Source organism: Streptomyces sp. NPDC026301 (assembly GCF_055567935.1).
This window is the reverse complement of the sequence record NZ_JBVHPN010000018.1, coordinates 57672-115342: the sequence shown is the minus strand read 5'-3', so window position 1 is coordinate 115342 and position 57671 is coordinate 57672. Positions and strand designations below refer to the sequence as shown.

38 protein-coding genes and 1 pseudogene (2 of these 39 cut by a window edge) are annotated in these 57671 nt (G+C 70.4%); 17 read left to right on the top strand and 22 right to left on the bottom strand.

From position 1 onward, the window contains the following. Both ACZ4MH_RS27850 and ACZ4MH_RS27845 read right to left on the bottom strand, forming a co-directional pair. Positions 1–510: the beginning of a BTAD domain-containing putative transcriptional regulator gene (locus tag ACZ4MH_RS27850; RefSeq protein ID WP_351586280.1), read on the bottom strand. 1800 nt of this gene lie to the left of the window's left edge; 510 of the gene's 2310 nt are visible here — the first part of the coding sequence; the start codon lies at positions 508–510; the stop codon falls past the left edge of the window. 101 nt (positions 511–611) lie between these two features. Then, positions 612–2213, bottom strand: a complete 1602-nt coding sequence (locus ACZ4MH_RS27845; RefSeq protein WP_351586282.1) for an aspartate aminotransferase family protein — start codon at positions 2211–2213, stop codon at positions 612–614. A 192-nt stretch (positions 2214–2405) separates the two neighbouring features. Here ACZ4MH_RS27845 and ACZ4MH_RS27840 point away from each other — a divergent pair, with 192 nt between their 5' ends. Beyond that, entirely contained in the window at positions 2406–2951 is a 546-nt protein-coding gene (locus tag ACZ4MH_RS27840) for a flavin reductase family protein (RefSeq protein WP_351586284.1), read from the top strand. Between the two features lie 80 nt (positions 2952–3031). On the opposite strand, the gene ACZ4MH_RS27835 is transcribed toward ACZ4MH_RS27840, so the two are convergent. The 5 genes from ACZ4MH_RS27835 to ACZ4MH_RS27815 all read right to left on the bottom strand — a co-directional run bounded on the left by ACZ4MH_RS27835 (position 3032) and on the right by ACZ4MH_RS27815 (position 7534). Next, positions 3032–4207, bottom strand: a complete 1176-nt coding sequence (locus ACZ4MH_RS27835) for an acyl-CoA dehydrogenase family protein (RefSeq protein WP_351586286.1) — start codon at positions 4205–4207, stop codon at positions 3032–3034. Positions 4208–4286: 79 nt separating this feature from the next. Beyond that, positions 4287–4706: a YybH family protein gene (locus tag ACZ4MH_RS27830; protein ID WP_351586288.1), complete on the bottom strand. Its 420-nt coding sequence runs from the start codon at positions 4704–4706 to the stop codon at positions 4287–4289. A gap of 76 nt (positions 4707–4782) precedes the next feature. Continuing rightward, positions 4783–6201 (bottom strand): flavin monoamine oxidase family protein, encoded by a 1419-nt coding sequence (locus tag ACZ4MH_RS27825; protein WP_351586290.1) that lies wholly within the window; start codon positions 6199–6201, stop codon positions 4783–4785. Positions 6202–6326: 125 nt separating this feature from the next. Then, positions 6327–6707 (bottom strand): YybH family protein, encoded by a 381-nt coding sequence (locus ACZ4MH_RS27820; protein WP_351586292.1) that lies wholly within the window; start codon positions 6705–6707, stop codon positions 6327–6329. 245 nt (positions 6708–6952) lie between these two features. Further along, a complete protein-coding gene (locus tag ACZ4MH_RS27815; protein ID WP_351586294.1) occupies positions 6953–7534 on the bottom strand; it encodes a maleylpyruvate isomerase N-terminal domain-containing protein in 582 nt (193 codons plus the stop codon). A 225-nt stretch (positions 7535–7759) separates the two neighbouring features. On the opposite strand from ACZ4MH_RS27815, the gene ACZ4MH_RS27810 reads away from it, so the two are divergent. The 7 genes from ACZ4MH_RS27810 to ACZ4MH_RS27780 all read left to right on the top strand — a co-directional run bounded on the left by ACZ4MH_RS27810 (position 7760) and on the right by ACZ4MH_RS27780 (position 35959). Continuing rightward, entirely contained in the window at positions 7760–8935 is a 1176-nt protein-coding gene (locus tag ACZ4MH_RS27810; RefSeq protein WP_351586296.1) for an acyl-CoA dehydrogenase family protein, read from the top strand. Between the two features lie 56 nt (positions 8936–8991). Beyond that, the gene (locus ACZ4MH_RS27805; protein WP_351586298.1) at positions 8992–9879 is read left to right on the top strand and encodes an NAD(P)-dependent oxidoreductase; all 888 of its coding nucleotides are present in this window, start codon (positions 8992–8994) and stop codon (positions 9877–9879) included. 107 nt (positions 9880–9986) lie between these two features. Beyond that, a complete protein-coding gene (locus tag ACZ4MH_RS27800; protein WP_351586300.1) occupies positions 9987–11396 on the top strand; it encodes a flavin monoamine oxidase family protein in 1410 nt (469 codons plus the stop codon). Between the two features lie 236 nt (positions 11397–11632). Next, a complete protein-coding gene (locus ACZ4MH_RS27795; RefSeq protein ID WP_351586302.1) occupies positions 11633–25465 on the top strand; it encodes a type I polyketide synthase in 13833 nt (4610 codons plus the stop codon). 51 nt (positions 25466–25516) lie between these two features. After that, a complete protein-coding gene (locus ACZ4MH_RS27790; protein ID WP_351586304.1) occupies positions 25517–28738 on the top strand; it encodes a type I polyketide synthase in 3222 nt (1073 codons plus the stop codon). Positions 28739–28805: 67 nt separating this feature from the next. Further along, on the top strand, positions 28806–35441 hold the full coding sequence (locus tag ACZ4MH_RS27785) for a type I polyketide synthase (protein WP_351586306.1): 6636 nt from the start codon (positions 28806–28808) through the stop codon (positions 35439–35441). 38 nt (positions 35442–35479) lie between these two features. After that, positions 35480–35959: a pyridoxamine 5'-phosphate oxidase family protein gene (locus ACZ4MH_RS27780; RefSeq protein WP_351586308.1), complete on the top strand. Its 480-nt coding sequence runs from the start codon at positions 35480–35482 to the stop codon at positions 35957–35959. Positions 35960–36001: 42 nt separating this feature from the next. On the opposite strand, the gene ACZ4MH_RS27775 is transcribed toward ACZ4MH_RS27780, so the two are convergent. From ACZ4MH_RS27775 to ACZ4MH_RS27720, 12 genes are all read right to left on the bottom strand, one after another. Continuing rightward, on the bottom strand, positions 36002–37324 hold the full coding sequence (locus ACZ4MH_RS27775; RefSeq protein WP_351586310.1) for an MFS transporter: 1323 nt from the start codon (positions 37322–37324) through the stop codon (positions 36002–36004). Positions 37325–37437: 113 nt separating this feature from the next. Beyond that, positions 37438–38034, bottom strand: coding sequence for a diaminobutyrate acetyltransferase (ectA, locus tag ACZ4MH_RS27770; protein WP_351586312.1), 597 nt, complete (start codon positions 38032–38034; stop codon positions 37438–37440). 3 nt (positions 38035–38037) lie between these two features. Further along, a complete protein-coding gene (locus tag ACZ4MH_RS27765) occupies positions 38038–38442 on the bottom strand; it encodes an ectoine synthase (protein ID WP_351586314.1) in 405 nt (134 codons plus the stop codon). Between the two features lie 76 nt (positions 38443–38518). Continuing rightward, a complete protein-coding gene (ectB, locus tag ACZ4MH_RS27760; protein ID WP_351586316.1) occupies positions 38519–39781 on the bottom strand; it encodes a diaminobutyrate--2-oxoglutarate transaminase in 1263 nt (420 codons plus the stop codon). Further along, the gene (locus tag ACZ4MH_RS27755; protein WP_351586318.1) at positions 39778–40041 is read right to left on the bottom strand and encodes a phosphopantetheine-binding protein; all 264 of its coding nucleotides are present in this window, start codon (positions 40039–40041) and stop codon (positions 39778–39780) included. The genes ectB and ACZ4MH_RS27755 overlap by 4 nt, the downstream gene beginning before the upstream one ends. 58 nt (positions 40042–40099) lie before the next feature. Next, on the bottom strand, positions 40100–41647 hold the full coding sequence (locus ACZ4MH_RS27750; protein WP_351586320.1) for a class I adenylate-forming enzyme family protein: 1548 nt from the start codon (positions 41645–41647) through the stop codon (positions 40100–40102). After that, positions 41647–42630: a holo-ACP synthase gene (locus ACZ4MH_RS27745; protein WP_351586322.1), complete on the bottom strand. Its 984-nt coding sequence runs from the start codon at positions 42628–42630 to the stop codon at positions 41647–41649. The genes ACZ4MH_RS27750 and ACZ4MH_RS27745 overlap by 1 nt, the downstream gene beginning before the upstream one ends. Next, positions 42627–43928, bottom strand: coding sequence for a type III PLP-dependent enzyme (locus ACZ4MH_RS27740; protein ID WP_351586324.1), 1302 nt, complete (start codon positions 43926–43928; stop codon positions 42627–42629). Before ACZ4MH_RS27740 ends, ACZ4MH_RS27745 begins: the two co-directional genes overlap by 4 nt. 84 nt (positions 43929–44012) lie before the next feature. Then, positions 44013–44273 carry a hypothetical protein gene (locus ACZ4MH_RS27735; RefSeq protein WP_351586326.1) on the bottom strand — a complete coding sequence of 87 codons (261 nt, stop codon included), beginning with the start codon at positions 44271–44273 and terminating at the stop codon, positions 44013–44015. 133 nt (positions 44274–44406) lie between these two features. Continuing rightward, positions 44407–44721 (bottom strand): hypothetical protein, encoded by a 315-nt coding sequence (locus tag ACZ4MH_RS27730; protein WP_351586328.1) that lies wholly within the window; start codon positions 44719–44721, stop codon positions 44407–44409. Between the two features lie 174 nt (positions 44722–44895). Next, positions 44896–45813 carry a helix-turn-helix transcriptional regulator gene (locus ACZ4MH_RS27725; RefSeq protein ID WP_351586330.1) on the bottom strand — a complete coding sequence of 306 codons (918 nt, stop codon included), beginning with the start codon at positions 45811–45813 and terminating at the stop codon, positions 44896–44898. A 679-nt stretch (positions 45814–46492) separates the two neighbouring features. Beyond that, positions 46493–46870 (bottom strand): ArsR/SmtB family transcription factor, encoded by a 378-nt coding sequence (locus ACZ4MH_RS27720; RefSeq protein ID WP_351586332.1) that lies wholly within the window; start codon positions 46868–46870, stop codon positions 46493–46495. A 215-nt stretch (positions 46871–47085) separates the two neighbouring features. Here ACZ4MH_RS27720 and ACZ4MH_RS27715 point away from each other — a divergent pair, with 215 nt between their 5' ends. Further along, on the top strand, positions 47086–47400 hold the full coding sequence (locus ACZ4MH_RS27715; protein ID WP_351586334.1) for an ArsR/SmtB family transcription factor: 315 nt from the start codon (positions 47086–47088) through the stop codon (positions 47398–47400). Then, positions 47397–48491, top strand: coding sequence for an ACR3 family arsenite efflux transporter (gene arsB, locus ACZ4MH_RS27710; protein ID WP_351586336.1), 1095 nt, complete (start codon positions 47397–47399; stop codon positions 48489–48491). Before ACZ4MH_RS27715 ends, arsB begins: the two co-directional genes overlap by 4 nt. A gap of 146 nt (positions 48492–48637) precedes the next feature. Here the strand turns inward: arsB and ACZ4MH_RS27705 are convergent, their stop codons facing one another. Then, positions 48638–49384 (bottom strand): phosphotransferase family protein, encoded by a 747-nt coding sequence (locus ACZ4MH_RS27705; RefSeq protein WP_351586338.1) that lies wholly within the window; start codon positions 49382–49384, stop codon positions 48638–48640. A gap of 89 nt (positions 49385–49473) precedes the next feature. Further along, a complete protein-coding gene (locus ACZ4MH_RS27700) occupies positions 49474–50448 on the bottom strand; it encodes an alpha/beta hydrolase (RefSeq protein WP_351586340.1) in 975 nt (324 codons plus the stop codon). Between the two features lie 437 nt (positions 50449–50885). On the opposite strand from ACZ4MH_RS27700, the gene ACZ4MH_RS27695 reads away from it, so the two are divergent. The 5 genes and pseudogenes from ACZ4MH_RS27695 (at position 50886) to ACZ4MH_RS27675 (ending at position 55787) form a co-directional block, all read left to right on the top strand. After that, entirely contained in the window at positions 50886–51548 is a 663-nt protein-coding gene (locus ACZ4MH_RS27695; RefSeq protein WP_351586342.1) for a UdgX family uracil-DNA binding protein, read from the top strand. Positions 51549–51840: 292 nt separating this feature from the next. Further along, positions 51841–53292, top strand: a complete 1452-nt coding sequence (gene dctA, locus ACZ4MH_RS27690; RefSeq protein ID WP_351586480.1) for a C4-dicarboxylate transporter DctA — start codon at positions 51841–51843, stop codon at positions 53290–53292. After that, positions 53289–53498 (top strand): annotated as a pseudogene (locus ACZ4MH_RS27685) (glycerate kinase); the annotation flags it as partial. The gene dctA and the pseudogene ACZ4MH_RS27685, both read left to right, overlap by 4 nt. A 69-nt stretch (positions 53499–53567) precedes the next feature. Further along, positions 53568–54494: a LysR family transcriptional regulator gene (locus ACZ4MH_RS27680; protein WP_351586344.1), complete on the top strand. Its 927-nt coding sequence runs from the start codon at positions 53568–53570 to the stop codon at positions 54492–54494. Positions 54495–54704: 210 nt separating this feature from the next. Further along, positions 54705–55787, top strand: coding sequence for a tartrate dehydrogenase (locus ACZ4MH_RS27675; RefSeq protein ID WP_351586346.1), 1083 nt, complete (start codon positions 54705–54707; stop codon positions 55785–55787). A 62-nt stretch (positions 55788–55849) separates the two neighbouring features. On the opposite strand, the gene ACZ4MH_RS27670 is transcribed toward ACZ4MH_RS27675, so the two are convergent. Beyond that, positions 55850–56677: an alpha/beta fold hydrolase gene (locus ACZ4MH_RS27670; RefSeq protein ID WP_351586348.1), complete on the bottom strand. Its 828-nt coding sequence runs from the start codon at positions 56675–56677 to the stop codon at positions 55850–55852. A gap of 69 nt (positions 56678–56746) precedes the next feature. On the opposite strand from ACZ4MH_RS27670, the gene ACZ4MH_RS27665 reads away from it, so the two are divergent. After that, complete coding sequence (locus tag ACZ4MH_RS27665) at positions 56747–57202, top strand: MarR family winged helix-turn-helix transcriptional regulator (protein ID WP_351586350.1); 456 nt, start codon at positions 56747–56749, stop codon at positions 57200–57202. A gap of 127 nt (positions 57203–57329) precedes the next feature. Next, positions 57330–57671, top strand: partial view of a hypothetical protein gene (locus tag ACZ4MH_RS27660; RefSeq protein ID WP_351586352.1) — the 5' portion only. It continues 66 nt past the right edge of the window; 342 of the gene's 408 nt are visible here — the first part of the coding sequence; its start codon is at positions 57330–57332; its stop codon lies beyond the right edge, outside the window.

Genomic DNA, 57671 nt, shown 5'->3' with positions numbered 1-57671 from the left:
CTGCACCGCGGTCAGTTCCGGCCAGCAGGTGCCCTCCTCCACCAGGTCGGCGAGCACGGGCCCGCGCCACAGGGAGAGTGCCTCGTGGAGGGTCTGCCAGGCGAGCTGCGGATCACCGGCGGCCAGCGCCGCCCGCCCGGCCGCCACCCCCTGCTGGTAGACGAGCAGGTCGACCCGCTGTGCCGGTACCCGGAGCAGGTAGCCGGGGGCCCGGGTCAGCAGCTGCGGGGCGTGCTCGGACAGCGGCGGCCGGGACAGGACGCCGCGCAGCTTCCAGATGGCGTTCTGCAGGATCTTCCGCGCGCTCACGGGCGGGTCGTCGCCCGCCCAGAGCGCCGAAAGCAGCTGACTGGTGGACACCACCTGGTTGGCGTGCAGCAGAAGGAACGACAGCGCCGCGCGCTGCCGCCGTCCCCCCAGGTCCACCAGGTCCTCTCCGTTCTCGATCTCCAACGGTCCCAGCAATCGGAACTGCATGAACTTCCCCCGTTCTTCGTTCTCGTGCGGCATGACCGATGGTCCGCGCGTCGGCAGCACCGGCCCCCGCCACTGCCCCGGCCCCCGTTGGCACGCGGGCCGGCGAGAGGTGTCATGCGGACCCGATGGATCAATCAGTCGCCGGAGGAGGCGAGTACCTCACCCGCCCCTTTACGCAACAGTGTGCACACATCTCGCAATCCTCCGCCCAAACGTTCGATGTCCGCATTCGTGACATCGATCGACGGCTCGAACCGCAGCGTGTTCAGCGCGCTGGCCGTCGGGAACGTCCGCACCCGGTGCCGACGCAGCAGGTGACCGGCCAGGAAGTAGCCGAACAGGCCGCTGCCCGCGAGCTCCCGGAGCTCCGGCGAGGAGGCGTCGGACTGGTCGTGGAACTCCAGGCCGAGCATGAGCCCTTGCCCCCGTACCTCCTTGACCACGTCCGGGAAGTCCGCGTGCACCGCGTCCAGTTCGGCGCGCAGCTTCTCGCCCCGCTCCTCCGCCCGGCGGTACGCTCGCCCGCCGTCCCGCTCCAGGATCTCCAGGACCTTGAGCGCGATATGACAGGAGAAGCTGTCCTTCGCGAAGGTCGAGCTGTGCACGATTTCGAACTCTCGGCGATAGCGGGCCTTCCGTACCAGCATGACCGAGGTTTTTGCGATGCCGCCGCCGAGCGTCTTGGCGAGGGTGTAGTAGTCACCGCGCAGTCCGAGTCGCGAACTGGCGAGTAGCATTCCGGTCCGGCCCATTCCGCTTTGAATCTCGTCGACGACGACCGGGCAGTCGACCTCCGCGCAGAACTCCTGGATCTCCTGGGCGAATTCGGGGGTCAGGACGTGAATTCCGCCCTCGCCCTGAATCGGCTCGACCAGAAAGGCACAGAAAACCGGAAGCTCGCGCTCGGTCACCGTGATCTCGCCGTCGGTGACGGCCAGGCCGAGGAGGACCCGGCGCTCCTCGGTGTGGATTTCCTTGAGCACCTCCGGCCTGCCGTGCGGCACAAATCGGGCCTGTGCGGCCAGCGATTTGAACGGCAGTCGGTAGCCTTCGTTGTGGGTCAGCTGTACGCTTCCGGCGAGCTTTCCGTGGAAGCCCCCCTCAAGGGCCAGGAAAAGCGGAGGAGTCGCGGCGCTCTCCTCGTTGAGCCGCCTGATCTCCGCTTCCAGGAGGTCGAGGACATCGTTGTCGTCGGCCGGGCGCGCGAGTCCGAGCCGGGCGGGCGTCCGGCCCGGGACGGTGGCGGCCCTGGTGGCCACGGCTTCCCGCGCCACGCCGAACCCGGCTTCGATGTCGGCGAGCAGGTCGGAGATCCGCATGCCGCGGTCCAGCTCAGCGTGTTTGACGGCGGCCTCCACCGCCTCCGCTCCGCTGTTCCCGAAGATGGCGAAATAGGGCTCGTCGACGTCGAGCTCTCGGTGGATGATGCGGTTCAGCTCGGCCGCCAGGTCGTTGGCGTAGGGGTGGCGGGAGAACTGGGCGTGTACCGGGGTCTGCTCGGCCAGCAGTTCCCGCGCGCGCTCGATGATCTCCGGATGGTTGTGGCCGAGCAGCACCGATCCGTATCCGCCGGCGAAGTCGGTGACCGGAACTTCCGTACCGTCGGCATGCTGCTGGTAGAGCGTGTTTCCCTCGGCCCGGACGTATTCGACGGCGAGTCCCGCGGCGCCGAGTACCTGGCGCAGATAGGGCTCGGCAAGCTCGGCCGTTCCGGATGTGGCAGCGATCTCATTCATGTTTACAGCGTCCGGGGGCCCGGTCAATCGCCGGTCACTGAGGGGTCATTGCGTGCCGGTCGGGGCAGATGGCGGGATGGTTACCCGGGCATGGGAGAACCGCGAAGCGGCATGGGTACGTTGAAGCCGCCGGCTGCCCTTTTCACGCGGACGGCCCAGACGTGACCGGTGTGACCAATCGGAGAGAGTTGCATGAATTCCGCGTCCGCTGAACTCGATTACGCCGCCGTGCGTTCCGGTACGGAACCGGTGGCGCCCGACCGGCTGCGCGGGGCGATGTCCCGCTTCGCCACCGGAGTCACGGTGCTCACCGTGGGCGGGGAGCACCTCCACGCCATGACGGCGAACGCCTTCTGCTCCGTCTCGCTGGAACCACCGTCCGTGCTGTGCAGCGTGGGCCACAGCGCGGTGATGCACACGGCCCTGACCAAGGCGGGGCGCTTCGCGGTGAACATACTCGGGGCCCACCAGGAAGAGCTGGCCCGCCATTTCGCCGACAAGGACCGTACGCTGGGCGCCGCACAGTTCGAGAGCGTCGGCTGGCGCGCGGGCGACCACACGGGTGCGCCGCTGCTCGGTGGCGCGGTGGCCTGGCTGGAGTGCGAGCTGACCGAGTCGCACGTCTTTGGTGACCACACGATCTTCATCGGTACAGTGCTCGGGGCCGGCCAGGGAACGCGGGAGGACGAGCTGCTGTTCGTCAACGGCCGCTTCGGAAAGCCGACCGCCGCCTCCTGAGGCGGCGCATCGCGAGCGAGCACGAAGCCCGGGCCGTCACCGACGGCCCGGGCTTCGCTGCTCAGCGCGCTCGGAGGAGATCAGAGGAAGTACGTGCCCGGCTCCAGGCCGGCCAGGACCCGTCCCTGGACCTCCAGGTTGGCATTGAGCTGCACCAGCGCATGCAGCGAAAACCCCTGGATGTCGCGGTGGAAGCGCTGCAGGTCCACATCGCGCCGGATGACCGAGCCACCGCTCGCGGAGAACAGCAGCTCCACCGCCTCCTTGGCCAGCTGCGCGGCGTACGCCGTTTGGCCGCGAACCACGGCCTTCTCGGCGTCGGTGGGCTGCTCACCGGCATCGGCCGCGGTCTGGAGGACCTCCAGCCAGCGGCCGGCGAGTGCCTCGGCCGCATCGATCTTGTTGGCCGCCGTGGCCACCTGCTGCTGGGTGAGCGGGTGCAGGCGCTGGTCGGTCCACTCCGTGTACGTGATGCCGCGGCCGGGCAGCCGCTCCAGGAAGAGTTCGTACGCACCGCGGGCGATGCCCACGAACGCCGCCGCGACACCGGAGAGCACGTACCCGAGCAGGCCGTAATTGCGCCCCGTCGCACCCGTGTTGGAGCGTTCCCCCGTCGCGCTGACCATGGCCTCTTCCAGGGCCACCACGCGATGCGCGGGTACGAAGACATCCGTGGCGGTCGTGGTGACACTGCCGGTGCCCGAGCCGGCGGAGACGTCCCAGTCGTCGGCGAGGCTCAGCTCGGCGGTGGGCACCAGGGCGACCAGTTCCTCACTGGTCCCGTCCGGGTGCTCGACCATGGCGGCCAGCAGGTCCCAATCAGCGCCCCGGCAGCCGGAGTTGAACCGCCAGGTTCCATTGAGCCGGTAGCCGCCGTCGACGGGGACGAGCGTACCGGTGGGCGCGAACACGATGGACACCCGTGTGCTGCCGCCCGTGAAGACCCCTTCCTGGGCCCGGTCGGGATACAACGAGGCGGCCCAGGTGCTGGTCAGCCAGACCATGGTCAGCCAGCCGGTGGACGGGCAGCCGCGGGCGACCTCCGCGATCACCTTGAACTGTCCGGCCGCGTCGAGGTCGAGGCCCCCGTGGGCCCGCGGCACGGCCGCGCGGAACACCCCCGCCTTCTCCAGCAGATCCAGGTTCTCCTGGGGGATCCACCGGTTCTCCTCCGCGCCCGCGCCGTTGCGGCGCAGGGTGGGCACGATGTCCCGTACGGCGTCCAGTACGGACGCCAGTTCTTCCTGTGTGGCCACTGTTGCTCCTCGCTCGACCTGCGGATGGCACCTACGGCATGACGGGACCCCCTGGCGGGCCAGGGGGTCCCGTCGCGTACTAGTCGGCGACCAGTCCCGTCGCGGCGACCGGCCGGTCGATGGCCATCAGCCAGCGGCCGTCGGCGGTGCGCCGCAGCACGTCGGTGCAGTTGCCTTCCAGGCGGACCGGCTCACCGTCGGGGCCGGTGGAGTCGATGCGGTAGTCGACGCCGATCAGCGCCACGTCACCGGCGACGTAGGAATGCGTGACGGTCGCCTTCAGGGTGGGCTTGGCCGCCAGGAAGTCCTTGAAGAACTTCAGCCGGGCGGCGCCCGTCAGGGGCTCGCCGGAGAAGTTCGAGATCGAGTCCTCCAGGTAGAGACGGTTGAACAGCTCGCCGTCACCCGAGTTGAACACCTGGATGAAGATCTCGTTCTGGGTATCGGTGTCATCGGTGAGATCGGGGCGTTCCGGGTCGAAGTCGACGGTGAAGGACATGAGTGTGCCGTTCCCTTCCGGTGGTTGAATGGCCGAAGCCGAGGTGAGGTGCGCGAGGCGCGGACGGACGTGCGGCCTATGCCTCGCCGGCTGCCTGCCTGGCGGCGCGCAGACCCGATTCGATGGCGCCGTCGATGAAGCCGCTCCAGCCGTTGGCGATGTCACCGCTGGCGAAGGAGAGCCGGCCCTTGGGCTCGGTCACGTCCGGGTAGAGCGTGGTGAGCTGGCCCGGCCTGCGGAACGCCCAGCCGCCGCGCGCATAAGGATCCCGGCCCCAGTCGTGCGCCTTGACGCCGATGACGTCGAGGTCCACCCCGAGCTTCTGCACCGCGCTCTTGACCTGCGCGGTGCTGGCCGGGTCGAGGGTCGGGTCGGTACTGAAGGCGATGTACAGCATGCCCTCGGAGGTTTCCTTGAAGGGCAGCAGCATGGGGATCGGCGAGCCGCCCTCGGCGCCCTGGCCGTAGAACCGGCCCGCTCCCTTGCGGGCGTGGATCCACAGCTTGACCGCGTTCTTCACGGCGATGCCCTGGTCCGACGCGGCCGTCAGGGCAGGGGGCAAGGAGGGCGAGAACTTGAGGGTGGACCAGGCGTTGGCCGGGATCGCGACGACGACCTTCGCGGCGCTGTACTTCCTGCCCGCCTTGGTGGTGACGTAGACCGTGGCGCCGGTGTCGGCGACGGAGGCGACCGGTGTGCTCAGCCGGACGGTCGGCCTCGTCTCGTCGATCATCGCCTGGAGCAGGGCGTGGGTGCCCTTGGCTATGCGGTAGCGCTGGGTGTCGTTCCAGCCCGCGTTGGACCAGCCGGCCAGTGCCCACCACTGCGCGAACATGGTGAACGCACCCATGTCGCTCGTGCCGCCGGAGTACACCGCGGTCTGCCCGTTGATGAGCAGCTCTTCCTCGGGTGTGAGGGAGAGCTGATTCAGCCGGTCGCGGAGCGTCAGCTTGTCCAGGCTCTGCAGCAGATCCGCGCGGTACAGCGGCTCGTACGGCTTCGCGAAGTACTCCCGGGACCCGTCGTACATCCGGTCGAAAATGGCGCCGATGCGGCCGAATCCGTCGTCCGGCGTGAACTCCTTCGGCCCGCTCGGCGTCGGCAAGAACGCCCGCTCGATCGGCTGGTCCTCCTCCAGCGCCAGCGAATAACGCTTGAGTTCGGCGCCGAGGTGCGGCTGGGTCGCCTCGACCCAGGTGCCGCCGCGCTCCACCAACTGCCCGGCGTACGTGTCCGTCCAGGTGCGCCCGCCGATCCGGTCGCGGGCCTCCAGGACGAGCACGCGCTTGCCGCGGGCCCGCAGCTCGCGGGCCGCCGTGAGGCCGGCGAAGCCCGCGCCGATGACGATGACGTCCCAGTCGGTGCTCTCCTCGGCCGGACTCGCACCCGACGCGACACTGGCGAGGGCGCCGGCCGCGGGCACCGCGACGGCCGCCGCTCCCGCCGCCCTGAGGAGTGTGCGGCGTGACGGCCGCCGGTGACTATTGGGCTTCATGATCGGACTGTTCCCCCGTGTACTCACTGCCGTCCCGCATCGCGGAACGGTCCCGTCTTTCTGATCTTCTTGCTGATGGGACTGTTGTTCCTCTGTGCCGCCGCGGACGTACCGCCGCGGACGGATCAGCTCTGCTGCCCGTACGGGTCGTCGATCGCGTACCGCCATATCCGGTCCTCGCCCCGGGTCAGCACATCGACGCCGATCCCTTCCAGGCGCTCGGGTGCGCCGTCGTCGTCGACGGACTCGATCACCCAGTCGACGATCATCAGGGCGGTGTCTCCGGTGACGAACGACTGCCGCGGCGTAGCCGTCATCTTCGGCCGGCGGGCCAGGAAGGCCCGCTGATATTCCTTGCGGGCGTTGCCGGTGAGCGGCTTGCCCGGCTCCCATACGGCGACGGCGTCCGCGGTGTAGAAACCGTCGACCGTGTCGAAGTCGCCGGCGTTGAACGCCTCGACATACTGCGAGGTGTGCTTTTCCAGATCCGCGTCGAGCTGCGACATGGTGGTATCTGCCTGCCTTCTTCAGGAGGGGCTCGGCGTCTGCTGCGGGAGTGACGCCTGTGCATTCCGTGGCCCGACACTATGGGGCCCGGTTCAACGTCCCGCCCATGTCGCGGTAATGAGTTGATCTCTCCGACCGGTGCGCCACGGGAGGCCGTGAATTCTCCCGTTATGCAAAATGCCGCCGGCGACTCCCGGAGGAGTCGCCGGCGGCACATCGGACCGTCGCGGATCGCGTCATTCCGTCATCGGACGCGGCCGTCCCACTGCCATCCCGCACGGCGCGGCAGGCCGGGGAGTTCAAGGCGGCCCGTACACCACAGCAGGGTCTCGGCGGGCCCGTGTCCGGCGGGGGCGTCGGGGAAGAGGCGCTCGACCACGGGGGCGGCCAGCTCGTCCGACGGTACGTAGTCGACACCGACGGCGCGCCCGATGTCCCGGCCGTGTACGACCAGTTCAAGGATGCCCATGGCGGCGAAACCGGCGGCGTCGGAGTGTCCGTACGGGTGCCAGGCGCGGACCTCGGGCGGGGTGTCGCGGACCGTGCCGGCCAGCAGCGTGCCGGCGATCCGGAGGCCTTCGAGGGCGGCCGGAACGGGAGCGTGCTCGTCGATCGAGGAGAACAGCGTGATGTAGCGGTCGGTGGGCCGGGCGATGAGCAGACCCGCGTATCCCACGACGCCGAGCGCGATGTGCGAAAGGGTTTCCCGGCAGTCCCAGTCCAGCTCGCCGGCCTTTTGGCGCCAGTCCTGGTGCGCGCCCTTTTCCAGTGCCGCGGTGGTGTCTTCGGTCGCGGTCCTTACGAGGTCAGGCCATGAAAGTGTCATGCAGGGGATGGTGTCATACGCCACCGCCCGGGTCGCCGCCGTTCATTTCCGAGTAACTGCGCGGTAATTGCGCAGGTCAATTGGGTGGCGCGGGTGATGACCGGGCAATGGGCAAAGTCTTACTGAGTTCTGCCCGGCATTCAGTAATGTTCCCGGTGCCCTGAGAGTGCTGTGCTTTCGCGCCTCTCGACCGGCAAGAAGGAACCGCACTATCGAGGAGCCGGAATGGCCACGAACGACGACCTGGCAGCCGTACTGGATGCCGTGCGCAGCATCGTCCCGACCCTCCGCGAGAACGGCCGCGCGGGGGAGGAGAGGGGCTGGCTCTTGGACGAGAGCATCGAACTCCTCGAAAAGGCCGGGGTGTTCCGCATGGCCGTGCCCCGGCGGTTCGGCGGCCTCGACCTGCCCCTCGCCGACCAGACGAAGGTCATCACCGAGATCGGCCGCGGCTGCCCGGCCGCCGCATGGGTGACCATGGTGTGGGTGACGAGCACCTGGACCGCCACGCTCTACCCGGACAAGGCCCAGGAGGAGATCTTCGCCGACGGCTCGGTCAAGATCTCCAGCGCCTTCGCGCCGACCGGCATCGCGACCCCCACGGACGGCGGCTACCTCCTCAACGGCAGCTGGAAGTTCAACACCGGCTGCAAGGGCGCCGACTGGGACTTCACGGCCGCGATGGTGGAGAACCCGGACGGCAGCCAGGGCGAGATCATGGCCGTCGTCCCGATGAGCGACCTGAAGGTGGTCGACGACTGGGACGTCTCAGCGGGCGCCGGCACCGGCAGCGCCACCGCGGTCGCCGAGAACGTCTTCGTACCGGCGCACCACGCGGTGTCCTTCGAGGAAGTGATGGTCAGCGCGACCGGGGACCGCTCCAACACCGGTGCCACCGGACGCAATTACGGGCTGCTCAGCTTTGTCATGGCCGAGTGCGCCGCGGTGTTCATCGGCATCGCGCGCGGTGCGTACGAACTGTTCCTCGACCGGCTGCCCGGCCGCGGGATCACGTACACCGACTGGACCGACCAGAAGCTGCACCCGCTGACGCAGATACAGGTCGCCACCGCGGCCAACAAGATCGACGCCGCCGAGGCCCTGTCCGAGCGCTGGCTGACGCTGCTTCAGGAGCGGGCCGACGCCGGGGTGCAGCCGACCGACGCGGAGAAGGCGATCGTGCGCGGCCAGACCGCGTTCGCCGCCCAGCTGTCCAAGGAGGCGGTGGAGATCCTCTTCAACGCCAGCGGGGGATCGGTCATCCGGCGCGATGTCCATCTGCAGCGCTTCCACCGCGACATCCAGGGCTTTTCCCTGCACGCCCTCGCCCAGGTCGACGTGAATCTGGAGCTGCAGGGCCGGGTCCTGCTCGGCATGGAGCCGGGGACCGTCTTTCTCTGAGCCGGCCGGGCTCAGCACCTTTCTTTTCCGTACGACGTGCAATGGAGGACTTTTTCATGGGTGACAACCGCAACGCGGTGACGGTCATCGGCCTCGGCCTGATGGGACAGGCGCTGGCCGCCACGTTCCTCAAGGCAGGCCACAGGACGACCGTATGGAACCGCTCGGCGGACAAGGCCGGCAAGCTCGTCGCGGACGGCGCGGTCCTGGCCGCCACGCCGGCCGAGGCGGTCGCCGCGAGCGAGCTCGTGGTCGTCTGCGTGTCGACGTACGACGTGGTCCACGACGTCATCGGCTCGCTCGGCGACGGCCTGCGCGGCAAGGTCGTGGTCAACCTGACCAGCGGCTCCTCCGACCAGGCCCGGCAGACCGCCGAGTGGGCGCGGAAGCACGGCGCCCAGTACCTCGACGGCGCCATCATGATCACGCCGCCCGGTATCGGCGCCGAGACCTCCGTGCTCTTCTACGCCGGCGACAAGGGCGTCTTCGACGCCCACGAGCCCGTCCTGAAGCAGCTCGGCGGCGGCACCACCTACCTCGGCACCGACCATGGCAAGCCTTCGCTGTTCGACGTCTCGCTGCTCGGTCTGATGTGGGGCACCCTGAACAGCTTCCTGCACGGTGTCGCGGTGGTGGAGACCGCCGGCGTCAAGGCGGAGGAGTTCCTGCCCTGGGCGCACATGTGGCTCGATGCCATCAAGATGTTCACGGCCGACTACGCCGCCCAGATCGACGCGGGTGACGGCAAGTTCCCCGCCAACGACGCCACCCTTGAGACGCACCTGGCCGCGCTCAAGCACCTCGTCCACGAGAGCGAGGCGATCGGCGTCGACGCCGAACTGCCCAAGTACTCCGAGGCGCTGATGGAGCGCATCGTCGCGCAGGGGCACGCCAAGAACAGCTACGCCAGCGTGATCAAGGCTTTCCGCAAGCCTGCCGAGTAAGGCGTTCGGTCACCCCTGACCAGGGGCCGGTTCTGCACCCCCGGCAGACCGGCCCCTTCCGCTTGCCCGGCCATTTCGCCGAGGCGCACCTTTCAAAGGAGATTCGTGTGCACGACCAAGACGGCAAGCGGCCCGGCCGCACCGATCGAAGAACGCTGCTCAAGGCCGCGGGTGCGGCGGCGCTCACCGCCGGTCTGAGCACGGCCGCGAGCGGGCCCGCCGCGGCCGACGACCGGCCCTGGGACGCCATCGTCATCGGCGCCGGTTACGCGGGCGGCACCGTTGCCCGCGAGCTGAGCGCACGCGGCCTGTCCGTCCTGGTCCTGGAGGCCCGCGACCGGATCGGCGGGCGCATCAGGACCGAGACGTTCGCCGGCGAGCGCATCGAGCTGGGTGGTGGCTGGTTCGGCCCCGGACAGGACCTCGTCGCCCGGGAACTGACCCGTTACTCGCTCACCACCAGCGAGGACGTGCACGCCACCCGCATGGTCATGCCGACCGCCGGCGGTTACCGCAGCCACGCCCCGGAGGAGGCCCTCGGGCGGCTCGGCACCTTGTTCGCGGAGTTCTACGCCGGTTCCGACAGGTACTTCGAGCGGCCCTACGAACCGCTGTACCGCACGGACCTCCTGAAGAGCGTCGACCCCCTGTCGCTGGCCGACCGCATCGCCCAGCTCGCGCTGTCCCCGGAGGACCACGACTGGGTGAGCGGTGCCACCTCGGTCTTCGCGGGTGGCAACCGCGTCGGCGCACTGACCGGACTGGCCCAGTGGTACCAGCTCGCCGGCGGCACGTACGACGGGTTCCTCTCGGTGATGAGCCTGAAGCCCGAGGGCGGCATGCTCGCGGTCCTGGAGCGGATGTTCCGCGACGCCGGGGCGACGGTCCGGCTCAACTCGCCGGTCACCGCGGTCCGCGAGAGCGGCGGCCTCACCCGCGTCGAGGTGAGCGGCGGCCGGGTCTACAAAGCGCCGGTGGTCGTGGTCGCGACGCCGGTCAACCTCTGGCGCACGATCACCTTCGCGCCCGGGCTGCCCAAGGCGCACGCGGACGCCGCTCGCGAGGGCATCGGCGTACCGCACGCCACCAAGCTGTGGCTGCACGTGCGCGGTACCTCCGAGCCGGTGTACGCGCAGGCTCCGGAGGGCGCCCCGATCCTGCTGATGCTGCCGCAGGCGGAACTCCCCGACGGCCGCCTCTTCGTCGCCTTCACCGGGCCCGCGCTCGATGTGTCGGACCCGGCGGCGGTACGGGCGGCGGTGCGCGAGCTCGTACCGGAGGCCACGGTCGTCGATCACCGGGCCATGGAGTGGAACAAGGACCGGTACGCGCGCGGCGGCTGGGGCCTGCGGCGGCCCGGCCAGCTCCTGCGCCAGCTGCCGGCGATCCAGGAGCCGCACGGCCGGATCGTCTTCGCGGGCGGCGACATCGCCGGCGGCTGGCACGGTGCCTTCGTGGAGGGAGCCCTGGAGTCGGGCTTCCGGGCCGCGGAGCAGGCCGCCGCCCTCCTCGGCTGACCGGCCCCGAGCACTTCCGGCACGCCATTACCGGGCGTTTCTCATTCGTTCCACAGCCCGGTAATGGCGTGCTCTCTTTCTTTTTCGCGAGCCCGATTACCGGCCTCGGGCCCGATTACCGGCCCGAGGCCGGACGCTGAGATGCGGGAGGAAACCCCTGCCTAGGATCGGCCCGAAGATTCGTCCACATACTCAGAAGTCTTTCGGTATTCGGCCGGAAAGGGCAGTCGAGCGCGATGACGAAACAGCACCACTCCGAGATACCCGGGCCCCGCCGCAGTCAGGACGAGGCGGCCGCGGGCCGGGACGAGGCGATCGCGGTCGTCGGCCTTTCCTGCCGGCTGCCGGGAGCCGCGGACCCCGGGGCGTTCTGGGAGCTGCTGCACACCGGGTCCGACGCCATCACCCCCGTTCCCGAAGGCCGCTGGCGGTCGGCGACCGGAGAAGAAGCGCCCGCGGACACCGGGCCCGGAATGCGACGGGGCGGCTTCCTGGACCGGGTCGACGCCTTCGACGCCGCGTTCTTCGGCATCGCGCCGCGCGAGGCGCGCGTCATGGACCCCCAGCAGCGCCTCGTGCTCGAACTGGCCTGGGAGGCCCTTGAGGACGCCGGGATCGTGCCGGCCACCCTCCGCGGCAGCCGCACCGCGGTGTTCGTCGGCACCCTGCGCGACGACTACGCCGCGCTGCTCTATCAGCACGGCGAACAGGCAATCACCCAGCACACCATGGCGGGTGTCAACCGGGGCGTGATCGCGAACCGGGTCTCGTACCACCTCGGTCTGCGCGGACCGAGTCTGACCGTCGACTCGGCACAGTCGTCCTCGCTGGTCGCCGTGCATCTGGCCGCCGAGTCGCTGCGCTCGGGGGAGTCCGAAGCGGCGATTGTGGCGGGTGTCAACCTGAACATCCTCGCCGAGGGCGCCGTCACCGAGGAGCGGTTCGGCGGGCTGTCCCCGGACGGCACGACGTACACCTTCGACGCCCGCGCCAATGGATTCGTACGGGGCGAGGGCGGCGGTGCCGTCGTACTCAAGCCGCTGTCGCGGGCCCTGGCGGACGGCGATCCGGTCTACGGACTGATCCACGGCAGCGCCGTGAACAACGACGGCGCCACCCCCGGCCTGACCGTGCCGAGCCGTGAGTCCCAGGAACGCGTGGTGCGCGAGGCGTACGAAAAGGCCGGCGTCGACCCGGGCGCGGTGCAGTACGTCGAGCTGCACGGTACCGGCACGCCCGTCGGCGACCCCATCGAGGCCGCCGCGCTCGGCGCGGTGCTCGGCGCGGGCCGCGAGGCCGGGAGCGCGCTGCGGGTCGGCTCCGCGAAGACCAACGTCGGCCACCTGGAAGGCGCCGCGGGCATCGTCGGCCTGCTCAAGACCGTGCTGGCACTGCGCCACCGCCGCCTCCCCGCGAGCCTGAACTTCCGTACCGCGAACCCCGCGATCCCCCTGTCCGAGCTCGGCCTTGAAATACAGCGCGAGACGGGTGACTGGCCGGCCCCCGACCGGTCGCTGCTCGCCGGTGTCTCCTCGTTCGGCATGGGCGGCACCAACGCCCATGTGGTACTCGGCGAGGCCCCCGCCCGGACACCGTCCGCCGCCGCTCCCGCCGAGGGGACGGCCGCCGACCTGCTGCCCTGGGTGGTCTCGGGCCGCAGTGCCGCGGCGCTCGCTGCCCAGGCCGGACGGCTGCATGCCGCCGCGACCGCCGACGGGGCACCGGGTCCGGCGGACATCGGCCGGTCACTGGCCTGCTCACGCACCGTCTTCGAGCACCGCGCCGTCGTCCTGGCCGCCGACCGGTCCGTAATGCTGGCGGGCCTGACCGCCCTGGCCCAGGGGAGCCCCGCGACGCAGGTCGTCTCCGGTGCCGTACGGCCCGGCGGCACGGCCTTCCTGTTCACCGGGCAGGGCGCACAGCGCCTCGGCATGGGCCGGGAACTGCGCGCCGCCTTCCCGGCCTACGCGACCGCCTTCGACGAGGTGTGCGCGGCACTCGACCCGCTGATCGGGTGCTCCCTCGCCGAGGTGGTGGACTCCGGAGCGGGCCTGGACGACACCGCCTTCACCCAGCCCGCGCTCTTCGCGCTCGAGGTGGCCCTCCACCGCCTTCTCGGCTCCTGGGGCGTCGTCCCCGACCGGGTCGCCGGGCACTCCATCGGAGAGATCGCCGCGGCCCATGTCGCGGGTGTGCTGTCCCTCGACGACGCCGCGCGGCTCGTCGCGGCGCGCGGCCGGCTGATGCAGCAACTCCCGTCCGGCGGCGTCATGTTCGCCGTGGAGGCCGCCGAGGTCGAGGTGGCGCCGCTGCTCGCCGGGCAGCGGGGCCGGGTGTCGATCGCCGCTGTCAACGGGCCCCGCTCGGTGGTGCTCTCCGGCGAGCGGGACGTGGTCGCCGCGATCGCGGACCGACTGGCGGAAAAGGGCCGCAAGACCCGGAGGCTGACGGTCAGTCATGCCTTCCACTCGCCGCTCATGGACCCGATGCTGGAAGAGTTCCGCCGCGTCGTCGCCCGACTGACCTTCCATGAGCCCAGGATCGCCGCGGTGTCCACAGTGACCGGCGCCGCCGTCGGGCCGGGCCAGTGGGCCTCGGCCGACTACTGGGTCGAGCAGGTCCGCCGCCCGGTGCGGTTCCTGGAGGCCGTCCGCACCCTGGAGGCGGCAGGCACCGCCACCCTCCTCGAACTGGGACCCGACGGGGTCTGCGCGGCCATGGCCGCCCACTGCGTGCGGGACACCGACGCCACGGCGCCCGTCGCCGCTCTGCGCGCGGGCCGCTCCGAAGTCCGTACGCTGCTCGCCGCCCTCGCCGCCGCGTTCGTACGCGGTACGGAGGTGGACTGGGCGGCCGTGCACGCCGGCACCGGCGGCCGCCGGGTCGCGCTGCCCACGTACGCCTTCCAGCGCGAGCGGTACTGGATCGAAGGACCGGCCCGCGCCGCGGCGCTCCCGGCGGCCGAAGAAGCCGCCTCCGAACCCGCGCCTCTCGTCCCGCACACGCGGCCGACGGGCGCCGACGTCACCGCCCTCGTTCTCGACCGCATCGCGGCCGTACTCGAATATCCCGAGGGGCGGCGCGTCGACGCGCACGCCACGTTCAAGGACCTCGGCTTCGACTCGCTGATGTCGGTCGAGCTGCGCAACGCGCTGGCCGCCGCCACCGGCCTGAAGCTGCCCAGCGGCCTGCTCTTCGACCAGCCGACCCCCGCCGCGCTCCTCGCGCATCTGCACAGCCTGCTCGCCGGCGGGCCCGCCGACGCGGGCTCCCCGGCCCGCCCCGAGGACACCGACGAGGAGCCCATCGCCATCGTCGGCATGGCCTGCCGCTACCCGGGCGGCGTCACCTCCCCCGAGGAGCTGTGGCGCCTGGTCGCCGACGGCACCGACGCGATCTCCGGCTTCCCCGGCGACCGGGGCTGGGACCCGGACCTCTACGACAGCGACGCCACGAACGGCGGCCACAGCACTGTCCGCGAAGGCGGATTCCTGCACGACGCCGCCCTCTTCGACAACGAGTTCTTCGGGATCTCGCCGCGCGAGGCCCTGGCCATGGACCCGCAGCAGCGCCTCCTCCTGGAGACCGCCTGGGAGGCCATCGAGCGCGCGGGCCTGGATGCAGCCGCCGTCAAGGGCAGCCGCACCGGTGTGTTCGTGGGCGCCACCGCTCTCGACTACGGACCCCGGATGCACGAGGCCCCGGACACCGTCGAGGGCCATGTGCTCACCGGCACCACCCCGAGCGTCCTCTCCGGCCGCATCGCCTACCAGCTGGGCCTGCTCGGCCCGGCCGTCACCGTCGACACCGCCTGCTCGTCCTCGCTGGTCGCCCTGCACATGGCGGTACGGTCGCTGCGCTCCGGCGAGACCGGCCTCGCCCTCGCGGGCGGGGCGACCGTGATGTCCTCGCCCGGCATGTTCGTGGAGTTCTCGCGGCAGCGGGGTCTCGCCGCCGACGGCCGGTCCAAGTCCTTCTCGGCGGCGGCGGACGGGACGTCCTGGGCGGAAGGCGTGGGGCTGCTCGTGGTCGAGCGGCTCTCGGACGCCCGCCGCAACGGCCACCGCGTCCTCGCTGTCGTACGGGGCACCGCCATCAACCAGGACGGTGCGGGCAACGGCCTCACCGCCCCCGTCGGCCCCTCGCAGCGGCGAGTGATCCGCGAGGCGCTGGCCGACGCACACCTGGAGCCGGGCGAGGTGGACGCGGTCGAGGCCCACGGCACCGGCACGCGCCTCGGCGACCCCATCGAGGCCGAGGCGCTTCTCGCGACCTACGGCCAGGACCGCGAACACCCGCTGCTGCTCGGCTCGTTGAAGTCCAACATCGGACACGCGCAGGCGGCCGCCGGTGTGGGCGGAGTGATCAAGATGGTGCAGGCGATGCGGCACGGAGTGCTGCCCAGGACCCTGCACGCGGACGAGCCCTCCCCGCACGTCGACTGGACCGCGGGCGCCGTGGAACTACTCACCGAGCAGACCCCGTGGCCCGCCACCGGCCGCCCGCGCCGCGCGGGTGTCTCCTCGTTCGGTATCAGCGGCACCAACGCGCACGTGATCATCGAGGAGGCCGCGCCCGAGGAGGAGCAGGCCCCGACGCCCGACCTGGCCGCGCCCGCCCCGTGGCTCCTCTCGGCGCACGACGAGCCGGCTCTGCGCGACCAGGCCACCCGGTTGCGTACGTGGGTCGCCGACGGCGGCGCACACCCGGCCGACATCGGGCTGTCCCTGGCCACCACCCGCACCGCCCTGCGCCACCGCGCGGTGATCACCGCGGTCGACACCGACGGCTTTCTCGCCGGGCTGGACGCCCTCGCCCGCGGCGATGCGGCGCCGCACGTGGTGACCGGCACGGCAGGCACCGGCCGTACCGCGTTCCTGTTCACCGGCCAGGGCGCGCAGCGCGCCGGCATGGGCCGCGAACTGTACGCCGCACACCCGGTGTTCGCCGCCGCGCTCGACGAGGTGTGTGCCGCGCTCGACCCGTATCTGAACCGGCCCCTGCGCGAGGTCCTGTTCGCCGGCGAGGACAGCGCCGACGGCCGGCTGCTGCACCGTACGGCCTACACGCAGCCCGCGCTGTTCGCCGTCGAGACGGCTCTGTTCCGGCTGCTCGGCCACCACGGCCTGACGCCCGACCTGCTCGCCGGGCACTCCATCGGCGAGGTCGCCGCCGCCCACGCGGCCGGTGTGTTCTCCCTGGCCGACGCCGCGCGGCTGGTCGCCGCCCGCGGCCGGCTGATGGAGTCCGCACGCAGCGGGGGCGCGATGTTCGCGATCGAGGCGGAGGAGTCCGAACTCGCCGACGAACTGGAGCAGGCCGCCGGTCGCCTGGCGCTCGCCGCCGTCAACGGCCCCGACTCCGTCGTCGTCTCCGGAGATGAGGAAGCCGCCGAGGAGCTTGCCGAACGATGGCGCTCACGCGGCCGCAGAACCCGAAGACTCCAGGTCAGCCATGCATTCCACTCGCCGCACATGGACGACGTACTGGGGGAGTTCCGCACCGTCGCGGCGGGTCTGACCTTCCACGCCCCACGCATCCCCGTGGTCTCCACGGTCACCGGCGAACTCGCCGCCACCGACGAGCTGACCTCGCCCGACTACTGGGCCCAGCAGATCCGCAGGCCCGTGCGGTTCCTCGATGCCGCGCGCACCCTGGAGCGGCACGGCGCCACCGTGTACGTCGAGACCGGACCGGACGCCGTGCTCGCGCCGCTCACGCGCGCCGCGCTGGCCGACGCGGAAGCGACCGTCGTCCCGCTGCTGCGGGCCGGCCGCCCCGAGCCCGAGACGCTGGCCGCCGGGATCGCGGGCGCCTGGGCGGGCGGGGCGCCGCTGGACGCCGCGCCGTTCCACCCCGGGGCCCACCGCGTCGACCTGCCGACATACGCCTTCCAGCGGCAGCACTACTGGCTCGCGCCGCACCGGCCCGCCGACGCGCGCGGCCTCGGCCTCGACCCGGCGGGCCACCCGCTGCTGAGCGCCGCGGTGGAGGTCGCCGGGCACGACGGCCTGATGCTCACCGGCCGGCTCTCCGCGGCCGACCACCCCTGGCTGACCGATCACGCCATCGGTGGCACCGTCCTGTTGCCCGCGACCGCCTTCCTCGAACTCGCCCTGGTCGCGGCGGGCCACTACGGCATCGAACGGATCGACGAACTGACCCTGGAGGCGCCACTGGCGCTGTCCGCGCAGGGCGCCGTACGCGTGCAGGTCGCCGTGGGCGCCCCGGACGCCACCGGGGCACGGCCCGTCGAGATCCACACCTGCCCCGACGGCGGCCCCGGGGGCGAGGGAGAGCGGACGTGGACACGGCACGCCTCGGGCTCCCTCGGCGGCCCTGCCGCACCCGCCGGGCCCGACCTGCGGCAGTGGCCGCCGGCGGGCGCCGACGAGGCCGAGCTGGACGGCATCTACGAGGAGCTCGCGGGTCTCGGCTATGAATATGGCCCGGCGTTCCAGGGCCTGACCGGACTGTGGCGCACGGGCGACGAGCTGTACGCCGAGGTGACCCTGCCCGGCGAACAGCACCCGGAGGCGGGCCGGTACGGACTGCACCCCGCCCTCTTCGACGCGCTCCTCCACCCCCTGGTGCTGCACGCCGCGGAAGCGGCGGGCACCTCGGCGGCCGACAGCATCCGGCTCCCGTTCTCGTGGACGGGCACGTCGCTGTACGCGACCGGGGCCGGGACGCTGCGGGTGCGGATCGCGCGGATCGCGCCCGACACCTTCACCCTGTACGCCGCGGACGCCACCGGAGAGCCCGTCGTGACGGTGGACTCGCTGAGTCTGCGCCCGGTCGCCAGGGACCGGCTCGCGCCGGTGCCCACTGAGCACCACGACGCGCTGTACGACGTGGAGTGGACGGCCGTCGCGACGCCCGTCGTGGACCCCCTGCGGGTGGCCGAGGTGCCCCATGCGGACCTGAGTGCCGTCGAGGCGACCGATGCCGAGGTGGTGTGCGTACGGGCCGACGCGCTGGTCCCCGCGGCGGCGGACGACGCGGCCGCCGCCCACCGGACCACCGCGGCCGTCCTGCGCCTCGTCCAGGACTTCCTCGCCGACGAGCGGTTCGCCACCGCCCGGCTCGTAATCCTCACTCGGGGCGCGGTGGCCACCACCCCCGGCGAGGACATCGCCTCGCTCGCCACGTCCCCGCTGTGGGGCCTGGCCCGTACGGTGCAGTCCGAGCACCCGGACCGCATCGTCCTGCTCGACACCGACACCGACACCGACACCGACACCGACGCTGCCGCCGCTTCGCGGCTGCTCGCCGCCGCCGTGGCTGCCGGAGAACCTCATATCGCGCTGCGCGACGGGGTGTTCAAGGTGCCCCGCCTGAAGCGTGCCGTACGCGAGGACGTCCCGGGCCCCTTCGCCGGCGACCGGGCCGAGCCGGTGCTGATCACGGGCGGCACCGGCGGCCTCGGCGCGCTGTTCGCCCGGCACCTGGTGGCCGAGCACGGAGTGCGCGCTCTGGTACTGGTGAGCCGACGCGGCCCGGACGCCCCGGGAGCATCCGAACTACGGGACATACTGGCCGAGTTGGGCGCTTCCGTGACGGTGGCGGCCTGTGATGTGGCGGACCGGGAGGCGCTCGCGGGGCTGCTCGACCGGGTGGGCCCGCTCTCGGGTGTCGTCCACACGGCCGGTGTGCTGGACGACGCGACCATCGAAGGCCTCACGGCCGAGCGGCTCGCGGCCGTACTCCGCCCCAAGGTGGACGCGGCCTGGCATCTGCACGAACTGACCCGGGACATGGACCTGACGGCCTTCGTCCTGTTCTCCTCCGTCTCCGGATTGCTCGGCACGGCGGGGCAGAGCAATTACGCCGCGGCCAACGCCTTCCTGGACGCGCTCGCCGCCCACCGCAGGGCGGCCGGCCTGCCCGCGACCTCGCTGGCCTGGGGCCTGTGGGACGCCACCCACGGCATGGGCGGCACGCTCGGCGACGCCGATCTGGCCCGCTGGGCACGGGCCGGATTCCGTCCGCTCACTCCGGAGCAGGGCCTCGTCCTGTTCGACGCCGCGCTCGCCGCTCCGCTCGCGCTGCGCGTCCCCGCGGCCCTCGACCCGCGGGCCGTGCTCGCCGCCGACGGCGAGCCCCCGGCGCTGCTGCGCGGTCTCGTCCGTACCCGCCCCCGGCGCGCCGCCGCGAGTGCCGCCACGGCACACACCGGCGGCACCACCTGGGCCGAGCGGACCGCTGCGCTCCCCGAGGAACAGCGGCGCGAGGCGGTCCTCGATCTCGTACGCGGCACCGTGGCCGGTGTCCTCGGCCATGCCGACCCGCACCGCCTCGACCCGAAGCGCGCCTTCAACGAGATCGGCTTCGACTCGCTCGCCGGTGTGGAGCTGCGCAACCGCCTGAACGCCGCCACCGGTCTCCGGCTGCCCGCCACCGTCGTCTTCGACCACCCCTCGCCCGAGGCCGTCGTGGACCACCTGCTGTCCCGGGTCACGGCCGACGCCACCCCGGCGAAGCGCCGGACGGCGCACGCCGTCGCCCAGCTGAACGAGCCGATCGCGATCGTCGGGATGGCCTGCCGCTATCCCGGCGGAGTGTCCTCGCCCGACGACCTGTGGCGCCTGGTGGCGGACGGCGCGGACGGCATCACCGGGTTCCCGGACAACCGTGGCTGGGACCTGGACGCGCTGTACGACCCGGACCCCGAGCACACCGGTACCTCGTATGTGCGCCACGGCGGCTTCCTGCACGACGCCGACCGGTTCGACCGGGAATTCTTCGGCATCTCGCCCCGCGAGGCCACCGCGATCGACCCCCAGCACCGGCTGCTCCTCGAAACGGCCTGGGAGACCTTCGAGCACGCCGGCATCGACCCCACCGGGCTGCGTGGCTCGCGCACCGGCGTGTTCACCGGCGCGATGTACGACGACTATGTCTCCCGCCTCGCGGCGGCCCCCGAGGAGTACGAGGGCTTCCTGCTGGCGGGCAACCTCTCCAGCGTCGTATCGGGCCGGCTCTCGTACACGTACGGATTCGAGGGCCCGGCCGTCACCGTGGACACCGCGTGCTCCTCGTCCCTGGTGGCCCTGCACCTGGCGGCGAACGCGCTGCGCAACGGCGAGTGCGATCTCGCCCTCGCCGGCGGCGTCACCGTCATGGCCGGTCCGCACGTCTTCATCGAATTCTCCCGGCAGCGCGGACTGTCGCCCGACGGCCGCTGCAAGTCCTTCTCGGCCGGCGCCGACGGCACCGGCTGGTCGGAGGGCGTCGGCCTGCTCCTGGTGGAGCGGCTGTCGGACGCCCGACGCAACGGGCACCGCGTGCTCGCCGTCGTCCGCGGCAGCGCGGTCAACCAGGACGGTGCGAGCAATGGTCTGACGGCACCGAACGGACCCTCGCAGGAACGGGTGATCCGGCAGGCGCTGGCCGCGGCCGACCTCGAACCGGCGGAGGTGGACGCGGTGGAAGCACACGGCACCGGAACGCGCCTCGGTGACCCCATAGAAGCCCAGGCGCTGCTGGCGACCTACGGTCAGGAACGCGAACAGCCGCTGCTGCTCGGGTCGTTGAAGTCCAACATCGGGCATTCACAGGCGGCGGCCGGCGTCGGCGGTGTGATCAAAATGGTGCAGGCCATGCACCACGGCGTCCTGCCGAAGACCCTGCATGCGGACGAGCCGTCGCCGCACGTGGACTGGACCGCGGGCGCCGTGGAACTGCTCACCGAGCAGACCGCGTGGCCGAGCGTCGGCCGACCCCGGCGGGCCGGTGTGTCCTCGTTCGGCATCAGCGGCACCAACGCCCACGTGATCATCGAGGAGGCCGCCGCCGAAGAAACGCCGGCCACGGCACCGGAGCCGATCGCCCCCGCGCCCTTCGTGCTCTCCGCGCGCGGCGAGGACGCCCTGCGCGCCCAGGCCGGGCGCCTGCGAGAGCATCTGAGCACACACCCGGGGCAGAGCCTCGCGGACACCGGCTGGTCGCTGGCCACCACCCGAGCCCGCCACGACCGACGGGCCGTCGTCGTGGCCACGACCCGGGACGAACTCCTGGACGCCATGGACGCACTGGCCCGAGGCGAGACCACCCCGGCCGTCCAGCGCGCCGGCTCCGCCCCGCGTGGCAAAACCGCCTTCCTGCTGACCGGGCAGGGCTCGCAACGCATCGGCATGGGCCGCGAGTTGTACGAAACGTCGCCGGTGTTCGCCGCCGCGCTCGACGAGGTGTGCCGCCACTTGGACCGCGAACTCCTGCGGCCCCTGAAGTCCGTGCTCTTCGCGCCCGAAGGGGCACCCTCGGCGGCGCTGCTCGACCAGACGGCCTTCACCCAGGCCGCCCTGTTCGCCCTGGAGACCGCCCTGTTCCGGCTGGCCGAACACTACGGCCTGACCCCGGACTTCCTGCTCGGCCACTCGGTGGGCGAGGTCACCGCGGCCCATCTCGCGGGCGTACTCGACCTGCCGGACGCCTGCGTCCTGGTCGCCGAGCGCGGCCGGCTGATGCAGGCCGCACGGGAAGGCGGCGCGATGGCGGCCGTCGGGGCCGCCGAGGACGAGGTCCGCGCCGCGCTCGCCGGACACGGTGAACGGGTGACCGTCGCGGGCGTCAACGGCCCCCGCTCCACCGTGATTTCGGGTGACGCGGACGCCGTGGAAGAGCTGGCCGCGTACTGGAAGGAGCGGGGCGCGCGGACCAAACGGCTGCCGGTCAGCCACGCCTTCCACTCGCCGCACATGGACGACGTACTGGCGGAGTTCCGAGCCGTCGCCGAGGGCCTCACCTTCCATGAGCCGCGCATTCCGATCGTCTCCAACGTCACCGGCGAGCTCGCCGGCAGCGACGAGCTGGCCTCGCCCGACTACTGGGCGCGGCACATCCGCGAGGCGGTCCGCTTCCTGGACGGAGTGCGACTCCTCGAAGCCCGCGGCGTGACCGAATGGGTCGAACTGGGCCCCGACGGAGTGCTGAGTGCGCTGGTCACCGAGTCCCTGACCGTCGACCCCGGCACGGTCGTGCCCCTGCTGCGCAAGGGCCGCCCCGAGGACCGCACAATCGCCGCGGCCCTCGGCCGGCTCGCCGCCCGCGGCGCCGCACTGCGCTGGGACACCGTCTTCCCCGGCGCCCGCAGGGCCGAGCTGCCGGGGTACGCCTTCCAGCGGCAGCGGTACTGGCTCGAAGCGCCCGCGACGGTCGGCGACGCCGCCGGCTTCGGGCTCGCGGCGGCGGACCACCCGCTGCTCGGCGCCACCACCTCGCTCGCCGACCGCGACGAGCACGTCCTCACCGGCCGCCTGGCGCGCGGCACGCACCCCTGGCTGACCGAGCACACCGTCGCCGGGACCGTGCTGGTGCCCGGCACCGGACTGCTCGAACTCGCCCTGCGCGCCGGGGAACAGCTCGGCGTCACCACCGTCGACGAGCTGACCCTGGCCGCGCCCCTCGTACTGCCCGAACGTGGCGGCGTACACCTCCAGGTGCACATCGGCGCCGAGGAAGCCGACGGCGGCCGTGCCGTCCGCATCCACTCGCGGCCCGACGGCGACCCGGCACAGGACGAGGACTGGACCCTGAACGCCCACGGCACCCTGCGCGCCGAGAGCGGCACCACGCGCGGCGACGACCTCACGGTCTGGCCGCCGGCCGGCGCCGTCGAGACCGATCTGACCGGTGTGTACGAACGGCTCGCGGAGCGGGGATACGAGTACGGTCCCGCGTTCCGGAACCTGCGCAGGCTGTGGGTCGCCGGTGAGGACCTCTGCGCGGAGGTCGCCCTCGCCGACGGACAGCGCACCGAAGCCGCCCGCTTCGTCCTCCACCCCGCGCTGCTCGACGCCGCGCTGCACCCGCTGCTGCCCGGTGTCGTCAGGCAGGAGGGGGCCGCGCTGCTGCCGTTCGCCTGGGCGGGGGCCACCGTGCACGCCACCGGCGCTTCGGTGCTGCGCGTCCGGCTCGCCGGGGCCGTCGTGCCCGGAGCCGGGGGCGACCGCACCACCACGGTCGCGCTCAGCGTGGCCGACGCCACCGGCGCGCCCGTCGCCACCATCGAGGAACTGACCCTGCGCCCGCTCAACACCGACACCCTGCGCACGGCGGGTGGCACCGACGCCGACGGGCTGCTGCGGGTCGAGTGGGCCCCGCTGCCCGAGGGCGACGCGAGCAGGGATCTCCCGACAGGCGGTGGGGCCGTGGACCTGTCGGCCTGGGCGCTGGTCGGCCCGGCGGCCGGCCTTGGGACCGTCACCGAGCGGATCCGGGCATACGAGGACCTGGCCGCGCTCGCCCGCGCCATGGACGAGGGGGCGCCCGCGCCCGCCGTGCTCCTTGTGCCGCGGATGGCCGACTCCGGCCGCCCGGCCGCCGGACCGGGAGCCGGGCCGCTGACGGCGGCGCTTCCGGAGGCGACCCGCGAGGCAGCGCAGGAAGCGCTCGGGCAGGCACAGGCATGGCTCGGGGACGACCGGTTCGCCGGTACCCGCCTCGTGGTCGTGACACGGGGTGCCGTCGCCACCGCACCCGGCGAGGACGTGCCCGACCTCGCGCACGCCCCGCTGTGGGGACTGCTGCGCTCGGCACAGACCGAGAACCCGGGGCGCGTCCAACTCGTGGACACCGACGCCGGCACCGAAGCCACCGGCACGGCAGCCGCCGACCTGCTCGTACGCGCCGTGGCCGCCGCCGAGCCGCAGACGGCGATACGGGCGGGCGCGCTGCTGGTGCCACGCCTCGTCAAAGCAGTGGCACCGCAGCCGCCGACCGCCCCCGACACCGGGTCCCCGTGGGGCGACGGCACCGTCCTGGTCACCGGCGCCACGGGCGCGCTGGGCGGCGTACTCGCCCGGCACCTGGTGTCCGAGCACGGAGTGCGCGATCTGGTACTGGTGAGCCGACGCGGCCCGGATGCCCCGGGAGCGCCCGAACTACGGGACACGCTGGCCGAGTTGGGCGCTTCCGTAACGACGGTGGCCTGTGATGTGGCGGACCGGGAGGCGCTCGCGGGGCTGCTCGACCGGGTGGGCCCGCTCTCGGGTGTCGTCCACACGGCAGGTGTGCTGGACGACGCGACGATCGAGGGCCTGACGGCCGAGCGGCTCGCGGCCGTACTCCGTCCCAAGGTGGACGCGGCCTGGCATCTGCACGAGCTGACCCAGGAGATGGACCTCAAGGCGTTCGTCCTGTACTCGTCCGTCGCCGGGCTCCTCGGCACGGCGGGCCAGGCCAACTACGCCGCGGCCAACGCCTTCCTGGACGCGCTCGCCGCCCACCGCAGGTCGGCCGGCCTGCCCGCCACCTCACTCGGCTGGGGCCTGTGGGCCGAGACCAGCGCCCTCACCGGCCGGCTGTCCGACACCGATCTGCGCCGGCTCGCCCGTTCCGGCCTGCTGCCACTGGCCACCGACGACGCCATGGCCCTCTTCGACGCCGCCCTGGCGGCCGACGAGAGCGGGCTCGCCGTCACCAGGCTGGACACCAGGGCGCTGCGCAGCCTGGGCGACCAGGTGCCGCCGATGCTGCGTGGCCTGGTCGGTACGGCACCGAAGCGCCGGGCCGGCTCGGCAGCCGGCGCGGGCCGCAACGCCGACGAGTACAAAGGCCCCGGCCTCGCCGAACGACTCGCAGCCCTGCCTCCGGCCGAACGGGACCGCACGCTGGTGGACCTGGTGCGCGGCAAGGTGGCCGCGGTGCTCGGCCACAGCGATCACACCGCGATCGACGCCGACCGGGCGGTCCAGGAACTCGGCTTCGACTCACTGACCGCCGTCGAACTGCGCAACCAGCTCGGTGTCGCCACCGGCCTCCGGCTGCCCACCACGCTCGTCTTCGACCACCCGACCCCCAGGACGCTCGCGAAGTACCTGGCCGAACAGCTCGCGGTGGACGAGATCGCCCCCGACGAGCCGGTGCTCGCGGAACTGGCCCGGCTCAAGACGGCCATCGAGGCCGTCGCGGCCGACGAGTCCGCACACGGCCGGGTCACCGCGCGGCTGCGCGAACTCCTCGACGCTGCGGACAGCGCGGCCGGGGCCACCGCCGAGGATGAGGACGACGACCTGGAGACCGCCACGGACGAGGAGTTGTTCGCCCTCGTCGACAGTCTCGACTGATCCGCCGCCGACCAGGCCGACCACCATACGAATTACGGGAGTTGACAGAACATGGCGGGCGAGGACAAGCTCCGCGACTATCTCAAGAAGGCCGTCGCCGAGGCCCGTGACGTGCGCAGGCAGCTGCGGGAGATCGAGGAAAAGCGGCGCGAGCCGATCGCGATCGTGGGCATGGCGTGCCGCTATCCCGGCGGTGTCGCGTCCCCCGACGACCTCTGGCGCTTGGTCGCCGACGGCACGGACGCGGTGTCCGGGTTCCCGGACAACCGCGGCTGGGACCTGGACGCGCTGTACGACCCGGACCCCGAGCGCACGGGAACCTCGTACGGGCGCGAAGGCGGCTTCCTGCACGATGCCGACCGGTTCGACCCCGCCTTTTTCGGCATGTCGCCGCGCGAGGCCACGGCGATCGATCCCCAGCAGCGGCTGCTCCTGGAGACCACCTGGGAGGCGTTCGAGCACGCCGGCATCGACCCCACAGGGCTGCGCGGCTCCCGCACCGGCGTGTTCACGGGGCTGATGTACAACGATTACGGCTCCCGCCCGCATCTGCCCCCGGAGGACTTCGAGGGCTACCTCTTCAGCGGCAGCGCGGGCAGCATCGCCGCCGGCCGGCTCTCGTACACGTACGGATTCGAGGGCCCGGCCGTCACGGTGGACACGGCGTGCTCCTCATCGTTGGTGGCCCTGCACCTGGCGGCGAACGCGCTGCGCAACGGCGAGTGCGATCTCGCCCTCGCCGGCGGTGTCACCGTCATGTCGACGCCGGTTGCCTTCGTCGAGTTCTCCCGGCTCAGAGGCCTGTCGCCCGACGGCCGCTGCAAGTCCTTCTCGGCCGACGCCGACGGTGTCGGCTGGTCGGAGGGGGCCGGTCTGCTTCTGGTGGAGCGGCTGTCGGACGCCCGGCGCAATGGGCACCGCGTGCTCGCGGTGGTGCGGGGCAGTGCGGTCAATCAGGACGGTGCGAGCAATGGTCTGACGGCGCCGAACGGTCCGTCGCAGGAGCGGGTGATCCGGCAGGCACTGGCCGCGGCGGGGCTGGAGCCGGGCGAGGTGGACGCGGTGGAGGCGCATGGCACCGGTACGCGTCTCGGTGACCCGATCGAGGCCCAGGCACTGCTGGCGACCTACGGCCAGGAACGTGAACAGCCGTTGCTGCTCGGGTCGTTGAAGTCCAACATCGGGCATTCGCAGGCGGCGGCCGGTGTGGGTGGTGTGATCAAGATGGTGCAGGCCATGCACCACGGCGTCCTGCCGAAGACCCTGTACGCGGACGTGCCATCGCCGCACGTGGACTGGACCGTGGGCGCCGTGGAACTGCTCACCGAGCAGGCCGCGTGGCCCGCCACCGATCGGCCTCGTCGCGCCGGTGTCTCCTCTTTCGGCTTCGGGGGCACCAACGCGCACGTGATCATCGAGGAAGCCCAGGCCGAGGCCCACGCCGTGGCCGAGGACGCCACTCCCGTGCCGGAGCCGTCGGCCGTCCCCGCGCTGCCCTGGATCCTGTCCGCGCGCACCCCGCAGGCGCTCACCGCGCAGGCCGGGCGGCTGCACGCGTTCACCGGACGCGACGACGCCCCGAGCCCGCTGGACGTCGCGTACTCGCTGGCCACCACCCGCGCCGCCTTCGAACACCGGGCCGTGGTCGTGAGCAACGGTGCCAACCAACTCCGCGCAGGGCTCGACCTGTTGGACCTTGTCGCCCGGTCGGACGGCGCTCTCGGCTTTGTGTTCTCGGGTCAGGGTGCGCAGCGGGCGGGGATGGGGCGTGAGCTTTATGCGTCCTATCCGGTGTTTGCCCGTGCTCTGGACGAGGTGTGCGAGGTCTTGGACCCGCTGCTCAGCCGGCCGTTGAAGGAGGTGTTGTTTGCGGCTGCGGGATCGTCCGAGGCGGGTTTGCTGGGGGAGACCGGATTTACTCAGCCGGCGTTGTTCGCGTTTGAGGTGGCATTGTTCCGGCTGGTGGGGTCCTGGGGTGTGGTGCCGGGGTTTGTGGCGGGGCATTCGGTGGGGGAGTTGGCCGCTGCTCATGTGGCGGGTGTGTTGAGCCTGGTGGATGCGACTCGTTTGGTGGTGGCGCGTGCGGGGCTGATGCAGGCGTTGCCGCGGGGCGGAGCGATGGTCGCGGTGGAGGCGACCGAGTCCGAGGTGGCCGCTGCGCTCACGGCGTACGAGGGCGTTGTGGGGATCGCTGCGGTCAACGGGCCGCGAGCAGTCGTGATTTCGGGCGCCGAGGCATCCGTTGCGGATGTCGTGAAGCGGTTCATCGGTGACGGTCGCAGGGTGCGGCGTCTTGAGGTGTCGCATGCGTTCCACTCCCCGTTGATGGACGGGATGCTGGAGGAGTTCCGTACGGTTGCCAAGGAGATTCGGTACGAGGTGCCGTCGATTCCCGTGGTGTCCACGGTGACCGGTCGTCTCGCCGCCGGAGACGATTTGCGGACGGCGGACTACTGGGTGAATCAAGTCCGCCAGGCCGTCCGCTACGCCGACGCCGTCACCACCCTGGAAGCCGAAGGCGTCACCACGCTCCTGGAGATCGGCCCCGGCGGTGTGCTCACCGCCCTCGCCGCCCAGGCCGTACGCGACCCCGACGCCCTGGTTGCCACGGCCGCGGTCCGCGACGGCAGGCCCGAGGCGGAAGCCCTGGTCGGAGCGGTCGGCACACTGTACGCGCGCGGGGTCCCCGTCGACTGGGAGGCCTTCTTCGCCGGCTCCGGTGCGCGCCGGGTGCCGCTGCCCACGTACGCCTTCCGGCGCAAGCGGTACTGGCTGGACCAGGTGACGCCCGGGAACGGAGCGGGCGAGCGGCGGGCCCCGGCGAGTGACGATCAAGAAGAGGACGCCGGCGAGCCGGTCTCCTTGGCCGACCGGCTCGCGGAACTCACCGAGGCGCAGCAGGAGCGGTATGTGCTCACCACCGTGACCACGTTGGTGGCGGCGGTGCTCAAGCACACCGACACCGGCGCCATAGCCCCCGACCGCCCCTTCCAGGAACTGGGCCTCGACTCGCTCACCGGCGTCGAACTGCGCAATCGCCTCGGTGCGGCCACGGGCCTCCGGCTGCCGGCCACGGTGGTCTTCGACCACCCGACCCCGGCCGCCCTCGCCGCCTTCGTACGGACCGAGGCCGCACCCCGGCCGGCCGACCCGGCCCGTTCGGGCGGGACGCCCGGCAGCGATGCCGACGAGGTGGCGGATCTGCTCGCGGCCGCGTCGGCGGAGGAGATCTTCGACTTCATCGACACCCAGCTCGGAAGGGCCGCGGACTGACGCCGCCGCAACCGTCTCGCCAGCCCCGTTCAGCATGGATGCAGTACCGAGGAGAGATTGATTCCGCATGTCCGCTGACATGTCCAATGACCACAAGCCGGACCGGACCGACGACCGCGCCGAAGGCCGGACCAAGGAACAGAAGCTGGTCGACTACCTGAAGTGGGTGACCACGGACCTGCGGAAGGCACGTGAGCGGATCACCGAACTCGAATCCGCCGCGGCCGAACCGGTCGCGATCGTCGGCATGGCGTGCCGCTTCCCCGGCGGTGTCGCGTCCCCCGAGGACCTGTGGCGTCTGGTCGCCGACGGCACCGACGCGATCAGCGCGTTCCCCGACGACCGCGGCTGGGATCTCGACGCCCTGTACAGCCCCGACGCGGACGAGCCCGGCACCTCGTACACCCGCGAGGGCGGCTTCCTGGACGGCGCGGCACTGTTCGACGCCGATTTCTTCGGCATCTCGCCGCGCGAGGCCCGGGCCATGGACCCGCAGCAGCGGGTCCTTCTGGAGACGGCGTGGGAGGCGCTGGAGGACGCGGGCATCGACCCGGCGTCGCTCAAGGGCACCCGTACGGGAGTGTTCGCGGGCATCGTGGAACAGAGCTATCTCGGGCTCGAAGGGCCCGAGGAGTTCGAGGGCTATCTGATGACCGGCAAACTCGGCAGCGTGGCCTCCGGCCGCATCGCCTACACCCTCGGCCTGGAGGGCCCGGCCCTCTCGGTAAACACCGCGTGCTCGTCCTCGCTCGTCGCCCTGCACCTGGCCGTCGACTCGGTACGCCGTGGGGAGTCCACCCTGGCCCTTGCGGGCGGTGCGACGGTCACCGCGACGCCGGGCGGGTTCGTCGATTTCTCCCGCCAGAAAGGGCTCGCGCCCGACGGCCGTATCAAGTCGTTCGCGGCTGCGGCCGACGGCACTGCCTGGTCGGAGGGCGTGGGCCTGCTGGTCGTGGAGCGGCTGTCGGACGCCCGGCGCAATGGGCACCGGGTGTTTGCGGTGGTGCGGGGCAGTGCGGTGAATCAGGACGGTGCGAGCAATGGTCTGACGGCGCCGAACGGTCCGTCGCAGGAGCGGGTGATCCGGCAGGCACTGTCCGCGGCGGGGCTGGAGCCGGGCGAGGTGGACGCGGTGGAGGCGCATGGCACCGGTACGCGTCTCGGTGACCCCATAGAAGCCCAGGCGCTGCTGGCGACCTACGGTCAGGATCGCGAACGCCCCTTGTTCCTCGGGTCGTTGAAGTCCAACCTCGGACACACGGTCGCCGCGGCGGGCGTCGGCGGTGTGATCAAGATGGTGCAGGCGATGCGGCACGGCGTGCTGCCCAGGACCCTGCACATCGACCGGCCCACTCCCATGGTCGACTGGGAGTCCGGGGCCGTGGAACTGCTCGCCGAGGCACGCCCCTGGCCGACGCGTGACGAGGGCCCCCGCCGCGCCGCCGTCTCCGCCTTCGGTGTCAGCGGCACCAACGCCCATGTGATCCTCGAAGCCCCCGAGGAACAGCCCGAGCCGGCCGCGCGGGAACCGGAGCACGCGCTCCCCGTCGTACCGTGGTTCCTCTCCGCTCGCGGCACGGAGGCCCTGCGTGCTCAGGCCGAGCGGCTGCACGACCACCTGGCCGCGCACCCCGAGCAGACCGCCGCGGACATCGCCTACTCCCTGGCCACCACGCGCACCCGGCACACCCACCGGACCGCGCTCGTCGGCGCCGACCGCACGGAACTCGCCGACGCGGTGCGGAAGGCATCCGACGATCCGGCGTCCGTGTCCCTCGTCACCACAGGCGGCTCCGCCACCGGCGCGCTCGGCTTTGTGTTCTCGGGTCAGGGTGCGCAGCGGGCGGGGATGGGGCGGGAGCTCTATGCGTCCTATCCGGTGTTTGCCCGTGCTCTGGACGAGGTCTGCGAGGTCTTGGATCCGCTGCTCGGCCGGCCGTTGAAGGAGGTGTTGTTTGCGGCTGCGGGATCGTCCGAGGCGGGTTTGCTGGGGGAGACGGGATTTACTCAGCCGGCGTTGTTCGCGTTTGAGGTGGCGTTGTTCCGGTTGGTGGGGTCCTGGGGTGTGGTGCCGGGGTTTGTGGCGGGGCATTCGGTGGGGGAGTTGGCCGCTGCTCATGTGGCGGGTGTGTTGAGTCTGGTGGATGCGGGTCGTTTGGTGGTGGCGCGTGCGGGGTTGATGCAGGCGTTGCCGCGGGGCGGGGCGATGGTCGCCGTGGAGGCGACCGAAGCGGAAGCGTTCGACGCGATCGGGGACCGTACGGACGAGATGAGCATCGCGGCGGTCAACGGGCCGCGTGCGGTGGTGGTTTCGGGTGACGGGGCCGCGGTGGCGGAGGTGGAGAAGCGGTTCACCGATGACGGTCGCAGGGTGCGGCGTCTTGAGGTCTCGCATGCGTTCCACTCCCCGTTGATGGACGGGATGCTGGAGGAGTTCCGTGCGGTCGCCAAGGAGATTCGGTACGAGGCGCCGTCGATCCCTGTGGTGTCCACCGTGACCGGTCGTCTCGCCGCAGGAGAGGATCTGCGGACGGCGGACTACTGGGTGAATCAAGTCCGCCAGGCCGTCCGCTACGCCGACGCCGTCACCACCCTGCACGAGCAAGGCGTCAGGACCCTCGCGGAGATCGGCCCCGACGGAGTGCTCACCGCCCTCGCCCAAGGCGTACTCGCCGACCGCCCGGACACCGCGGTCCAGGCGCTGCAACGCCGCGACCGGCCCGAGGCCCGCACCCTGGTGGACGGCCTCGGCAAGCTGCACAACCAGGGCGTACGCGTCGACTGGGAGGCGTTCTTCGCCGGCTCCGGCGCGCGCCGGGTGCCCCTGCCCACGTACGCCTTCCAGCACACGCGGTACTGGGTGGACGCGGGCGCGGAGCACAGGGACGCCGGCGGTCTCGGCCTCGACACCACCGATCACCCCCTCGTCGGCGCCGCTCTCCTCCTCGGGGACGGCGACGAGGCGATGTTCACCGCCCGCTTGTCGGCCCGTACCGCCGGTCTGTCGGCCGCCCACACCATCGCCGGTGAAACCGTCGTACCGAACACGGTCCTGACCGAACTCGCCATCCACGCGGGCGACGAGACCGGATGCACCGTCATCGACGAACTGACCGTCGACGAGCAGCTGGTGCTGCCCGCGACCGGTGCCCTTCAGCTTCACCTACGCGTCGGCGCGCCGGACGCGCTCGGGCACCGTCCCCTCTCCATTCACTCCCGTCCCGACGCCACCGGTGCCTCCTGGGTCCGCCATGCGCGCGGGCGTATGAGCGACGCGCCACTGGCGCCGCCGCCTCTTCGGCCGACAAGCGGCCGGCCGACAACCGGCCGCTCGGCATCCGACCGGCCGGAACAGTGGCCGCCCGCCGACGCCACACGCATCGGGGCCGACAACGTGTACGCACGTCTCGCGGCCGCGGGATCGGTGTACGGACCGGCGCTCCAGGGCCTGACCGAGGTGTGGCAGCGCGAGGACGAACTCTTCGCCGAGGTGCGCCTCGCCGACGAAGCAGCCCCGGACAGGAACGGGTACGGCATCCATCCGGCCTTGCTGGAGGCGGCCCTGCAGCCGCTGTACGCCACCGGTCTGCCCGGCACGCCGCTCACGGCCGCCCACTGGGACGGAGTACGACTCCACGCCACCGGTGCCGACACGCTGCGCGTCCACATCACCCCGGCCGGCACCGCGGACGCCGTGTCCCCCACCACCGACATCGCACGCGTCGACGCTCCTGGTGCAGGCACCTACAGAGTGCGACTCACCGACCCGACCGGACGGCCCGTCGCCGACATCGACGCCGTGACCGTCCGCCCCGTCGACGTGGCCGCGCTGCCGGCCGCGCGCTCCCGCTGTCATGACGCCCTCCACCACGTCGGCTGGTCCGCCCGGCGGATGCCCCCGGCCCCCGCCATGCACTGGGTCACGCTCGGCTCGGACGGCTACCCGGACGTGCCGTCCGTGGCCGCCGCCGTGGCCGCGGGGACGCGGATCGATGCCGTGCGTGTCCACCTCGCGAGCGGGCCGGGCGCCCCGGCGGACGCGGTCAGGGACACCGTCGGACGCGCCCTCGCCCTGGCGCAGCAGTGGCTGGCGGAGGACTCGCTGTCCGACGTACCGCTGGCCGTCGTGACCACCGGAGCCGTCGCCGCCGACGAGGGAGAGGACATCACCGACCCGGCCGCGGCCGCCGCCTGGGGACTGCTGCGGTCCGCGCAATCGGAGGCGCCCGGTCGGATCGTCCTGGTCGATACGGAAGCCGACGGCGTCGACACGGAAGCCGACGGCTCCGGCCTCGGCGACGTGCTGTCCGCAGTGGTCGCCTCGGGTGAGCCACAGGCGGCGGTGCGCGGCGCCGCCCCGGGCGTCCGGGTGCCGCGGCTGGTCCGCGAGCGCCGGGACGCATCCGGAACGGCACCGGCCTGGGACGCCGACGGCACGGTCCTGGTGACCGGCGGCACGGGCTCGTTGGGCGGCCTCTTCGCCCGGCACCTGGTGGCCTCGTACGGCGTGCGGCAGCTGCTCCTGGTCAGCAGGCGCGGCCCGGACGCCCCGGGCGCCGACGCGCTGCGTGCCGAGCTGTCGGCCCTGGGCGCGTCGGTGACCATCGCCGCATGCGATGTCTCCGACCGCACGGCCCTCGCCGCACTCCTCACCTCGATACCGGCGGCGCACCCGCTGCGGGCCGTCATCCACACCGCCGGTGTGCTCGACGACGGTGTCATCACCGCGCAGAACCCGCAGCGGCTCGACGCCGTGCTGCGCCCGAAGGCCGACGCGGCCTGGGCGCTGCACGAGCTGACGCGGGACGCCGACCTGACGGCATTCGTACTGTTCTCCTCCGTGGCCGCCGCCATCGGAGGTCCCGGACAGGCCAACTACGCGGCGGCCAACGCCCATCTGGACGCGCTGGCCCAGCATCGCGCCGCCCTGGGGCTGCCCGCCACGTCCATCGCCTGGGGCCTGTGGGCACAGTCGACGGGCCTGACCGGCGACCTGACCGAAACGGACCTCAAGCGGATCGCCCGCAGCGGATTCCTCCCGGTCGCTCAGGAGCAGGGCCCGGCCCTGTTCGACCTGGCCCTGCGCGGCGGCCGGGCGTACACAGTGGCCACCCCGCTCGACCTGTCCGCCGTACGGCAGCAGGCCACCGTCCCGGCGCTCTTGCGCGGACTGGTGAAGACCCCGGTGCGCGGCACGGCTCGCGGCACGGCCGATACGGGCCCCGCGCTCGCCGACCGGCTCGCGGGCCTGAGCGAGCAGGAGCAGCACGCCTTGGTCCTGGACGCCCTCATGGGGGAGGTCGCCCGGGTGCTCGGCCGCGGCGACGCCACCGGAATCGACCCCGGACGTCCGTTGCAACAGAGCGGCTTCGACTCGCTGACGTCGGTGGAGCTGCGTAACCGCATCGCCACGGTGAGCGGTCTGAGCCTGCCGGCGACCGTGGTCTTCGACCACCCGACTCCCCGGGACCTGGCCGCACACCTGCGGGCCGAACTCCTCTCCTCCGGCGGCGAGGACGCGGGCGTACCGGACACCACCGACCACGCAGCCGACATCAGGCTCGCCGCCGACATCCGCCCCGCCGCCCAGGTCGTACGCACCGTGGCCAACCCGGACGAGGTGCTGCTCACCGGAGCGAGCGGGTTCCTCGGCGCCTTCTTGCTGCGCGACCTGATGCGTACCACCACCGCCCGGATCCACTGCCTGGTACGGGGCGCGGACGAACAAACCGCCCGCGCGCGACTGCGCGAAAGCCTTGAGTGGTACCGCGTCTGGGAAGCGATGGACGAGAGCAGGCTCCACGTGGTCGTCGGCGATCTCGCCGAGGAGCGCCTGGGCCTGACCGAGGAGACCTTCGACACGCTCTCCCGCACGGTCGACGTGGTCTACCACGCGGGCGCCACCGTCCACTGGCTGCACCCGTACCGGGCGCTGCGCCCGGCGAACGTGTCCGGCACGGAGGAGATCCTGCGGCTCGCGGCCCGCCACCGCACGGTTCCGGTGCACTACGTCTCGACGGTGGGCGTGTTCAACGGCCCGGTCACGCCTGGCGTCCCGCTCCAGGTGACCGATCCGACCGGGCCCGCCGACGCGCTGCCCAGCGGCTATCTCCAGAGCAAGTGGGTCGCCGAACAGGTCATCGGCATCGCCCGCGACCGGGGCCTGCCCGTGTCCGTGTACCGGGTCGACGTGGTATCCGGTGATCAGCACAACGGAGCCTGCCAGACGCGCGACTTCGTCTGGCTCACCCTCAAGGGCCTCCTGCAGGCGGGTGCGGTACCGGCCGGTGCCGAGGGCCGTTTCCACCTTCTGCCGGTCGACTACGTCAGCGCCGCGATCCTGGCCGTCTCCACCCGGGAGGAAGCCGCCGGCAACACCTTCCACCTGTTCAACCGCAGCTCGCTCAGCCTGACGGACTGTGTGACGTACCTACGCGAACTGGGCTACCAGCTCGACGAGTTGGACCGTCCTCTGTGGAGCGCGGCGGTACACGCCGACCGGGACAACGCCCTGCTCCCGCTTCTCCACGCCTTCGAGATGATGACCTCGGACACCGACGCCTTCTATCCGCCCATCGACACCGCCGAAACCGACGCGGCTCTCGCCGGCACGGGAATCGAGTGTCCGCCACTGACCCGCGAACTCCTCGCCACCTACGTCGACTTCTTCGTCCACGAGGGCCACTTCCCGCCCGTGCGTTGATCTTTCACCGATCCCCCTATGAATCCCGAGGTGCCGCGATGGGCGCTGCAAAGGTCCGTTCGTTCTCCGAGCTCGAAGCCACCTTCATGGAATACATCCAGGACATCGTCTACTGCACGATGACCACCGTGGACCACAAGGCCCGGCCCCGGGCCCGCGTCGTGCAGCCCATCTGGGAAGTGGCGGACGGAGTCCCCATCGGCTGGCTGGCGACGTACCGTACCCCGGTCAAGATCGCCCACCTGGCGAACAACCCGCACACGACGTACTCGTACTGGAACCCCCGGCAGAACGCCGTCTTCGTCGACAGCGTCTCCGCCTGGGTGTCCGACCAGGGGACCAAGGCGCGCGTCTGGGACCTCTACCGGCAGAACAGCCCGGCAGGCGTCGGATACGACCCACACACCTTCTGGCCCCAGGGCCCGACCGCCCCCCAGTACCACCTACTGCGCATCACCCCTTGGCGCATACAGGTGCTGCGCGGCGCGGACCTGAGCAGCCGCATCTGGACGGACTGACCCCGGCCCTGAGCCGGTACCGCCAGTTCTGGTGGTACCGGCTCAGGCGGCCGGCCGCCTGACGGTCAGGGGCCGCCTGACGGTCAAGGAGATGAGAGCGGCCATGGCGCACAGCACGCCCACGGCGACCCACACCATGTCGTACGAGCCGAACGCGTCACGCGCCACGCCGCCGAGGAAGGCGATGAGGGCCGCGCCCACCTGGTGGGCGGCGTTGACCCAGCCGAAAACAATGGCGCTGTCCTCGTCGTAGAAGTCGCGGCAGAGGGCGAGGACCGGGGGGACCGTGGCCAGGTCCAGCAGGCCGAAGAGGACGACGAAGAACATCATCGCCGGCTGGACGGTGGCCGACATCATCATGGGCAGGAAGCAGAGCAGGACACCGCGCAGCGCGAAGTAGGCGGCCAGCAGGCGCCGGGCGTCGTAGCGGTCGGTCAGCCAGCCGGAGGCGACGGTGCCACCGACGTTGAAGACGCCGATGGCCGCGAGGAGGGAGGCCGCGACGGTCGCCTGCATGCCGTGGTCGTGCGCGGCGGGGGTGAAGTGCGTCCACATGATGCCGTTGGTCGAGGCGCCGCAGATCGCGAAGGCGGAGGCGAGCAGCCAGAACGGGGTGGTCTTGGCGGCGTCGCGGAGGACGACGATCGCACGACGGGCGGCACCGGGGACCGGTGCGGGCTTCGGGGTGAACTCCTCGGCGCCGTACGCCTTCAGGTTCACGTCCGCCGGGTGGTCGCGCAGGAGCAGCCAGACCAGCGGGCCGACGACCAGGGCGCCGAGTGCGAGGGAGACGTTGGCCGGCCGCCAGTGGTAGGTGTCGATGACCCAGGCGAGCAGCGGCAGGAAAATCATCTGGCCGAAGACGCTGGTCGAGGCGAGGACGCCGGTGACCAGGCCGCGCCGCTTCACGAACCATCGGTTGGTGACCGTCGCCGCGAAGGCCATCGCCATGGAGCCGGTGCCCAGGCCCACGAGGAGACCCCAGAAGAGGGTGAGTTGCCAGGCGGCGGTCATGACCGTGGTCGCCAGCGCGCCCACCGCGATGACCGTCAGCGCGCAGGCCACGACGCGGCGGATGCCGAAGCGGTCCATCAGGGCGGCGGCGAACGGTGCGGTGAGCCCGTACAGCACCATGTTCACCGAGGCGGCGAAGCCGATCGAGCCGCGGGACCAGTCGAATTCCTTGTGCAGCGGCTCGACCAGGAGGCCCGGCATCGTGGAGAACGCGCCCGCGACGATGATGGTGAGGCCGGCTACCGCCGCGACCCACCAGGCCCGGTGAACGCGGGGCGCTTCACGGGCAGTCGGGGAAGTTTCGGAGCTCTGCGTCTGTGTCTGCGTTTGCGTCGTCTGCGTCTGCGTCATGGAGGCAATCCTGTGGAGGGTGATGGCTCGGGTGCGTGTGCGGTACGGCTGCGGACCGTACCGCACACGCACCCAGGTCAGCCGAGGAGGGGCAGGTCAGCGCCGTGTCGGGGTCAGTCGGCCGACAAGGGGCCGATGCGGTAGAGGACTTCGTCGTGGTGGGCGTCGTCCGGGCCGTCCGCAGCGCTCGGCAGCAGGTTGCTGGGAAAGAGCACGCTCGTCTCGACCTCGGCGGCGTACTTCTTGGCGATCTTCTTCAGGACCATGATGATCGCCTTGTTCTCGGCGGACACCGTGGCTTCGACGAACCGGGCGCCCTTGGCCACTTGCTCGACGACGACCTGCTCGAAGATCTTCACGCCGAGGAAGGGGATGCCGTGGCGCGGGGTGACAGCGGTCTGCCAGGCGAAGTACGTGTCCGGCTCGTCGGGCCGTCGATAGCCGGTGAGGAATCCGACGATCTCGTCGTCCACGGTGGCGACCAGGGAGCAGTCGGCGAAGTCGCGGAACCAAAGCGTGTAGTAATAGGGGCTGTTGGAGTCGAGTCCCGGAGTGTTCTCGACCAGCTCCCATACGGCCGGCCCGTCCTCGATCCGCGGGCGGCGGAAGACGGCCTGCTTCTTGGCGGCCGGGGCGGTCGGGGCGGCGGGGTCGGTGTGCGGGGCGGCGGTGCGCTCGGTGTCGATGCGCTCGGGTGCGGTGAGAGTCATGGTTCAGGCCGCCTCGTCCTCGGTCAGGAGCGGGTACACACCGTTCTCGTCGTGGTCCTCGCGGCCGGTGACCGGCGGGTTGAAGACGCAGACGAAGCGGGAGTCGGACTTGGCGCGCAGGGTGTGCCGCTCGTGTCCGTTGAGGAGGTACATCACGCCCGGCGTGATCCAGTGCTTCTCACCGGTCTCGTCGTTGGTCAGCTCCGTCTCGCCCTCGACGCAGAGCACGGCCTCGATGTGGTTGGCGTAGTGCATCGACGTGGTGGTGCCGGCGTAGACGGTGGTCTCGTGCAGCGAGAAACCGACCTTCTCCTTGGCGAGTACGATGCGCTTGCTCTCCCAGGTGCCCTTCTTGCCCTTGACGTGGCGGTCGGTGTTCTCGATTTCCTCGAAGGAGCGAACGATCATGGTGCGTTGATGCCTTTCTCTGTGCCTGTACTTCGGTGTTCGTGGTGTGCGTTGTGTGTACGTGTGCGGTGCCGGGTCAGGCCGTTTCGCGGACGGCCCGTTCGAGGGTGCGCAGCCCCTCGTCCAGCTCGTCCGGCGAGATGGTCAGCGCCGGCAGGAGCTTGACCACCTGGCTCTCCGCGCCGGAGGTTTCGATGAGCAGGCCGAGGTCGAAGGCGCGGCGTGCGATGCGCGTCGCGCGGCCCTTGTCGGCGAACTCCAGACCCCAGACCATCCCGCGGCCGCGATAGCCCGAGCCGCTGTTGCGGGTGGAGATGTCCCGCAGCGCCGACTCGATCTCCTCGCCGTGCACGGAGGTCTGCTTCTCCAGGAGGCTGTCGGTCCAGTACGTGTCCAGGGTGGCGGCGGCGGTGACGAAGGCGGGGTTGTTGCCGCGGAAGGTGCCGTTGTGCTCGCCCGGCTCCCAGACGTCCAGCTCGGGCTTGAAGAGCGTGAGCGCGAGCGGCAGGCCGTAGCCGCTGATGGACTTGGAGACCGTGACGATGTCCGGCACGATGCCCGCCTCCTCGAAGGAGAAGAAGGCACCGGTGCGGCCACAACCCATCTGGATGTCGTCGACGATCAGCAGCATGTCACGGCGCTTGCACAGATCCGCGAGGGCGCGCAGCCATTCGGCGCGGGCGACGTTGATGCCGCCCTCGCCCTGGACCGTCTCGACGATCACGGCCGCCGGGGCGTTGAGACCCGATCCCCGGTCCTCCAGCAGCCGCTCGAACCAGACGAAGTCCGCCAGCTGCCCGTCGAGGTAGCCGTCGAAGGGCATCGGGGTGCCGTGCACGAGCGGGATGCCGGCGCCGGCCCGCTTGAAGGCGTTGCCGGTGACGGCGAGCGAGCCGAGCGACATGCCGTGGAAGGCGTTGGTGAAGGACACGATCGACTCGCGGCCCTTGACCTTGCGGGCCAGCTTCAGCGCGGCCTCGACCGCGTTGGTGCCCGTCGGGCCCGGGAACATGACCTTGTAGGGCAGGTCGCGCGGCCGCAGGATGACGTTCTGGAAGGACTCCAGGAAGGCCCGCTTGGCCGTGGTGGACATGTCCAGGCCGTGGGTGACGCCGTCCCGCTCGATGTAGTCGATCAGCGCGCGTTTCAGGACCGGGTTGTTGTGGCCGTAGTTCAGCGACCCGGCGCCGGCGAAGAAGTCGAGGTAGGCGTGGCCGTCCTCGTCGTACATGCGGCTGCCCTGCGCCCGGTCGAAGACGGTGGGCCAGCTGCGGCAGTAGCTCCGCACCTCGGACTCGACGGTTTCGAAGACGCTCAGATCCGGCTGGGTGATGGTCATACCGCGGCCTCGGCGAGCCGCGTGGAGAGGACGAAGTCGGTGAAGGTATCCACGGAGACGAAGTCGTCCGCGTCCAGGTCCTCCGGATCGACGACCAGCCCGATGGAGTCCTCGAGCGACATCAGCATCTCGAGCATGGTGGTCGAGTCCAGGTGCAGGTCGTCGAAGAGCTTCACGTCGCCCTTCAGCCCGGTGACGGGGCGCTCCAGCACCTCGGTCAGGGCCTGCTCAAGGGCGGTGATGACGTTCTGGCGGTCCATGAGATGTCCTTAGGGATAGGGATTTTGACGGCGTGTTGAGTACTTCGTTGAATGCTGGTCAGAGAGCAGGGCGCCACTGGAGGACATCGGTGAGCGTCCCCGTGGAGGCTTGTTCGACCAGCTCGGCGAGCTTCTTCCGGTCGACCTTGCCGTTGCCGTTCGTGGGCAGGGCGTCGAGCCGTACGCAACGCCGCGGGATCTTGAAGGGTTCGATCTGTTCACGCATGTGCTCGCGCACTTCGTCGGCCGTGATGTCGGCGACCACCGCGAGCAGTGCGGACTTCTTGCCCTGCGGAGGCAGCACGGCCGCCGACGTCACGCCCTCGACACGGGTCGCGGCGGCCTCGACCTCGGTGGCGCTGAGCCGGAAGCCCCGCTCCTTGTAGAGGTCGTCCCGGCGGCCGGCGAAGTACAGGTAGCCCTGGTCGTCCTGCCAGCCGTAGTCGCCCGTGCGCAGCTCGGGGAAGAGCCCCTCGGCGCGCGGGAAGCGCTCGGCGTTCAGTTCGGGGCGGCGCCAGTAACCGGCCATCACATTCGGGCCGCGTACGACGAACTGGCCGATCTCGCCCGGAGGCAGCCGCTTCCCGTCGTCGTCGATCACGAAGACCTCGGTGCCGGGCAGCGGCAGACCGCACGAACCCGGGTGTTCCAGGTCGCCGTCCGGAGGCATGATCGCGGTCCGCTTGCACTCGGTGAGGCCGTACATGACCTGGATGCGCAAGTTGGGCAGGGCCTCACGCAGGCTCTTCATGGTGCTGTCGTTCAGCGCGGCACCCGTGTTGGTGAGCAGGCGCAGCTTGCTCAGCTTGCCGGGACTGCGGCGGACCAGCCAGGCCAGCCGGTCGGAGACCGAGGGGACACCGGGCAGGACCGTCGCGCCGGCCGCCTCAAGGCTGCGGAGGAGCGGTGGGCCGACTTCGGCGACCGTGCCCAGGTGCAGATGGGCACCGCTGAGAGCGGCGAGGTACACCTGGTAGAGGCCGTAGTCGAAGGAGAGCGGCAGCGGGCAGTAAACGACATCATCGCTGCGGTAGTTGAGGCAGGCATGGATCGCCGAGGCCGCGAAGACCACCTGCTCATGGGTGCTGACCACGGCCTTGGGCAGTGCCGTCGTCCCGGAGGTGTAGATCAGGCTGATCGGGTCGACGGCGAGGGTGCCGGGCCGCTGCGGCAGCGGGGCGGCGTCCGTACGGGCATCGAGCGCGGGCCGCAGGACATCCTCCAGCAGCAGCGACCTCACGCCGTGGGCCGTGGCGGTGCCGAGGGCGTCCGGGTCGTCGGAGACCAGGAGCGCGGGTTCGCAGTCCGTGAGCACGTGCTCCAGCGGACCGCCGCGTACCTGCTCGTGCAGGATGCTGTAGACGGCTCCGAGGCGCGATGCCGCGTACACCAGGACCGTGATGCCGACACCGTCGGAAGCGGTCACGACCATACGGTCGCCTCGGCTCAGCCCTTCCCGGTGGAGGCGGCCGGCCAGCCGGACGCTCGCCTCGGCCAGCTCTCCGTAGGTGAGGTTGACGCCCTGGCTCGTCAGAGCGGGGGAGTCCGGGCCGCGCTCGGCGGCCTGGTCGAGCAGGTCGTGCAGGAGGTGGGGGGTGGGGGCCATCACGACTCCTTGAGGGCGGCGGCCTTGGCCGGCAGGGCGGCCGACTCGGCCGGGATCTTGGCGGTCTTGGCGTCCTTGGCGGTCTTCTTGCCGTTCTTCTTGGGCGGCGGGACCACCGTCGTGGCGGTGGCCGTGCACAGGAGCTGCGGTTCGTCGAGGACGTCGGCGGCGCTGGGGCCCGAGTCGGGGCGGGCCGCGATGACCTTGTACGCCTGCAGCTCGACCACCCTGCGCAGCCTGGTCCTCCGGACGAGCCGCCCGCTGGCCTCGACGTAGTCGCCCGGCGCCACCGGAGCGGTGAAGCGGATGCCGGAATACTCCGAGAGCAGTCCCTCGTCGCCGTCCGTACGTACGGTGATCTCGGTGACGAGGTCTCCGAAGAGCCGGAGGATGCGGGCGCCGTCGACCAGGCCGCCGCCGTAGTGGGCCTCTTCCTGACCGATGCGTACGCGCAGGAAGGCCGTGATCTCGGGTTCCTCGCCGTTGTCCGCCGGGGACATGATGACGAGCTCCTTTCTGTCGGTGCTGAGCGCCGGAGTGGTGACGGGGCCGGCGGTGGTTACGTGGTCTGCGGTGGTTACGGGGTCTGCGTCCATGGCGGAGGGCATGCTGATCGCAACCGCCGCCACGACGTTCTGCTTGTGGGTGATGGACAGCGCGATCTCCGACGTCGCCAGCTTGGCGGCGCGTCCGCGGAGCCGGACGACCGGTGCTCCGTCGTCGTCGCGGTCCACATAGATCTCGCGGGGGGCGACGCCCTGGAGCATGCCGGTGCCGAGGACCTTGAGAATGGCTTCCTTGGCGGCGAATCTGCCGGCCAGGAACTCCAGGCGGCGTTCCGCTCCCATCGCCTCGGCGCGGGCGGTCTCTTCGGGGGCGTAGCTGAAGCGCAGGAACCAAGGCCTGGTGAGCAGCCGACTGAGCTCGCCGTGTTCCAGTACGTCGAGCCCGATTCTGGCCGCGTGGTGTGCGGTGCGACTCAAGGCGATTCGTCTGATCCGTGAGACGCGCCGAAGTCGATGAGGTGCTGCTTGGACAGCAGGTCCTCGGTGGTGTCGCGCTCCCGTACGAGGCGGGCGCGGCCGCGGTGGACCATGACCTCGGCCGGATAGCCGTGGCTGAGGAAGAGGCCGGGAGACGCGGTCGGTCCGTACGCTCCGGAGCGCTCGACGCCCAGCAGGTCGCCCGGCTTCACCTCGGGCAGCTCGACCTTCTTGGCCACGACGTCATTGGGGGTGCACAGCGGGCCGGTCAGGGAGTAGCGGCGGGCGGGCGGGTCGGTGGGTCGGTTGAGGTGGCGCACGGGGAAGTTGCGCTTGACGAAGCTGCCGACGCCGACGGCCGCCATGTGGTGATTGGTGCCGCCGTCCGCGACGACGAACGCCTCGCCCATGGACTCCTTCACGTACCGGGCGCGTACGACATAGGTGCCGGCCATGGCGGTGAGGTAACGGCCGAGCTCCATGATCAGGCGGCATTTCGGGTTGCGTTCGGCGAAGGGCGCGACCGCTTCGCGCATCCCCTCGCCCAAGGCGCCGATATCGAGGTCCGTCTCGTTGTCGAAGTAGGCGACTCCGAGGCCGCCGCCGAAGTCCACGGTCTCCAGCGGGAATCCGAGCTGTCCTGCCAAGTCCTCGGCGGTCGCCAGAATCTGGCGAGTGTTGTGGACGACGTCCTCGTGATGGAGGAAGCGCGTGCCCATGTAAGCGTGCACGCCCTTCACACGTACGTGCCGAAGTTCCGCCAAGGCACTCTTGGACCGCCTGAGTTCCGCCTCATCGATGCCGAACTGGCGTGGCTTGCCGCCCATCGCGAGCCCGGAACCCTTGGTGCCGAAGGCGGGGTTGACCCGGAGCAGCACAGGGCATTCGCCGCCTCCGCGCTCCGCCATCAGCGCGTCCAGCTGCCGGAGTTCGTCGAGCGATTCGACGACCACCGCATGAATCCCGGCGTCCAGGCAGGCCGTGAGCTCCCGCAGATCCTTGCCGGGGCCGAGGAAGATGATGTCCTCGGCTGCGGCGCCCGCTTTCAGCGCGGTGGTGAGTTCGACGTACGAGGAGACCTCGGCGCCGGCGCCCTGGGAGTTGAGGAACCCGCAGACGCTGATGTTCGGATTGGCCTTCAAGGAGAAGAAGATGTCGACCGGATCGGGGAGCTGGCCGCGCAGTTCGCAGTAGGTCTGCTCCAGGACATCGGCGTCGTAGACGAACAGGGGGGTACCGAACTCTTCGGCGAGGGCAGAGACCGAGTTGCCCTGGATCCGGACTTCCTCAGCACTCATGCTGCGTCCTTTCTGGCGGTTCTTGCTGATGCGCCGGAGTGTCCGGCAGAGGCGGTCGGGGCGAGCGAGCGTGACTCGCGGGGCTTACTGCCAGCCGGGCTCCGCACTGGCGGCAACGAGCTGCCAGCCCGGCTCGTCCGCAGCGCCGGCGGCGAACTGCCAACCGGGCTCGTCCGAGGACTGAGAGGCGAACTGCCAACCGGGCTCGTCCGAGGACTGAGAGGTGAGCTGCGTGGAATTCTTCTGCTCGACCGGAGCGTCGTTCTGCGCGGAATTCTGAATGGCGAATCCAAGAGCGGCGACAAAGACACCGGCGGCCACATTGTGAAGAATTCGCTTGCTCATCTCTACTGCCCTTTCTCCGGGGGGTTCGTTTTCGTTCTGAGAAAGAGCTTGCCGTCGCCCGGAAGCCTGCGGAAGAGGAAACAAGTGGACCGAAGTGGCCTTGGCCCATTCAGGCCCGGAACCGGACCCCGAGCTAGCTGTCCACGCCCGGCCACAGCATGTGGGGCATCAGCAGCGGAACCTCGGCACGCCTCAGTTCCCAGTCGGACAGCGCGGGTTGAGCCTCGACCGCGCGCCGCCAGACCCGCTCGGCCGCCGCTTCCGCCGCGTCGAGGCCGGTGGCGCGCAGATAGAACCCGATGACCGGAAGCGGCCGGGCGTCGGAATGCACAACGACGTGCTCAAGGGCATCTTCGCCGGTGGCGCAGGCGGCGATGATGCGGCCTGTGTCCGGGGGCAACGTATTCCCGGGTGGCTGCGGTTCAAGTGCGAGGTGAACGAGATACATACGCCGAGGGTGAGGCCTCCGGCACACTGTCACTACAGGTGACCGCAGGCCGTTTTATGCCGCGTCCTGAACCGGCCAGAGAACGACCGCGGAAACGCCCCCGGGAAAGACCGCGGCCCGGCTGCCTCCGGGTTTCCGGTGACAGTCGGGCCGCAGGTCCGCTCGCCGCCCTGTTCAGTCCGAGACGAGCCCCAGCTGGGCGGCGCGCACGCCGGCCTGGAAGCGGCTGCGTGCGTCGAGATGGTTCATGAGGGCGGTGGAGATACGCCGGGCCGTACGGGCCGAGACGCCGAGCCGCTTGGCGATTGTCTCGTCGGTATAGCCCAGCGCGAGCATCCTCAGTGTCTCCAGCTGCTGAGTGGTCAGCTCCTCATCCTCCGACGGTTCGGAAGAGGAGCCCAGCGGCTCGGCGTTGCTCCAGGTGGTCTCGAACAGTGAGCACAGAGTGGTGAGGATGCCCGGTGCCCGCAGGACGGTGGCGCCCACCGCCGTGTCGTCGCTGTTCGTCGCGATGATGGCGATACGGCGGTCCGCGATGATCATCCGGTTGGGCAGGGTGGGTACGGTGCGTACCTGTGCGCCGACGGAGGTGAGCCAGTCGGCATGGGCGACGGTGGCGGGATCGTTGCGGATGCTGTCGAGGTAGAGCGTCCGCATCTTGACGCCCCGGTCGATCAACTGCTCCGTGAGCGGCCGAGAGTTGCGCATATTGGCTGCCGTCTGCGCACCCCCTGGGGCAAAGCCCAGCATCTCCTCCTCGACCTCTCGGTTCATCGCGGACAGATGGTCCCGGATGGCGTCGATGCCTTCGAGATGCTCCACGTCGGCCCCGGACCCACCGGATTCCCGTTCGGTGAACTCCGAGATGAGCCTGACGGCCGCGGCCCTGCTCTCCTCCACGCGCTGCTGCTGGGCCGCGAGTTCGGCCTGCTGCTGGGCGAGCAGGATCTCCATGCCCAGGTGCGGACTGACGGCGTGCATGTGCTGCGGGTCGTCGGCCGAGGGGCGTATCAGCGCCATCTCGCTCAACTGGTCCAGCGCCGTGCGTACCTGTTGGTCGGTGAGGCCCAGCCGGGTACAGAGTTCCGCCACTCCGTCGTTGGGGTGGGACAGCATCCCTCGGTAAACAGATTCAGTGATGGCGTTCATTCCCAGAACGTCAAGCATGAGTTTTTCCATCTCCGTTGGGCGTTTTGTGCGGGCGCGACGGCACATTCGTGGCAACGGGGGGCGGATCCCCGGAGATGTGTACCAGCCGGTCCCTACCGACGGCGGGCGCGGCGCACCAATCGCATGCGAGGTCTCCTCGGTCTTTAATGCCTCAAGCACGCGCCCCCCTTGTCTCATTATGCGAGATAATCCAGCATCGCATGAGTGACGCTCGATATCCGCAGCTCGCGGCCTTGAGGATATCCAGCTTCGCGCTTCCTGGGCAGATCTTGCCTCCGGTGGCCGGAAGCGGCCTCGACGCCAATCGGTGGCGGGCCGGTGCCGGGAGCGGTTGATGTAACGGGCCTCACCTTCCGCCAGGTCCGCGGGCGTCAGGAAACTGATGCACATCAGGGCAGGAAAGCCCGAAGAGTTCGGATTGAGGGCAAATTCCTTCGATGCGCTCTGTACCGAATGCAACGTCCGTCATATGGCGGGAAGTTGGCGTCTCAGCCCCGTAGTGGCCTTTATCAAAGCACTCGCCGGCAACTCGCTAATACTCGCCGACTACTCGCCGAGTATTCGCCGACCGCATTCAAGGACCCGCTGCCTCCTGCTGCTCTCAGGCCCGCGCGCACACGAGAGTGCAGAGGAGGTCGGCGCGGTCAGGGCGGACCGAGTACCACATCCACGTTCCGTACCGACGCCGTGCGACCAGCCCGGCGTCCGCGAGGACCTTCAGGTGATAGCTGATGGTGGGCTGGGCCTGTTCCAAAGGCGCGGCGAGATCGCAGACACAGGCCTCACCGTCCGGCGCGGCCAGCAGCAGGCTCAGCATCTGGAGCCGGGTCGGATCCGCGACCGCCTTGAGCGTCTTGGCGAGCTGCTCGGCTTCCGGGCGCGGCATGGGATCCACGCCGAGCGGAGGGCCGCAGGTGAATTCCTCGCCCTCGATCAACGGTAGCTGCGGCCTCGACTCGCCATCGGTTCCATCGCGCATGTGCCCACTCTAGGAACGCGTGACGTCACTCGGTCAGGCGGGGATGCCGCAACACCCGCATCAGCCGCAGGTGTTGACGGGCATTCAGCTTCCCAGCGATTCTCGGACGTCAGGTTCTCGCTTGTCGCGCGGGGTGACAGTGCGGGGTGGTATCAGCACAGAATGGTATCAGCGCAGAATGGTGTCAGCACCCACTGATGTGACAACATCAGCGCATGATGACGTCAGCCGATACCGACCTGATCCGAGTCCTCGCCGATCCGCTCAGGTTGAAGATCGTGCAACTGCTCGCAAGGGAAACGCTGTGTACGACCCACCTGGTGGCGGAGACCGGCGCCCGGCAGACCAACCTCTCCAATCACCTGAAGGTGCTCAGAGAGGCAGGAGTGGTGGATACCGAGCCGTGCGGCCGCTTCACCTACTACAAGCTGCGTCCTGACGTCATCGACCACCTGGCCGGTCAGTTCGCGGAGCTGGCCGCGTCCGCCCGTACGACCGTCGACAGTGCGCGAAAGAGGCCCTGCCCGTGACCAGGACAGCACCCCCATCCACTACCGAGGTGACCAGCACCGAGGAAGTGGGGGTCGTCGGCAAGCTCTCGACACTCGACCGCTTCCTCGCCGGGTGGATCCTGGCGGCCATGGCCATCGGCCTCGGCCTGGGACGGGCCATCCCCGGGCTGGGCGACGCACTCAGCGAGGTCGAGATCGGCGGCATCTCGCTCCCGATCGCCCTCGGCCTGCTGATCATGATGTACCCGGTCCTCGCCAAGGTCCGCTACGACAAGCTGGACACGGTCACCGGCGACACGAAGCTCATGGTGTCGTCGCTGGTCATCAACTGGCTCGTCGGGCCGGCCGTGATGTTTGCGCTGGCCTGGGTCTTCCTGCCGGACCTGCCCGAGTACCGCACCGGCCTCATCGTCGTCGGCCTGGCGCGCTGCATCGCCATGGTGATCATCTGGAACGACCTGGCCTGTGGCGACCGCGAGGCCGCCGCCGTCCTCGTCGCCCTGAACTCGATCTTCCAGGTCGTCGCCTTCGGCCTGCTCGGCTGGTTCTACCTCGACCTGCTGCCGCGGTGGCTGGGCCTGGGCAACGGGCAGGGCCTGGACGTCCCGGTCTGGCACATCGCCCTCAACGTGATCGTCTTCCTCGGCGTCCCCCTGCTCGCCGGTTTCCTCACCCGCCGCATCGGCGAGAAGAAGCTCGGCCGGGACCGGTACGAGTCCCGCTTCCTGCCGAAGATCGGCCCGTGGGCGCTGTACGGCCTGCTCTTCACGATCGTCGTCCTCTTCGCCCTGCAGGGGAAGACGATCACTTCACAGCCGTTGGACGTGGTCCGGATCGCGTTGCCGCTGCTGGTGTACTTCGCCGTGATGTTCTTCGGCACGTTCCTCCTCGGCAAGGGCCTGGGCCTCGCGTACGATCGCACCGCCACCCTGGCTTTCACCGCGGCGGGCAACAACTTCGAGCTGGCCATCGCGGTCGCCATCGCCACCTTCGGCGTCACCTCCGGCGAGGCACTGTCGGGCGTCGTCGGCCCACTCATCGAGGTACCGGTGCTGGTGGCGCTGGTATACGTCTCGCTGGCCTGGCGCAAGAAGTTCACCATGCGGTGACGCGGTGACGCGGCGTGCGGATGCGGTGGTGACCGGCGGCGGCCAGGCCGGGACAGGCCGGGCCAGGCCGGGCCTGGTCGGGACAGGCCGGGCCTTCGGCCCGGGTCGGGCTGGCCGTCGGCAAGGACCGGCGCACCACCGACCTCTCACATCCGGGATCTCAGCACGTCGATCTCACAGCCCGGCGCGGTCGGGTCGAAGCCGTGCTCGACCAGCCAGCGAACTCCCAGCAGGCTTCGCAACGACCACCACGCGCGGATCACGTCGAGGTCGACGTCGGTGCCGTAGCCGGCGATGACGTCGCCGAGGTGCTTCTCGTGTCCGAGCGTGAGGGTGGCGAGGTCGTACAGGGCATCGCCCTGGCCCGCCTCGGACCAGTCGATGATGCCGGTGATCTCGTCGCCGTCGACGAACACGTGGGCAATCTGCAGGTCGCCGTGCGTGAACGCCGGAGGACACGGCCGGAGCGCGGCCTCGGCGACCTGGCGGTTGCGGGTGACCAGGTCGGCGGGCAGGACGCCGTTCGCCACGAGCCACTCGCACTCGCCGTCGAGGTCCGCCGCCAGCTCGTCGAGGTCCCGACCGGCCCGGCCGGGCCGGGGCGGCAACGGTGCGTCGTGGAGCTTCCGGAGGGCGGCGCCCGCCGCGGCCCACGCCGCCGGGGACGCGGTCGACGGCTCGCCGAGGCGGCCGAGCGCCGCCCCCGGGACCGCGGCGATCGCGAGCACGGGAGGCTTGCGCCACAGGACCTCCGGGGTCGGGACCGGCGCCAGGGCCATCGCCTCGACCTCGACGTCGATGCGCGCCTGATCGGTGTCCACCTTCAGAAACACGTCGCCGACGCGCAGGGTAGCGCGCTCGGAATGGGCGACGACGACCTTGACCTCATTCATGGCGACCAATATCCCGGATGACCGTCCACGTCGCCCACCACTTTTTGGGAGTCCTATTGGGAACCCTATGGGGAGTCCTATAGGGAATCCTAAGTGCGCGCACCGATCCAGGACATCACCTTGTTCTTGATGCCGGGCGCGTTGAGGAGGGCGCCGCCGTGGGCATCTCCCGGCACCGTTTCGACGGTGACGCCATTGGCGGGCATGTCGTGGTCGACTTCCTCGGCGCGTTCGAGGTCGGTGGAGTGGGTGACGGGGATGAAGTCGTTTTCGGAGTGGAGGAGGTACATGGGGGCGTCGTTGGCGCCGGAGGCGCGGTTCTTGACGACGGTGTCCTTCCATGTGCCCCAGCAGCTCGGGTGCATGGAGGTGCCGACGTCCGCGGGGTCCGGGTAGCAGCGCGTCAGGACGGTGGCGTTGTCGCGGACCTTTCGTTCCTTTGCGGTGCTGGTGGTGTGGTTGCCGTCGTTCCAGGCGCGGTAGGGGGAGGCGACGGGGGAGAGGCCGACGACGCCCTTGACGCGGGTTTTTCCCGAGCCGTACGTCGCGACGGCGGTGCCGATCTGACCGCCGGCGGACGATCCCACGATGACGATGCGGTTCGGATCGAGGTCGAAGCGGGCCGCGTTGGATTTGATCCAGGCGAGGGCGGAGAGGGCGTCGTTACGTTGCGCCGGCCAGGGGGCGTCGAAGTTGAGGCGGTAGTCCACGGAGAAGGTGGCGTAGCCGGCGTCGGCGAAGGTGCGGGACCAGGTGGCCCAGCCGGAGTCCTCGTACCAGTAACCGCCGTGGAGGATGACGACGCCGGGTTGGGTGCCGCTGGTGGGCTTCCAGTAGGCGTCCAGCTTCTGGCGGGTGTGCGAGCCGTAGGCGTAGGTGGCTTCGCTGCGGGATGTCGCCGCCTCGCGGCCTGTCGTCTGAGCCCTGGCACCAGCGCTGCCGGTGCCGCTGCCGCTGCCGGTGCCGCTGCCGGTGCCGGTGGCCTGGCTGCGGCCCGTATCGATCGTCAGGAGTGCCGCGATGAGCGCGGTACAGAACGCTAAATACATCAGGTAACGACGCATGGAAACTTGCCCTCCACCACAGTGAGCAGGCACCCGTGATCCTGGGCGCACGCTCGTGGAAGCGAGCAGCGCGGACAGAGCGTGGGGGGCACTCGAACGCCTGCCTTATTCGAGCGAGCGGAACTATAGCCGGGTGAAGAAGCGGTATGTCAACGCTCACGGGGTGGAATGGGCGACTTCTACTCTCTTCTCCTGGGAGAAGAAGACTTCCCATCATTGAGCCTGACATCGTCACCTTTGGCGTCTCAATTTCTGCGTGGCCTGACGGAAACGCCTGGCGCCCGTAGCCCCCGGTGGTGCCTGTGCGGCGAGGGGCGGTCGATTCGGTGCGGGCGTGTCCGACTGCGGTGGCGGCGAAACCCGGCGAAAATGGTCTGGAGCAGGGCGTAGTGCACCAGCACCAGTGGTGGACTGAAGCGACTCAGGAGACGACGCCGATGACCGGAAGCGACAGTGACTCCGCCGGGCAGGAGCACGACGCCACCCCGTACCTGCCCCGGCGCGGGGGGCTCGCCGCTTATCGGCGTGCCGCGGCGGATTGCCAGGGCTGCCCGCTGTTCCGGGAGGCCACACAGACCGTCTTCGGAGCGGGCAGTACCTCGGCACGCATCATGCTCGTCGGCGAGCAGCCGGGCGATCAGGAGGATCGCCAGGGCGAGCCGTTCGTCGGGCCGGCCGGCGGTCTTTTGCACAAAGCGCTGCGGGAAGCCGCCATCGACGTTGATCAGGCGTATGTCACCAACGCGGTGAAGCACTTCAAGTTCACCACCGCGACGCGGGGCAAGCGGCGAATCCACAAGCCGCCGAGCTTGCGGGAGATGACGGCCTGTCGTCCCTGGTTGAATGCCGAGCTGCGCCTGGTCGAGCCGGAGGTCGTGGTGGCGCTCGGGGCGACCGCGGGTAAGGCGCTGCTGGGGCCGTCGTTCCGGGTGACGAAGGACCGGGGCACCCTCATCGCTCTCCCTCAGGAAATGGGGTTCGTCGTCGCGACGCTCCACCCGTCGGCGATCCTGCGGTCCGAGGACCGCGAGGCGTCGTACGCGGGGCTGGTATCGGACCTGCGTATCGCGGCCGACGTATTGGCCGGCAATCGCCAGTAGCCAGTAGCCAGTCACCACGCATCGCCGACCACGCATCACCCACCACGCAACAGGCCGCGTCGCTTGCTCGCGGTCATATAGGCCGGGCCTATACGGGGCATCGATTTTTGGTCGTGGACCCTGTGCAGTGTGACCGGGTTCACTGTGGCTGCCAGTTTGCGTGGCGCTGATCGGGCTCGGCGTCACGTGGGTCGCGGCTTCACCTGCCGGGCGCGCGATATGCGGAGCCAACGCACGGCAGTTGCTGGGAACACGCCAGGCCGGACCCTCTTCGCGCCTGGAGGAGGTTGCAATGACGCAGACCCCAGCGCCTGCCGCAGTGGTCGGTGGCACGCCGGCGAAACCGTGGTGGCGGCAGTTGTACGTGCAGGTGCTGCTGGCGATCGTCAGCGGAATCCTGCTGGGCTGGCGATGGCCGGATCTTGCCACCTCGATGGAGCCGATCGGCACCACCTTCATCGCGGCGATGAAGATGCTCATCGGGCCGATCGTGTTCTTGACCATCATTGGGGGGATCGCGGGGGTCGCGGATCTGAAGAAGGTCGGCCTGACCGGCATCAAGGCCCTGACGTACTTTCAGGTGGGCACCATCGTCGCGCTGGTGACGGGTCTGATCGCCATCAACGTCTTCCGCCTCGGCGACGGAGTGCACGCCGACCCGTCCACGATCAGCACGTCGGGCGAGGCCGACCAGTACATCAAGAGCGGTGAGCATCAGCACTGGTGGGAATTCCTGACCAACCTGGTGCCGCACAGTGTCTTCGGTGCGTTCGTCGAGGGCGACATCCTGCAGGTCATCTTTCTTGCCGTGATCTTCGGTATCGCGCTCAAAAGCGTGGGGAAGATCGGCGAGCCGATCATCGCGAGCGTGCACCGGCTGACCGAAGTGGTGTTCAAGGTACTGGCCTTCATCATGAAGGCCGCGCCACTGGGTGCGTTCGGCGCGATGTCCTACGCCATCGGGAAGTTCGGGCTCTCCACCCTGACCAGCCTCGGCTCGCTGATAGCGCTGTTCTACGTCACGTCGATCCTGTTCGTCGTGGTGGTGCTGGGCACGGTCCTGGCCGCCTTTGTGAAGCTGAACATCTTCCAGCTGTTCCGTTACTTCAAGGACGAGTTCTTTCTGGTACTGGGCACCTCGACGGCCGAGCCCGCGCTCCCCGGCCTGATGCGCAAGCTGCAGTTCATGGGCGTGGAGAAGTCCACGGTCGGGCTCGTCGTACCGACCGGCTACAGCTTCAATCTCGACGGTGCGGCCATCTACCTCTCCCTGGCCACCCTCTACATAGCCCAGGCCACGGACACGCCGTTGTCGATCGGGCAGCAGCTGGGCCTGCTCGCGGTGATGCTGCTGACGTCGAAGGGGGCCGCGGGCGTGGCGGGTGGCGGCTTCATCGCGTTGACCGCGACACTGTCGACGGTGGGCCACGTGCCGGCCGCCGGCATCATGCTGATCTTCGGCATCGACAAGTTCATGTCGGAGTGCCGGGCGTTGGTCAACTTCTACGGCAACGCGGTCGCCACGTTGTTCGTCGCCAAGTGGGAGAAGAACCTCGACCTGGAACGGGCCCGGGCGGTGCTCGCCGGGCGCGACGCACCCGCTTCCGACCAGGCGATCGCCGCGGCCGAGGCCCCGAGCGTGGCGGAGAGCCCAAGTGCGGACGAGGAGCCCGGGGGTACCCCGGCGGCCGTCCGCGGTGCCGTCGCGGACCGGTCCCAGGGAGCTGAGGTGGCGCCGCGATGACCACCGTCCTGATCGCCCCGGACAAGTTCAAGGGCTCGCTCACCGCCGAGGAGGTCGCCGCCGCGCTCGAAACCGGCCTGCGATCCAAGGCTCCGGACATCCGAGTACACCGGCTGCCGCTCGCAGACGGTGGCGAGGGCAGCGTGGCAGCCGCCCGCGCCGCCGGGTTCACCACCCGCGATGTCACGGTCACCGGCCCGCCCGGCGCGGGAGGCCGGTTGCTGCCTGGCCGATAGGCTGCGCCTGTCGAACATGTTTCCGCCTTTGGAGGGGTCATGGACGCCAGGCAGCTCGAATACTTCCTCGCCATAGTCGAGCACGGCGGCTTCAGCAAGGCCGCCGCGGCGTTGCATGTGGCCCAGCCGTCGCTGTCCCAGTCGATGGCCAACCTCGAGGCGGACCTCGGGGTCGCACTCTTTCACCGGGTGGGCCGCGGGGTCGTCCTCAGCGAGGCAGGCGCCGAACTGCTCGGCCCCAGCCGCCGGGTCCTGCGCGACATGGCAGCAGTACGGGACACCGCCGCTTCGCTGTCCGGACTGCACCGGGGAACCGTGGAAGTGGCGTCCATGCCCTCCCCGGGCATCGAGCCGCTGAGCACCCTCATCCACCGCTTCGCCGAGCTGCACCCGGGCGTGACGGTGAGCACGCAGGCCGCCTTCACCCCCGAAGAGGTCGTGTCCCTGGTACGCAGCGGTGCATGCGAGCTGGGCCTGCTGGGATCGGCCGCTCCCGTAAAGGTCGCCGGTGTGGACGTGCTGCCCGTTGAGGAGCAGCCGTTCGTGGTCGTTGCTCCACCGGACGGTACGTACCGGGACGGCGTCGCCGTGCGCCCGGGCGATCTGGCCGGGCAGAAGCTCATCGCCTCCCGCACCGGCAGTCTGATGCGCAGCATCGTCGACGACATCACCGCCGGCGGCACGGGCACCGAGATCGTCACGGTCGTCGACCACCGGACCTCGATCCTCCCGCTCGTCCTGACCGGGGTCGGCGTCGCGGTGCTGCCGTCGTCGTGGACGCGACTGGCACGACGCTGCGGAGCGGTCGTCGCGCCGATCGAAAACACCGCCTACCTTCATGTCGCCATGATCAGTCTGCCCGCCCATCTCACTCCCGGAGCACGCTCGTTCCTGCACCTGACGGAGTCACTCGCCCGCCAACGCACGCAGACACAGCCAGAACCCACCGACTCCCCTCAGCCATAACCCATCGCCTCCGAGCTGAGCCACAACTCGTCGACTCCACTCAGCCATAACCCATCGACTCCGCTGAGCCAGAACTCAGGGCCAGAACTCATCGATGCCACCTATAGGTCGCATCGGAAGCACGTCTTGGACGGGTTCCCGCCCCGCTGTGTTGACTCGTGAACGAGGAAAGATCGAAAGATCCCCGTCCAGCTCACGCAGGAGGCACCCGTGACCACGCCCCGAACATTCCGCATCGCCGCCATCCCCGCCGACGGCGTGGGCGCCGAGGTGGTCGCCGCAGGCCGTGCCGTACTGGACGCCTTGGCCGAGGACTCCCACGGCGCCTTCGCCTTCGACTGGGAGGAGTTCCCCTGGGGCTGCGACTACTACGCCAAGACCGGCAAGATGATCGACGACGACGGACTCGACCGGCTCAAGGACTTCGACGCCCTCTACTTCGGCGCGGTCGGCTGGCCCACCGTCCCCGACCACATCAGCCTGTGGGGACTGCGCCTGAAGATCTGTCAGTCCTTCGACCAGTGGGCCAACGTCCGCCCGGTGCACTTCCTGCCCGGCGTCCAGAGCCCCCTGCGCAAGGCCGATGACACCGCTCTCGACTGGGTCGTCGTACGCGAGAACAGCGAGGGTGAGTACGCGGGGCTCGGCGGCCGCAACCTCTCCGGTCGCGGGCCCGGGGGTGAAGTCGCCATCCAGTCCGCGCTGTTCACCGAAGTGGGCTGCGAACGCATCATGCGCTTCGCCTTCGACCTGGCCCGTACCCGCGACCGGCGCAAGGTCTCCAGCGTCACCAAGAGCAACGCACAGCAGTACGGCATGGTCCTCTGGGACGATGTCTTCAAGCGCGTCGCCCAGGACTACCCGGACGTGGAGACCGAAAGCGTACTGGTCGACGCGATGTCGGCGAAGTTCGTCCTGAAGCCCGAGGACCTCTCCGTCGTCGTCGCCTCCAACCTCAACGCCGACATCCTCTCCGACCTTGGCAGCGCCCTGGCCGGCAGCCTCGGCCTCGCCGCCAGCGCGAACCTCAACCCCGAACGCCGTTTCCCCAGCATGTTCGAGCCCGTCCACGGCTCCGCACCCGACATCGCCGGGCAGGGCCTCGCCAACCCCATTGGGGCCGTCGGCAGCGCCGCCCTCATGCTCGACCACTTCGGCCTGCCCGAACAGGCCGCCCGGCTGAACGAGGCGATCCGGGCCACCACCGCCGCCGGCATCCTCACCCGCGACGTCGGTGGCACCGCCTCCACCGAAGACGTCACCAAGGCCCTCATCGCCCACCTGGCCGACTAGGGCGCTTCGTTGAGACCAGGTTGGAGGCATCCATCCTGCTGAACAGTTCCGTCCGGGGGCCGTCAGTTGAGGAATTCCGCCAGCCGGTTGTTCAGCTGTTCCGGTGCGGTGAGTGGCAGGGAGTGGTGGGTGGCCCCCGGGAGCACTGCCACCTCGCCCTGTGGGAGTACTCGGCGGGCTCGGTCGGCCACGTGGTGGGCGTTGTGGGCGCGGCTGTGCTCGGCGAGCAGGACCAGTACGGGCATGCGGAGGTCGGCCGCCCGGGGGCGGCCGCCGGCGATGAGCTTACGGCTGGGAACGGTGGTGGCCAGGGCATAGAGGCGCTGCCAGGTCTCGTCCGGATGGGTATGTGCCGTCTCCCAGGCCAGGAAGGAGCGGGCACGGTCCTGGCTGGGGCGGAGGAGAGTGGGCAGCGCCCGCAGCAGGTAGCCGGGGCGGAAGCCGGCGAAGACCTGAGTGGGGTCGACGAGGGCGAGGCGGGTAACCCGTTTTGGTGCGTGCAAGGCGTATCTGACGGCCAGCCAGGCACCGTAGGAGTGGCCGCACAGATGCGTGCCGGCGAGCCCGAGCCCGTCCAGCAGGGCGTCCAGCCAGGCGGTCAGGTCATCGGCGTTCTTCAGGGGGGTGCCGCGGCGTTCGGTGCGGCCGGCGTCGCCCATCAGGTCAACCGCGTGGACCCGGTAGCGCTGACCGAGAACTGCCGCGTTGGCGAACCAGACCAGACCGGTGGCCAGGCCGCCGGGCAGCAGCACCAGCGGACTGCCGTCGGCCGGTCCGTACACATGGACCCGGGTGCGCCCGTACGGGGTGTCGACGTCGTGCTCCTCAGTGAACTTCGGCCAGCGGACGCGGAGTTCGTCGTAGGCGAGGTTGAAGGCGGCCAGGGACACTGGGCATTCCTCTCGTTCAGCGATACTCTCGTTGAGCGAGATGTTACGTCGGAGTCCCCAGGAGTGTGCATGGACGATCAGAACCCAACGATGGGGCTGGTCCACTTGTTGCGTGCGGTCACCGTGGAGTTCGACCTGCTCGGTGCCGAGTTCGCCGCGCGCCACGGGTTGCACCCCACCGACGTGCGCGCGCTGATCCACCTGCTGGACGCGGCACGGGACGGCACCCCCGCAACGCCAGGATGGCTCGGCCGGCAGCTGTGTCTGAACTCGGCCGGGACCACTGCGCTGGTCGACCGGCTGGAGCGGCTCGGACTGGTCCGGCGCAGCAGGGACACCGCTGATCGGCGACGCGTGCTGCTGGAGGTGGAGGACAAGGCCACAGAACTGGGCTGGGCCTTCTTCGGACCAGTGATCGGTGAGGTGGTGGCGGTCGCGGAGGACTTCGCGACGGGCGAGCTGGAGACGGTGCGTCGCTTCCTGACCTCGGTGTTGCAGTCCACCCAGCAGATGCGATCGGTCTGACAGGCGTCCACGGTCAGGTGTCCACGGTGCGGCACCGTGACGGTTCCGGCGATGTCGAGTGGGACGCGGCGCCTCGGGTGCCACCACGACCGATCGACTGCCCCACAGCAGAAGAGGAGACCGTGGCATGGCCACTCAGGTGTCGACGACGGCGAACGCGCAGCGCAATTCCTTATTACTGCGGGTGGCGATCGGCCTGCAGACCCTGACCATATTTCTGCAGGCGGTCTCCGCCGGACTACTGCTGACCTGGGCCTATGGAGAGACGCTGCACAGCGTCGGAGCCCGTGTGATGTACGGGGCGACGATGCTGTACGTACTCGCGGCACTCCTGGCGTGGAAGCCGGGCGGCGGCTCGCCGTGGCCTGTCTGGCACGCGTCAGGCTTCCTCGTACTCGCCTCGGCCCAGGTCGTGCTCGGCATCGCCCACGTCCCTGAGCTCCACCTGCCCCTGGGCGTGCTGATGTTC

Coding starts and splice junctions, on each gene's coding strand:
- ACZ4MH_RS27705 (WP_351586338.1), bottom strand. CDS start 49,384: ATGAATGAGGTCAAGGTCGTCGTCGCCCATTCCGAGCGCGCTACCCTG.
- ACZ4MH_RS27825 (WP_351586290.1), bottom strand. CDS start 6,201: ATGAAGCCCAATAGTCACCGGCGGCCGTCACGCCGCACACTCCTCAGG.
- ACZ4MH_RS27845 (WP_351586282.1), bottom strand. CDS start 2,213: ATGAATGAGATCGCTGCCACATCCGGAACGGCCGAGCTTGCCGAGCCC.
- dctA (WP_351586480.1), top strand. CDS start 51,841: ATGACGCAGACCCCAGCGCCTGCCGCAGTGGTCGGTGGCACGCCGGCG.
- ACZ4MH_RS27780 (WP_351586308.1), top strand. CDS start 35,480: ATGGGCGCTGCAAAGGTCCGTTCGTTCTCCGAGCTCGAAGCCACCTTC.
- ACZ4MH_RS27840 (WP_351586284.1), top strand. CDS start 2,406: ATGAATTCCGCGTCCGCTGAACTCGATTACGCCGCCGTGCGTTCCGGT.
- ectB (WP_351586316.1), bottom strand. CDS start 39,781: ATGACCATCACCCAGCCGGATCTGAGCGTCTTCGAAACCGTCGAGTCC.
- ACZ4MH_RS27795 (WP_351586302.1), top strand. CDS start 11,633: ATGACGAAACAGCACCACTCCGAGATACCCGGGCCCCGCCGCAGTCAG.
- ACZ4MH_RS27775 (WP_351586310.1), bottom strand. CDS start 37,324: ATGACGCAGACGCAGACGACGCAAACGCAGACACAGACGCAGAGCTCC.
- ectA (WP_351586312.1), bottom strand. CDS start 38,034: ATGACTCTCACCGCACCCGAGCGCATCGACACCGAGCGCACCGCCGCC.
- ACZ4MH_RS27790 (WP_351586304.1), top strand. CDS start 25,517: ATGGCGGGCGAGGACAAGCTCCGCGACTATCTCAAGAAGGCCGTCGCC.
- ACZ4MH_RS27755 (WP_351586318.1), bottom strand. CDS start 40,041: ATGGACCGCCAGAACGTCATCACCGCCCTTGAGCAGGCCCTGACCGAG.
- ACZ4MH_RS27820 (WP_351586292.1), bottom strand. CDS start 6,707: ATGTCGCAGCTCGACGCGGATCTGGAAAAGCACACCTCGCAGTATGTC.
- ACZ4MH_RS27815 (WP_351586294.1), bottom strand. CDS start 7,534: ATGACACTTTCATGGCCTGACCTCGTAAGGACCGCGACCGAAGACACC.
- ACZ4MH_RS27750 (WP_351586320.1), bottom strand. CDS start 41,647: ATGGCCCCCACCCCCCACCTCCTGCACGACCTGCTCGACCAGGCCGCC.
- ACZ4MH_RS27735 (WP_351586326.1), bottom strand. CDS start 44,273: ATGAGCAAGCGAATTCTTCACAATGTGGCCGCCGGTGTCTTTGTCGCC.
- ACZ4MH_RS27810 (WP_351586296.1), top strand. CDS start 7,760: ATGGCCACGAACGACGACCTGGCAGCCGTACTGGATGCCGTGCGCAGC.
- ACZ4MH_RS27740 (WP_351586324.1), bottom strand. CDS start 43,928: ATGAGTGCTGAGGAAGTCCGGATCCAGGGCAACTCGGTCTCTGCCCTC.
- ACZ4MH_RS27830 (WP_351586288.1), bottom strand. CDS start 4,706: ATGTCCTTCACCGTCGACTTCGACCCGGAACGCCCCGATCTCACCGAT.
- ACZ4MH_RS27680 (WP_351586344.1), top strand. CDS start 53,568: ATGGACGCCAGGCAGCTCGAATACTTCCTCGCCATAGTCGAGCACGGC.
- ACZ4MH_RS27665 (WP_351586350.1), top strand. CDS start 56,747: ATGGACGATCAGAACCCAACGATGGGGCTGGTCCACTTGTTGCGTGCG.
- ACZ4MH_RS27695 (WP_351586342.1), top strand. CDS start 50,886: ATGACCGGAAGCGACAGTGACTCCGCCGGGCAGGAGCACGACGCCACC.
- ACZ4MH_RS27700 (WP_351586340.1), bottom strand. CDS start 50,448: ATGCGTCGTTACCTGATGTATTTAGCGTTCTGTACCGCGCTCATCGCG.
- ACZ4MH_RS27730 (WP_351586328.1), bottom strand. CDS start 44,721: ATGTATCTCGTTCACCTCGCACTTGAACCGCAGCCACCCGGGAATACG.
- ACZ4MH_RS27715 (WP_351586334.1), top strand. CDS start 47,086: ATGATGACGTCAGCCGATACCGACCTGATCCGAGTCCTCGCCGATCCG.
- ACZ4MH_RS27785 (WP_351586306.1), top strand. CDS start 28,806: ATGTCCGCTGACATGTCCAATGACCACAAGCCGGACCGGACCGACGAC.
- ACZ4MH_RS27720 (WP_351586332.1), bottom strand. CDS start 46,870: ATGCGCGATGGAACCGATGGCGAGTCGAGGCCGCAGCTACCGTTGATC.
- ACZ4MH_RS27805 (WP_351586298.1), top strand. CDS start 8,992: ATGGGTGACAACCGCAACGCGGTGACGGTCATCGGCCTCGGCCTGATG.
- ACZ4MH_RS27765 (WP_351586314.1), bottom strand. CDS start 38,442: ATGATCGTTCGCTCCTTCGAGGAAATCGAGAACACCGACCGCCACGTC.